The sequence below is a fragment of the Thermalbibacter longus genome, from assembly GCF_023806485.1.
GTDB classification, from domain to species: domain Bacteria; phylum Chloroflexota; class Chloroflexia; order Thermomicrobiales; family Thermomicrobiaceae; genus Thermalbibacter; species Thermalbibacter longus.
The window spans coordinates 1-57,671 of sequence record NZ_JAMSLR010000016.1; the positions used below are offsets into that span (position 1 = coordinate 1).

Below are 57,671 nucleotides of genomic sequence, written 5' to 3' on the forward strand. Positions count from 1 at the left end.
GAGCCGAGCCGTGCTCATGGTCGAGGGCAGCCCTCAACCCTCACTCCCCCAAGCGGGAGCCCGGCACTTCCTAGCATCCTGCTCACCAGCAGCCCTACACACCAGAGTCCGGCTGACCCGGGCGCGTGGCCGAGAGCGGCGTCGAACCACCCCGTCCCATCCCGAACCGGGTCGTGCCCGACGCCAGCGCCGGAGAGTACTGCGCGGGGGACCGCGCGGGAGGCGAGGCCGCTGCGCGCCCGGACCAGCCGAACTCCCGGTCGCCACGCTCTCTCATCGCCGCGGGGTGGAGCAGCGGCAGCTCGTCGGGCTCATAACCCGAAGGTCGTGGGTTCGAATCCCACCCCCGCTACCACCCGAGCGCCCCAGGGATATCCCCCTGGGGCGCATCGTGTTTCGCACTCGCTTCCTCCGACGACACATTGGGCTACGCTTGCCCCAGCAGAGAGGAGAGCCCGTGCCTGATCTCACCCCCGCCTTCGCCCTGACCGCGATCGTCCTCATCCTGACCGCGCTCGCCTCCGGCATCGTGGCCCGAGTACCGATCTCCTATCCTCTCATCTTCCTCGTGCTCGGCGTCCTCCTCGGTCCGACCGGCTTCGGGATCATCGACCTGACCCCGCACAGCCCAATGCTCGAGGTCATCACCATCCTTACTCTCGCGCTGGTGCTCTTCATCGATGCACTCAAGATTCGCTTCGACGAGGTCGGCGATGACTGGCTCATCCCGATTCTCTCGCTCGGCCCAGGCACAATCCTGACAACCGCCGTCTACACCGTCGCCGCCTATGCGCTCTTCTCCACCACGCTCGCCGAGTCGCTGCTGCTCGGAGCGATCCTCTCCTCGACGGACCCCGTTGTCCTGCGTGACGTGCTCCGCGATGAGCGCATTCCCCGCTCGGTCCGCCGGGCCCTCGGCGTGGAGGCCGGCACGAACGACCTGATCGTCTTGCCCATCGTTTTGATCTTGATCGCGATGTTAGAGTCATCCACCCAGAGCCTGGAGCGCTGGCTCGCCTTCCTGGGTCAGCTCTTCGTGCTGGGGCCGCTCGCCGGCATCGGGATCGGCTGGACTGGCGCTTGGTTGATGGCGAAGGCAGATGCACGCTTCGGTATCTCTCGGCTGTACCAGGCGCTCTACGGGCTGGGGCTCGTGCTGGCCGCATACGTGGCCGGCGAGTCGATCGGGGGAAGCGGCTTCGTGGCAGCGTTCGCCGCCGGGGCAACCATCTCGATCAGCAATGTGGAGCTGTGCGATTGCTTCGTCGAGTACGGCGAGACTACCGCCGAGATCGCGATGCTCCTCGCCTTTACCCTCTTCGGCGCTCTCCTCTCGACCATGGTCACGCAGATCGAGCTGGTGCCGGCACTGCTCTTCGCTCTCGTCGGGATCGCGGTTGCTCGCCCGCTGGCGATGACTCTGGTGCTCCGACGAGCTGTCGCTAGCCGACAGGCCCGCCTCTTCATCAGTTGGTTCGGCCCCCGGGGTCTCAACTCGCTGCTCCTCGCTCTTCTAGCGATCCACAGCGGCGTCAGCGGTGCCGAGCGATTGCTCGCGATCGCTGGGGTGGTCGTCTTCGCTTCGGTGATCCTGCATGGCTCCTCTGCCACTCCGCTCGCCGCCTGGTATGGCCGGATAGTCGCTGAGGCAGCCCAAACGCCAGGGGAGGAGCGTGAGAGCACGGCCGCGGGGTTGTTTCGATCAACTGCCGGTGAGGTGCCACGGATATCGGCGAGCGAGCTGGCCGATCTGCTGGCCGGGCCTTCTCCGCCGCTGGTGCTCGACGTACGTGCTCGCGCGCACTACGCTGAGGACCAGGTGCGCATTCCCGGTAGCCTGCGTGTCCCGCCTGACCAGGTCGTGGAATGGGCCACAGGCCAGCCGCGCGACCGGCTGGTGGTCACCTACTGCACCTGACCGAACGAGGAGTCGAGCGCCCGTGCGGCGCGCCAGCTCCGGTCAATGGGTTTCGAAGCTGTGGCTCTGGAGGGCGGATTTCAGGCCTGGCGCGCCCGCTACCCGGTCGAGCCGATCGTCGAGGAAGGGGCGAGGGACATCTCGCCCTCGCGGAGCCGAGAATCCTAGCGCAGGTCCTCACCCCTCGCTTTCGCACCGCGATGGTCGCGAATGCCGTGCGTGCCGCGCGCTCTTACTTCGTGAGATAGACCATCGGCGGCTTCTGCTCGGTCGAGGGTGGCACCGTGATCTCGAGATCGATGCTGCCCTGCAGCTTCACCTCGTACCCGATCAGCATCCCCGAGAGCGCGGCAGCGCTCTTGTTGCCATTGAACTGGATCGAGGTGCACGGCGCGTAGATCGTGCCCTCGATCGTCCAGGTCCCCGTGCCGGAGACCTTGAGGACGTTCACCGAGTTGCACGCGCCGGAGGCATTCGTATTGTCGATCCAGATCGCGATCTCATCCCACCGGGCGGCATCCCCGGTCTGCCCCCAACTCGTCCCGGCCGCCTTGGCATCGCGGATGGTCAACGTCTTGATCGTGTTGGATGCCACTGAGAATGTGCTTCCACCGGTGAAGTACAGGAGCACGCCATCGCCGCCATCGATTACCTGAACGCTATTCGACGGATCGAAACTGACCCCATCGAAGCAGTAGATGCCGCGCTCGAGGATGATCGTATCTGCTTGCTTCAGGTTTTTGAGTGAGGTGGTCTTATTGGCCTGCGTGTAGTGGCCCGGATGCAGCGTCAGCGTCTTGGTGGTCTCGTTCCAGCCAGGGGCCGGCGGATCGCCGCCGCAGGCCCCCTTGGTCAGCGGCGACGGCGTGCCCCAGAGCGGGTCGGTGACGCCGCCCATGCCACCTGCCGCGAAGCCGCTCACCTTAAAGGTCCCCTCGGGCTGCTTCACGATGCTGCCGGCAGCCTCGAGGTTCCCATCGACCGACCCCTGGGTATTGCCGTTGAAGGTGATATCTGTATTCGACCCCACGCTGCCGCACGCCTGTGAGGGATCCTCGCAGACGATCGTGATGCAGGTGACCTTGGTGCACGATGTGCTCCCGGAGCCGCCCGCGCTCAGCCCGCCGAAGACCACGCCGTCCCCGTCTCGGCCGAGCGCCAGCAGCCCGAAGTGCTCGCCAGTGTTGATCACCGTCGCGGTAGCGGTGGCCGATACACTCCAGGGGCCGGTGTAGAGCGCGCGCAGGAAGAACGGTTCGAGCTGCCGCGTCACAGTCACGGTGACCTGTCGTGGGTGGAACGGTGGCGATGGCTTGAGGATCGGCGGCTGGACAACGGTGGTCGATCCGTCGTCGGGAAAGCCGTTCAGCCCGGCGAATCGCTCCGCAATGGCCTCGGCATCGGACTGGGTGACGAGACTCCCCGAGCTGTTGAGGTTGCGCGCCAGGGCCTTGCCCACCGCCATCGCGGCCGCGTCGGCCGCGTTCTGGGCCGCGCGTCGCTCGCTCATCAGGTAAGTGGCATCGATGGCAAGCGCGGTAAAGCCGATGAGGACGGTGATCATCAGCGCGAACAAGACCATGACCTGGCCCGGCGCCTGACCCAGCCGGGCAGGGCGATCCCACGCGCTCGCGCGGGCCGTGGGAACGGTGCCCTTGCGGAATCGGGGATGTGGGAAGCGTGCCATAGCTGCTCGTCCCCCTCAATAGTGAATCCGCATCGTGCTAGAGGCACTCATCGGGATCGACACATCGAAGACGATTCCAACCGCCGGCTGGAAGGTGTACGTCGCAGTCACCGTCACCTCGACACCAGGTCGATTGGGCATGTTCGGGCAGATAGCCTGGTTGGGTACCGTCCCGGACCCGAGGCTATCCGACCAGGTCGCCGTCAGCGTGAGGGCGTTCGGATCGATACCTTGCACCAGGTCGCGGACATAGGGCGTGAGGTACTTCGAGTAGTTGGATGGGGTCACCGATGGGTTCCCCACGCAGCCGTGGGCTGCGGCGTAGCGAGCGCCTTCGCGAGCCGCATTGCGGAGCTGGCCATACACGAACACGGCTCGGCCAGCCTCGATGACGCCAAAGACCAGCATAAAGAAAACCATCGCCCCGAGGGCGAACTCGACCGTTGCCTGACCCCGCCTGACACGCTTCATGGCCCCACATCCTTACAGCCACCGGCCGGATCTACCGTGGGGTCGTACCAGGGCCGGAACTGGACGCGCATCTGGGCAGTGCGCGACAGGCGCACCGAGTCTGGTAGCCCAGGCACTGGAAAGATCGGGTGGAACTCGTACTCCACGCGGACGATCGCGATGCACTCCGGCATCGCTTCCGTGCCCATCCCTGGCTCGGCTTTCGAGTCAGGATCCTTGAGGATCGAGCTCACGGTGACAACTGGCTGCTCCCCCCAGATGGTATGGTCGCTCCCGAGCTCATCCATTGCGGCAGTAATCATCTTCTGCTCGATCGCATCGACGTCGTCGCTCGGCGAGAGGAACGCTCCCATCGAGCCGTACTGCGCGCCGGCGCGCGCCATGTTGCCGAGCTGCACCCAGGCGGTAAAGGCGCGACCGAACTCGAACAGGGCGAGAATCAGCAACAGGAGGAAACCGGCAATGACGGCCAGCTCAACCAGAGCCTGCCCAGGGTGGTATGGAAGGCTCGGAGGTCGGCGCGCTACTCGCGGCCCGGTCCCCTCGCTGCTCAGGACCATACCTGCTCACCCCGATCAGCGAGACCAACAACAGAAAAACCGGCTCAACCCTCTCGTCGGCCGGTTGCGCCACTCGCTCAGCGCGGGCCAGGCGCCCATACTAGAGCCCACGCGTCATCGCTGCCGTTTCGGGTTACTCGATTGTGTCCTGCGCCAGAGGCTCAGCGTACTGTCAGCACCGCCCTCAATGGCCCTCCCTCAGGAGCGATAGGCAGAGCCTCTGCGCGGCGACGTGGCCGCCAGTGCGCATTCTGACAGGCTACCCTTCCTGTCGACAGGATAGAGGAATGGTAAGTAGAGTCAAGAGTACGAATGTACCGTGGCGCCGTTTTGTATAGTCGCACCCCGTTCACGGTCCTCCGGCACCCCGCCCAGCATGCATACACAGGCAACAGCAGCGGGCGGCAAGGCATGGTGGCTTCTATCCTGCGCCCTTTGATCTAGCTATGCGGGTCGTTCTATACTGCTACAGCACCTTGAGCTGAAAGGAATCGGCTATGCCAGCAACCTCTCCCGCAGAGATGCATCTGCGGTTCGCCGAAGCGTTCAATAGAGGAGATCGGGAGTCCCTGCTCGCCCTCTACGAGCCGGAGGCGACATATGTGGCGGGGCCCGAGCAGCTTGCCACCGGCACAGCGCAACTCAGCGCGGCCTTCCAGCAGCTCCTGGCGCTAAAGGGACACCTGGCGCTGGACACGAGGTTCGTCTCGCAGTGCGGCGACCTTGCGCTCCTCATCGGCGACTGGAGCCTAACCGGCGCTGGCTCGGACGGGAAGGCGATGGTGCTCCACGGGAACTCGGTTCAGGTCGCGCGGCGGCAGGCCGACGGGTCATGGCGGTTCGTCATCGACATACCGAGCGGAGAGCGAATCCTCCGGTGAAGCAGGGAGAATACCGCAACGCGCGATTGTTCCGGCCGCTGGCAACACGTGGGGGAACCACTGGGATGGACATAATATTTCTCCGTTCGAGAGGGTAGGGAGAGCGGTTGGGCGACCCAATCCGGGCCTGGTGACGTGAGGGACGGAGGCAGGGAAGTCTCGCCGGCACGGCCAACTCGGCTGGCTACACCGTGTCGATCCGGCAGAGCCGCTCCGTGACCAGAGCCTTGCCAGGACTCGCAGCGGCCGGCCTCTACAGAGGCCATCGCTTGTCGAACCGCCGCGAGGAAGCGAGTGCCACCATCAAGCAAGAAAGGCTCGCGGCAGGCGGCCTCTCACTCGAGGCACCGCGCCCGGCGCTCCGGCACGCTGATACCACGTCCAGCCCGTCATGGCCCGCCGACCCATGACGCTCGAGTCCAGGAGAGTCTCGATCGGGCTCGGGTACCGCGCCACCAGCGACAGGAGTTCGGGCCAAGGATGGAAGAAGCAGCCGTGAGCTCCGGCGACCTCACCGTTGTCGGGCGCGAGAGACCACCGAGTCTGCAAACGCGCCCCGCAGCCGATCTCACACAAGCACCGCCTGCCAGGGAGCAGCGTCCAGGACCAGGTGCAGCCGCACTAGGGGGCTGCTGGAGCACCCGAAGCTATTGCGCATAACTCTCCTTATGCGCAAGATAGACGTTCAGGTGCGTGCACGGGCTCGACGAATTCCAGCATGCCCGGCGCACGGCCCCGCCCCTCCTTGCGCTGCCGAGCTCCGCTCAGCGTCAGCCGCGCCGGCTCGTGCGGCACGACCACCAGGCCAAAGAGCTCGCAGGACACCGCAGCGTCCAGCATCATCGGACAGCCCACTGCACCATGCGCCGGGCTCGATCCGTCGTGCGCACTGCGCGGGAGCTACCCCCAAGTCCCTCATTGCGCCCCTTCATTGCTCGTCTCGTCGCCGGCTACAAGCCCACCGGGAGCACTGGCGGCGTCGCGAACAGCGCGTTGTACCGCACCAGGAGCAGCAGCCATTCCGTTACCGTCAGTTCCGCCCGCCTCACCAGCCGCAACCAGCCCGAACTTGCGCTAGGTCGCGAGCTCGCCTGCTGGGTAACACCTGGGGCACGTCCTGGGAGCTCGTCAACAAGAGATCGACCGTCACCGCGCTAGGCGAAGGGGCTTCAGCATTACGAGCAGACAGAGCAACGGGATTGCGTCGATGACGACGTCCAGCGCGTGTTCTCGCAGATCTCGCTTCACCCGCCCAGCAGTCGCACCACCACGCCAATCGCCCCGCCGGCGAGCACCAGCCACGCGGAGTTCACCTTGAAGCGCAGCAAGAGCACGAGCGCTATCAGCGCCAGCCCAGCCGTCAGTGGATCGACGATCGCCTCCCGGCCGAGCTGCCACGAGACCGCCGCCATCAGCGCCATTGCTGCCACGTTCACGCCGTCCAGCAGCGGCGCCGTCCACGGGGAACGCCGCAGGCGCGGAACGAACGGCTCGATGGCGGCGACAAAGAGGAACGACGGTAGGAAGATCCCGATCGTCGCCAGGACCGCGCCGGGCCAGCCGGCCACCAGGTATCCGACGAACGTCGCGGTCGTGAAGACTGGCCCCGGGGTGAACTGGCCAACGGCCACGGCGTCGAGGAGCTGCTGGTCGGTAAGCCAGCCGAGCCGCTCGACGAAGTCGCGACGCAGGAACGCCAGCAGCACGTAGCCACTGCCATAGAGCACCGCGCCGATTTTGAGGAACGTGAGGAAAAGCTGGAGCAGGCTAACCGGCACCGCCGGCGCCGCGAGCGAGAGGGCCGGCAGCGGCAGGCCACCGAGCGGCAACAGCATCGCAGCCGAGCTGCCCCGCCATTGCCGCGCAAGGTGAACCAGCAGTACGGCGAGCGCACCGCCGAACAGGATGGCGATCTCATTGATTCCCAGGAAGTACAGTACCAGCGCGGCCAGGCCCACTGTCGCCAGGAAGACACTCCGCACGGCCGCGCGCGCCAGCCCCCAGAGCGCCTGGCCGACGATCGCGATGATCACCGGTTTGATCCCATAGAGTAGCCAGCCAGCCTCAGGCGTGGAGCCCCAGCGCACGTAGGCCCAGGCAAGGCCCAGCACCATGAGCGCGGCCGGCGTGATGAACAGCGTCCCGGCGGCAATCAACCCGCGCCAGCCCGCCCGCAGGTACCCGCAGTGGATCACCATTTCTGTCGAGTTCGGGCCAGGGATCAGGTTGGTGGCGCCGATCAGGTCGAGGAAGTACTGTTCACTCAGCCAGCGCCGGCGGACGACCACCTCCTCGCGGAGCATGGCGATGTGGGCTGCCGGGCCGCCGAACGCCGTGAATCCCAGCTTGAGCGCAACCCACGCCACCTCCCCGAGCGGCCCTGGCTCCACAGCCGGCACCGTGCGTCCTGTCGCCATCTCCCGATCGGGCATCCACCTCCCCTTCGCACGATGCGGTATCGATACCTGCCAGCCAGCAGGCTGCGCCGGCAGTATACCAGCGGGCGCTTCCGCCACTGTGAACGCTCGATGACCAATCTTGTATCTATCTCCGGCGCGCACCCTCCCCTCGATACGACGCTGCGGGTAGCATTGCGCCGGTCGCGCCGCTCGGCTCGGGCGGGACGCACCGGCAGAGCGTCGTGTGAAACGGGGAAGCGATGACTCTTATGAGTGGGCAGACACGGGCGCAGATCGCCGTCCCGGCGGAGCGGTTCCTGGCCCTTATCGAGGTCGTCGCCGTCTGGGCCTCCAGCCTCGCGCTCCTCTGGGCATTCTCCCGTGGGCTGCCCGCGATCGATGATTGGCAGCGTGACGTCTTCGGCCAACCCTTCCTGACTACCCTTTTCGTCTTCATCGCGCTGCCGCTCCTGTTGCTCCTGGCCACCCGGCGGAGCCTTCCCGCCTACGGCCTCACCTTTGCTCCCATCGCCCGCCCACTGGAGGCCGGCTGCCTGGCGCTGGCAGTCCTGGGACCACTCAGTGGGCTCGCGTTCCCGCTGTTGATTGCGCTCGACCTCTCGCCGACCGGATGGCCAGGTGCGGTAGTCCTCGCACTGTGCTACGCCGCCTCCCTACCAGTCGTCGCCTACGCTGTCCGTAACACGCAACCGGTCGAGCAACGGGCGCCGCAGGCACGTGCAGTCACTGGCCTGGTGCTTTCGCTCGGGCTCGCGCTCGCGCTGGCAGCGCTCGCCCGACCACACACTTCCCTGGTCCCGGCGATCCTCTATCGGCTCTTCGTTGTTGCCCTCGCCGAAGAGGTGTTCTTCCGCGGTTACGTGCAGTCGCGGCTCAATGAGTCGTTCGGGCGTCCCTACCGCCTGCTCGGCGCACCCTGTGGTTGGGGGTTGGCCATCGCCGCGCTGTTCTTCGGCCTGGCTCATGCGCTCAGCCCCGCCGGACCGTTCCAGTGGGGATGGGGTCTGTGGACAGCAATCCTCGGCGTGATCTTCGGGTACCTGCGCGAGAAGAGCGGCAGCGTCCTAGCGCCAACGGTCGTGCATGGAATCCTGATCGCGGTCGCGGTTATCGCCGGCGCCGGCTAGGGGCGAGCTCCGGGTCGACTCGGAACTCTCACTCAGGCTTCATCTCCGCCTGGTGATCGACGACCACGAGGAACCAGCATGCCCACCAGGTGAGCGGGCCGATGACGCTGGTCACCCGCCGCTCTGGGGAGCGTTCTGGACAAGAGAGCGTTATGACCGTCAACGCGTGGCTGCAGCCAGCGCGAGCGTGACGTCCCAGGTCGCTGGGTCGCCCTGGTAGTCCGTTCGCTGAGCCAGGGACGAGGCCACGAGCGCCTGCGAGTCGAAGGCTTGTTCAGCCTCTTCCGCCTGGGCCAGCGTTGCGTGGGTGGCTGGGTGGCGCGGGATGAAGACGGTGCAGCAGTCATCGTCCGGCACCCGGGAGATCGGCTCGGTGCCGATCTGGATCGCCTCGCCCAGGATCTCGTCCTTGTTGAACCCCACCAGCGGGCGCAGCAGCGGCAGGTCGGTCACCGCGCCGATCACCCGCATATTCTCGAGCGTCTGCGAGCTGACCTGCCCCAGACTCTCGCCGGTGACCACCGCCCCGGCGCCCTGCTCGTACGCGATCGCGGTGGCGATTCGCATCATCAGTCGCCGGTACAGCACGACACGGAGGGCCGGCTGGCTGGCCAGCGCGATCTCGCGCTGCGCGTCGCCGATCGGCACGACGATGAGCCGTACGCCTGGCTGGTAGCGCCCGAGATGCCGCGCGATCTCGACGGCTTTCTCGATCGAGATCGGGCGGACGTACGGGTAGGCATGGAAGTGCACCAGCGTTACGAAGCAGCCACGCTTCATCATCCGGTAAGCGGCGACCGGCGAGTCGAATCCCCCGGACAGCAGGACGACGACGCGGCCGCTGACACCAACCGGCAATCCACCGGGACCCTTGACCGCCTCGCCGCTGACCAGCGCGCGGTCGTAGAGAATCTCTACCTGGTAGGTGACGTCGGGCTCGGTCAGGTTCACCGGCGCGCCGGTACGATCCTTGATGAATTGGCCCAGTTCACGTTCGAGTTCCGGCGAGGTCAAGGGATAGCTCTTGTTCGTGCGTTTGGCGCGCACGCGGTAGCTTCCTGATGGAGGACCGAGAAGCTCCATCAGCTTCGCGAGCCCGGCCTGTATTTCTTCCTGCCGCAGGCCCGTCTCGAGCGCAAGGGAGAAGTTCGCGACCCCGAAGACCCAGGACAGCCGTTCGCGAACCGTTGGCCAGGTCTCGAGCCCCGGGATCGGGATCACCAACCGCGTGTTACGCACCCTGACGCGCTCGTGCGGCACGTCCCGCAGCGCGTGCTCGACGTTCTGCACCAGCGTGTGCATGAACCAGGGCCGGTTCGCTCCTTTGAGCGCGACCTCGTGCACCCGGGCAACCACGATCGGCTTGTACCCGCTGTCCACTCGCCCGTTCACGACCACGACATTCGATTCCAACGCCGAGCAAGGAGTCGACAGACTCCTGCCCGGACCATTCTTGGATCCGCGGCACGTCGTGCACGCCGCTAGCGAGCGTCACCGGCCATGGACTACGCCCTCAGGCGCTCGCCGACCAACCGGACGAGCTCATCCTCCTCGGGGAAACGGCCAGTCATGTGCTTCGAATAGACCAGCTCTCCATCGACCGTGACTTCGAAGCGCCCGCCGTCTGATGGCTTGAGCGCGATCTCCTCGATGTACTCCTCGAACCGGCCCACCAACAGCTCCACCGCACGGGTGGCACGCTTCTGGTAGCCTCAACTCGTGCAGTACTCGATCCGGATCGCGTGCAGCACGACGCCCCCTTTCCACTCCGCACCGCGTCGCACAACTGCGTGAGTATACCAAATAGAGTATGCTTGGCCGCTTGGAACCGTGCGGTCGGGAGCGAGGGGTACGCCAGCGATGCGGGTGATGAAGTTCGGCGGAACATCGGTCGGTAACGCAGAGGCTATCGACCAGACGGCCCGGATTCTCACCGAAGCCTACCGGTCGGGCGAGCCGGTCGTGGCTGTCGTCTCGGCGATGAGTGGTGTGACGAACCAGCTTCTGGCCTCCGCCGCAGCCGCCGCATCCGGACAGGGCGACGCGAGCAGCGAGCTCCGACAGTTTCTGCTCGATCGTCACCTGGCTGTCGTCGCCGAGCTGGTGCACGATCTTGGGCGACGCGCGCAGGTCACGGTGACGCTGGAGGAGATCGCGAGCCGCTGCGCGCGGCTGGTAGAGTCAGTGCATATCCTCGGTGACCTCTCGCCCAGAGCACAGGACTGGATTGTCTCCTTCGGCGAGCGGATGAGCAGCGTCCTTGTCGCCAGCGTGCTCCAGGATCGCGGCATTCCGGCCGTTGCCGTCGAGAGCGACCAGGTGATCATCACTGACGATGCCTTCGGCAATGCCTCCCCGCTCCTCGAGCAGACGCGCGCGCGAGCTCAGGAGCGCCTGGGGCCGCTCCTCGCCGAGCGGAAACTGCCCATCGTGACTGGTTACTTCGGGGCGACGACCAGCGGGTCGGTCACCACGCTCGGCCGGGGCGGATCCGACTTCTCGGCGTCGATCCTGGGCTACGCGCTGGACGCCGATGAGGTCTGGATCTGGACTGACGTCGACGGCGTGATGACCGCCGACCCGCGTCTGGTGCCGGAGGCGCGCACCCTCCCGTCGATCTCGTTCGCCGAGGCAACGGAGCTGGCATACTTCGGCGCCAAGGTGATCCATCCCCGCACGATGCAACCGGCCGCCGAGCGCGGCATTCCGATCTGGATCAAGAACACGTTCCGCCCAGAACACCCTGGCACGCGTATCGGCCCGGACACGACGCAGGACGGTTCGGTGGTCAAGGCCATCACCGCGATCCCCGGCGTCAGCGTGATTACGGTCGAGGGAAGCGGGTTCCTCAGCGTCGCCGACGTAACCGCGCGCGTGTTCGACACAGTCGGCGAGACCGGCGTCAACGTCTATATGATTTTCCAGGCATCCTCGCAGCACTCGCTGGGCTTCGTGGTTCGCCAGGCCGATACGGCGAAGGTGCTGGCGGCACTGGAGCAAGAGTTCGAGTTGGACTTGCTCAAGGGCCGGGTCATGCGCATCTGGGAGGATCCGAACCTGGCGGTCGTGGCGGTGGTCGGCGCTGGCATGCGGGGCACACCCGGTGTGGCCGGTCGCGTCTTCCAGACGCTGGGCCAGAACCGGATCAACATTGTGGCGATCGCCCAGGGATCGTCGGAGTTGAACATCTCCTTCGTGATCGCCGAGCACGAGGTGACCCGCGCTGTGCCAGCCATTCACGCGGCATTCGGCCTCGGCAACGCGAGGGAGGCATAGGCTCGCGGACTCACCGCAGACGCCTCCAGCGCGGACGAACTTCTCGTCACCCTGAGCGCCTTCCGGGCACGCACGTGGATCATCCCGCCGTCTCGCCGGACGCGGGGTGGCAGCTAGGACTCGGTCGGCGGCAACTCCGCAGTCTCGGCTATGCCCGCCTCTGCTCCTGACGATGGATCCGCTCTCGGCGCTGCCGGCGGTGGCAGAGTCTCGTTCGGATGTGACGACGCGGCCCGACGCTGCCGGCGCAGGGCCGCGAGGCTGGTGAGGATGACCAATATCGGCATGACCAGGAAACCACCGATGAAGAGGACATCACCCCAGTCTAGCGAGCGCACGACCATATCCTCATCTCGCCGCGTCCTCGCCTCCCTCGAACATAAAACGCTCCGGCAGACGATCCGGCTCCAGGGCTAGGGCAGGGAGGGCACTCGATGCTGACCTGGATCGCGCTGACGTTCCTCGCGGCCGCCGCGCTGCGCCTGGGGATCGCTTGGCTGCTGCGCCGGCTCGGCGTCGAGCCGGCCGCGCCCGAGCAGCGGGCCGGCGGCTTTCGTGACGTGGTAGCACGCCTCCGAGACTGGACGGCGAGTCGTCCCGGCCGCGGCTGAACGTTCCCTGCGAGGAGCCATCGCCCAATAAGGCGGCGATTCATCTCCTCAACCCTGCGCCGGTGATCCCTCCTCGCTCTGGCCGGTAGGATCACCTGAGGATCGAGCTCGATCGTCTCGCTCATTCCGGCGGCTGCCGAAGTCGCGGAGGCGCTCAGCGTACGCGCGGAGCCGGTCCGACACCAGGCGATGGACGGTTCCTTCGGGATATTGGCCATCCGGCCCGCGCTCGCCAGCCGGGATGCCGGTCAGGATCTCGATCCCCTCGTCGACCGTCCGCACGGCCCAGACATGGAACCGCCCCTGCCTCACCGCCTCCACCACCTCGTCCTTGAGCATCAGGTGCTGCGCATTGGCCGCCGGGATGATGACCCCCTGCCCTCCGGTCAAGCCCTTGGACTTACAGACGGCATAGAAGCCTTCGATCTTCTCGCTGACCCCGCCGACCGCCTGGATCTCCCCATGCTGGTTGACCGATCCGGTGACGGCGATCCCCTGCTCGAGCTCCAGCCCCGAGAGCGCCGAGAGCAGCGCGTAGAGCTCAGCCGAAGAGGCGGAGTCACCTTCGATCTCCTCGTACGCCTGCTCGAACGTGATCGAGGCGCTGATGGAGAGCGGGAACTCCTGAGCGTACGCTCCGGCTAGATAGTTGGAGAGAATCAGGAAACCCTTCGAGTGAATCGGGCCGGAGAGCGCGATCTCCCGCTCGATGCTGACGACCGCGCCTCGGCCCAGCGAGACGCGCGCCGTCACCCGCGTCGGCCGGCCGAAGGCGTAGTCTCCGAGCTGGATGTACGACAGGCTGTTGATCTGCCCGACGCGCGTCCCCTCGGTGTCGATCTGAAGTGTCCCCTCGGCGATGAGCTCGCGGATACGCTCCTCCACCAGATTGGAGCGGTATTCCTTCTGCTCGATCGCCCGGTCGACGTCTTCGGCCGTTACCAGCTCGCGATCAGCCTTGCCGGCCCAGTAGCTGGCTTCGGCGACCAGGTTGCTGATCTCGAGGAGCTGGAGCGAGAGCTTGCGCTGGTGTTCGACGATCCGGGCGCCGTACTCGATGACGCGTGCCACGGCCCCGCGATCGAAGTGTCGCAGCCCACCGTCGCGGACACACCGGCTGATGAACGCGGCGTACTCTAGCGCATGCTCGTCGTTCCAGTCCATATCCGGGGCAAAGTCGGCCCGCACGCGGAACAGCTCTTTGAAGTCCTCGTCCAGGGCAGACATCAGGTGATAGAGCAGCGGCGTGCCGATCAGCACCACCTTCACGTCGAGCGGGATCGGCTGCGGGCGCAGCGACGCTGTTGGAACCGGGTTCAACAACTGAGCCCCCAGGTTTTCGATCACGATCTGCCGGCTGAGCAGCGCTCGCTTGAGCCCTTCCCAGGCGAAGGGGTTGCGCAGTGTATCGGCCAGGTGCAGCACGAGGAATCCACCGTTTGCCCGATGGAGGGCACCGGGCCGAATCTGGCTGAAGTCGGTGACCATAGCGCCGAAAGCAGCGCGGTAGTCGATGCGCCCCAGCACGTTATAGTAGCTGGGGTTGCGCTCGAAGATCACCGGCGCTCCCTCGAGCCTGCTGTTGTCGACGAGCACGTTCACGCGGTAACGTGCCAGGTGCTCCTCCTGCTGGACCACCTGAAGCTGCGCGATCGGCGGCGGGACGTTGGCCGCTTGCGGCGGGAAGAAGTCGTGCAGGTGATCCGGCAGATCCTCGCGCACCTCCTCCAGGTACGCGAGGACGGCTGGCTGATCGGCATAGCGCTCGCGCAGATCGTCGAAGAGCGACCCGACGGCGAAGAGCGCCACTTCGCGGTCGAGCTGGCGCAGCCGCTCCGCTGCCTGCTTCTCGAGCCGGCGCACTTCGCGCAACGTATCGGCGATGCGCGCCTGGATCTCCTGGTTCCTGCGCTCCAAGTCCTCGCGCACCGGCGCCGGGAGAACCTCGAACGCCTCCGGCGTGATGGGGCGCCCCTGCACCACCGGCACGCTGACGACACCGGCTGGGGTCGCCTCGAGCGCGAATCCTCGCTGTTGAGCGAACTCCTGCGCTGCCGTCCAAAGCTCGCCCCGTTGGCGCTCGAGCCTGTCCACGATCTCTCGACGGCGACGGTCGTATTCGTCGCTCTCGAAGGCTCGAGGGATCGCCTGCTGGGCCGCCCGCACGAACTCGTCCATGTCCCGCGCGAACTGGATGCCGCGCCCGGCTGGGAGGGCGATCGCAACCGGCTGCTCCGGGTCTTTGAAGTTGTGGACGTAGACCCAATCCGGCGGAATCGGTCGCCGCCGGGCGTAGCGTTCAAGGTAACGGCGGACGGTGCTCTCGCGTCCTGAACCGGGTCGACCGGCGACGTACAGGTTATAGCCTTCGGTCGGGATCTCCAGCCCGAACTCCAGCGCGCTCAGCGCGCGCGGCTGGCCAATCGTGGCTTCCAGGGGCTCGATGTCGGCGGTCGTCTCGAACGGCAGGCGCGCCGGATCGAGGCGGCGCCGCAACTGGTCCGGTGCGAGTGCCAGGTGCGCAGCCGCTGCCCGGGTCAACTCGGACATCGCCCCCCCCTTCCCGGTCTAGCCCAGAGCTGGGGCCAGCATGAGGTTGAGCAAGACGAAACCGAGCCAAGAGATTGCAGCAACCACGAGTGTTCGCGTCGTTGTCAGGTCGAGCGCCTCGCGCAGGGCGACGATGGTGGCCAGGAGCACCCAGACGAAGACGAGTGGCCCGAGCACGACGAGGAACGGCGGGAAGATCCCACCCAGGGCCAGCAAGAGCACCGGAGTCTGGGCGAAGCCCAGCGTGCGCACGAGCTGGCCGATCGTAGCCGAGGTTTCAGGACCAGGTAGTGCTTTGGTTCCGATCAGGTAGGCGATGATAAGGAACAGGGTCCAGGAAATGAACGCCGTGGCAGCTCGCGTGTAGACGCCGGCCAACCCGACGGCCGGCAGCAGCGCCACCCCGCTGGCCAGCGACGCCAGGACCACGACGAGCAACGCGGGTACCGTCGCGCTGTACTCGCGTTCCAGCTCATCGTAGATCGTGGGGTCGAGCCTGGCCGCCCCGATCATCCAGCGCAGCACACCTGCTCCTTTCCGCCTTGGCCTCTCCCCGGCCACCTCGGCCGCTAGCGCGGCCACCCGTACTCCTTGACGACCCACACGTACGGTTCCGGCACCTCGAGGAACTCGACCCGCAGCCCGAGCACCCGCGCTTCCCACAAGAACCGGGCGACCCGATCGGGATCTACGTAGAGCCGGTCGGGCGAAGCGGCGACGACAACATCGAACTCTTTGTGCCACATCGCGGTCCGCAGCCGCTTCAGCTCGGGCCGGCTTTCCGGTAGGTCCGGCAGCACCTCGCGAAAGACCGCGGTCACCTGGTAGCCGGTGTCAGCGGCATAGTCACGACAGCGCTGCTCCTGCTGTGCCAGCTCGGTTTGAGGATCGCTCTTCTTCTGGACCCGGGCGCCGAGGAAGAGCGCTGCGCGTTCGTGCATGGTGAAAGTCCCTTCGCTCTCCGACCCCGCCACTGCCATTCTGCCACGATTTCCAGAAGCGCGATAACGGCTAGCCACGCAGGCCCTATATGGTAGGATTTAGCCAGATCTGTATGTACACTACGATAATTGGGTCGTGCCCCTCACGTTAGGAAGCATGGTCATGGTGGAGCGGTTCAATCTCACTGAGCAATCACTGGCTGAGGCAAGAGCGCACAGCATTATCCTACCCGGCCGCAGTTTGCAGCACCTCAACGGCGTAGTTCCTGAAGGCGCTGTGAAGCTTTTGCACTCACTCGGACAACAGGCAGTACCAGCTATTGCCAAAGACCCAGTCCTTATAAGACAGATCAATGCCGTTGTTCGACAGCTATCATCGAATCACCAGCTATTTCTCGGTGATAGCCGAGAGGTTCTAACTGCCCTTCCTGATGAGTCAGTACATCTGATTGTCACGTCACCTCCGTACTGGACACTTAAGTCCTATCCTGAACGCACCGGGCAGCTCGGTCTGATTGCTGACTATGAAGCCTTTCTGGATGAGCTCGACCATATTTGGAGAGAGTGCTTCCGTCTACTAGTACCCGGTGGACGCTTGATAATCGTAGTTGGTGATGTCTGCTTACCACGGCGTCGATTCGGCCGTCACGTGGTGTTTCCACTACATGCAAGCATCCAAGAGCGCTGCCGAAAGATTGGATTCGATAACCTGGCTCCTATCATCTGGTATAAGATCGCAAATGCTCAACTGGAGGCTACTGGAAATTCTGGTAGTTTTCTTGGTAAGCCATATGAGCCTAACGCGATTATCAAGAATGATATTGAATTTATTCTCTTCCAACGCAGGCCTGGAGGTTATCGTAGCCCCTCTGACATAGTTCGTATTCTCTCAGTCATACCAGAAGACTGTCATCGGGAATGGTTCAGGCAAGTATGGACACTTAATGGCGCCTCCACTCGTTATCATCCTGCTCCATTTCCACTCTTACTTGCCGAACGCCTGGTCCGGATGTTTAGTTTTGTCGGCGACACAGTCCTTGACCCCTTTATGGGGACAGGGACAGCAAACGTTGCGGCGGCGATGTGGGGACGGAACAGCATTGGAATTGAGATTGAGCCGTCCTACCTTCCTCTGGCAATCCGGCGCTTAGAAAAGCTTCAGCAAGCAACGTTAGCCTTCTGACGCGGAGGTCAAATGACGGCTATTAGCATTCCTGACCGCGTTTTCTATGAAGCCGTGCAGGAATTCTGGCGGGTAAGGGAGGAACAAGCAGCTCGGCAGCTTCAGCGAGGCACCCCCGATCAAGGCTACCGGGGAGCAGTCACCGGTGGCAAGCAGATGCACGGATTCGCTCGGAAGATTGAAGAGCTTCTTATTGGTGCTGGCGTAAGCAAGGATGATATCTTTTATGGACTGAAACCCACTACCTTGCCCGGTTTCTATCGGCCAACCAAGGAATGGGATATCATTGTTGTCTCCAAAGGTCGGCTCATCGCAGCGATAGAGCTCAAATCACAGGTAGGACCCTCGTTCGGTAACAACTTCAATAATCGTGTAGAGGAAGCAGTGGGGACGGCTGTCGACTTATGGACTGCCCATCGCGAGAGTGCATTTAGTGTTCTATCGAACCCTTGGTTAGGCTATTTCTTCGTCCTTGAAGATTGTACAAGATCAAGGAGTGTTGTAAGGATAGAAGAACCACATTTTGAGGTACTGTCTGAGTTTAAGGAGACGTCCTACGCTAAACGCTACGAGATATTTTGTCGCAAGCTAGTCAAGGAGCGCCAATACTCTGCCGCTTGTCTCCTGCTTGTGGACCGCTCAAAAGCCCACGAACGAGCGAATTACGATGAGCCGGCCGAGGATCTCTCAGCCCGACGATTCTTGGCTCAGCTTCTTGGTCATGTCCTTGGGCAGTTAAGTTCCTAAATCGACTTTGTTATGGTCTCGATCGAGCTGAATCGGGGTGATGGTCAGCCTGAACCAGAGGAGGCTCCATGAAGGTCGTTCGACGTGGCGAGCAGCCGGCCCAGCGCGGCACTACCTTCACCGGGGAGGTAACCCTCGAGCGGCTGCTCGAGGCGCAGCAGCCCGGCGGTGTCAGCGTGGCGCGAGTCACCTTCCGCGACGGCGCTCGCACCCACTGGCACACTCACCCGGGCGAGCAAGTGCTGGTGATCCTCGAAGGGCGCGGGATCGTCGGCAACGAGCGGGAGCAGGTCGAGGTTCAGCCGGGCGACCTGGTCTACACCTCGCCAGGCGAGAAGCACTGGCACGGCGCAGCGCCTGGCCAGACGATGGTGCACTTGAGCATCACCACCGTCGGCCCGGCCGAGTGGTACGGGCCGGTGGAGCAGCCACCCATCGACACGGCCCCGGATCAGCAGTGAGTGAGATCGAGAGGAGCTGGCGATGCAGTCGGCGCAGCACCGGGAGCCAGCAAAGGACCCTACCATGGAGGCAGTCGAGCGCTTCAACCAGGCGTTCAACCGCCATGACGTCGATGCGGTGATGGCCGCGATGACCGAGGACTGCGTCTTCGAGAACACCTTCCCCCCACCAGACGGTGAACGCTTCGAGGGCCAGGCGGCCGTCCGCGCCTTCTGGGAAGCCTTCTTCCTCTCGTCGCCGGGCGCGGTCTTCGAGGTCGAGGAGCTGTTCGCGACCGGGGATCGCTGCGTCGTGCGCTGGCGGTACCGCTGGGCCCCAGACGTCGAGGGCACGCCTGGACACATCCGCGGTGTCGATCTGTTCCGCGTGCGCGACGGCAAGGTTGCGGAGAAGCTCTCGTACGTGAAGGGATAACGCAAGGAACTGGCCGTACGGTCAGCAGATCGACCGGGAGCGACGCGAGATCGGGCAAACTGGGCCGGGCTGAGCTCGACGATGAGGGTCGCGCCCGCAGCGAGCGAGTGTGACAGCAACGCCTCGTCGCCGAGATGTGACGCGCTGTCCCCGATTCTCTGACGAGCATGTTTTCCGAGGGCTCGCCCACTGTCCATGGCCCCCGTCTGACATCGATGTCAGGCTCGCCTACTTACTCCGAGTACCTGCGTGGTGTTCACTTCGGGCCGGACGGCCAGTAATCACACACGCGAGGTCAGGAATAAGGTGCACGACTACCTGGCCGCCGGCACCCGGCTGGTCTGGGGGCTCTCGCCCAAGAGTCGCTCGGTTACCGTCTACACCCCAGACGGCCAGGCCCGCGAGCTCGGCCCCGAGGAGGAACTCGATGGGGGCGGCGTGCTCCCAGGCCTCCGCGCGCCGGTGGCGTCGCTCTTCGCGGTCGAGCCCTGATCCTCACCCCAGGCTGATCGCACTCACGCCGGCTAGCACCGCCCCCACCCCGGCGAGCTGTACCGGGCGCAGCCGTTCCCCGAGAACAAAGCGGGCCAGGAGCACCGTGCTCACCGGGTAGAGCGAGCCCAGCACCCCTACAACGCTCAACGCGCCGAGGCCCGAGGCGACGCCGAAGAGGAGATTCGAACCCGCATCCAGCGTCCCCGCAGTCACGATCAACAGGCTAGTGAGCCGCCGCGAATCCGATCGAACCGTCGTGTCCCCAGCCGCCGGCTTCACGGTAGCCGGCCTAGATTCCCCCAGCGGTGACTCGCCGCCAAGCGCGTGCCCGAAGACTCGGCGCGCCAGCAACCCGCCGAACAGCGCGGTGACGACCGCCAGGCGCAGCGCGAGCACAGCCCAGACCGGATGAGCCGTGCTGGCCGCGTTCAGCCCGACCAGCGCGCTCCCGATCCCGGCCGCGGCCACCAGCCCGAGCCCAGCAGCCACCCAACCCGGCTGGCCGCCAGCCGGCGTCGATGGCGCCGCCGCGGCTGCAGCAACGCCGAGCAGGCTCAGCGCCATCCCGACGAGCTGCAGCCCGGACGGTCGCTCGCCCAGGGCCAGGCCGGCCAGCAAGGGCACAGCCCCGGAGAGCGCCGAGATCGGCGCCACGACCCCCATCGGTCCGAGAGCTAGCCCCCGGTAGAGCGCCCCGAGCCCCACCGCCGCGCCGACCGCTCCCAGCGCCGCGTAGCCGAGGCGGGCATCCCGCGGCAGGGCATCCCTACTTGCCAGGAGGACAAGGGCGACCAGCGCCAGCCCCGCGAGCTGGGTGCCGAGCAGCACAGTTACGAGCGGCGCTCGCCGGTTAGCCAGCCCAGCCAGGAAGTCGGCAGCCCCCCAGAGGAGGCTCGAGACCAGCGCTAACCCGACCCCGACCACTGGCGCTATCCCGGCCTCTCCGTCGCGGCCACTCCCCTCTGGCTTTCTAGCAGCCGCTCGGCGGCCTGGCGCAGCGACTCCGGCAGACACTGCGGGTCGACCAGGCCAGCGCGGAGATCGGCAGCGGCCAGTTCTGGGTCGCGCTGCTCCAGCGGCCCGTAGCCAGCGCCACCCGGCAGGCGCAGCTCGAGCCGGTCATCCGGCGTCTGCAACGTGATCTGCCCGGAGCGCAGCTCCTCCGGTCCGAGCCGCCGGCCATTGACGATCACCTCGGTACAGGGACCATCCTGCCCCCCAGCGAGCCCCTTCGGAGGGAAACGCAGCCGGTCAGGGTCGATGAAGACGTTCACCGGGAGCGGGTACCCGGGCAACGGGCTGAACTCGAGCTGGTGCCCGAAGGCACCACGCCACTGCCCCAGCCCGGCCGAATCCGGTCGAAGCGAGCGCGTTCGCACCAGGACCGGCGTGCGGCTCTCGAAGATCTCGACCGGCACGTTGCGAGCGCTCGAGGGGAAGCAGTTGCGACCGATCCCGTCCCGCCCCAGGCTCGCGCCACGCCCGCCGGCAGTGAAGAAGTGCGCGTTGTAGAAGCGTCCGTCCGGCTCCTGGCCGTAGACATGGATCGAATGCATCAATCCGTTGCCGGCCTGCACCCGGTCGGGCAGCGCCGTCGCCAGCGCGCCGAAGATGAGCGCGTGTAGGTGCCAGCCGGTGCGCGTGCGCGAGCCGACCGAAGCCGGGACTGTGCAGTTGAGGATCGAACCTTCCGGCGCGATCACCTCAATCGGCCGGAAGGTGCCCTCGTTGGCCGGGACAGTCGGGGAGAGCAGGCACTTGAGCGGGTAAGCAGTGTGGGCCCTGGTGTAGGTCAGCGTGCAGTTGATGCCTCCGCGGGGACGTTGCCGATCCGATCCAGTGTAGTCGACCAGGATCTCGTCGCCCCGCACCAGGATCCGGCAGCGCAGGTAGACCGGCTCGTCCAGCCCGTCGGCCCACACCTCGTGCTCGTAGACCCCGTCCGGCACCGCGGCGATCGCCTCGCGCATCGCCCGCTCAGAATACGCCTGGATGACCCGGGAGATAGCCTTGAGATCCGGCAGCCCGTACTCGTCGAGGAAGGCCAGTACCCGCTCGGCGCCGAGCCCGTTCGCGGTGAGCTGGGCCTCGATATCGGTCAACACCAGGTCGGGCGTGCGCACGTTCTCGCGGATGAAGGCGAAGGCGGTCTCGTTCGGCCGGCCGGCATCGTAGAGCTTGAGGATCGGGATGCGCAGGCCGTCCTCGTAGATGTCGCGCACGGTGCGGCGGTCGAGCGAGCCGCCGATGCTGGTGGTATGGGCGACGCTGACGGCGAAGGCGACGACCCGGCCATCGCGGAACACTGGCGTGATCAGGGCAATGTCGTCCAGGTGCCCGGCGCACAGCCAAGGGTCATTCGTGATGTAGACATCGCCGGGACGCATCTGCTCGATGGGGTAGCGGGCGATCACTCCTCGCGTGACGGTCGGCATGACCAGGTTGAAGACGGGCATGCTGCGGTTGGAGTGGGCAACCGAGCCCGCGTCGGCGTCCAGGATCTCGCAGCCGAAGTCCTGGGCCGCGCCGATGATGGTGGAGACAGCAGTGCGCAGGATGGTCACCCACATCTCGTCGGCGATGCCGATGAGCCGGCTCCACATGATCTCCAGGCTGACCGGGTCGAACGACGGCTGGGCAACGTCCTGGCCCACTCCTCGCGTCTCACTCATCGATCGAATACCTCCTCGCCCCTCACCTGCCTCCACCGGCGACCTCACTCGTCAGCCTCGTGCCCAGCGCGCTCGAGAATCAGGTTACGATAGGCGTCTACCTTCGCCTGCCAGCCGGGTGGCACCACGATCGTCGTCTCGCGCTCCTCGACGATTGCCGGGCCGGCGAGCTGCATGCCAGGCCCCAGCCGGTAGCGGTCGTAGACCGGGCATCGCCGCTCGCCGGGCGTCGGGTCGTCGAAGTAGACTGCCCGCTCGCCCCGGAGCGCAGGCGTGGGATCGCGAGCTTCCTCTGGCTCCGGAGCCAGCCGGAAAGCCGGCCGGGGCACCGAGGCCGTTAAGTGCCAGTTGAGCGCCTCTACCCCCAGGCCCGACGGTACCCGCCCGTAGACTTCGCGGTAGCGCGCGGCGAAGGCCGCCTCCAGCGCGTCCCGCGACCCGGCCGAGAGCTCCAGCCCCTCGGGGATCGTGACGCGCAGCTCGTGGTACTGCCCGGCGAAGCGCAGGTCGACCGCCCGCGTCTCGATCAGCGCTGCCTCGCCGGCTACCGGAGCGAGGGCTCGGGCAGCCTCGGCCCGCATCTCCTGGTAGAGGTCACGCACCACCGACCAGTCGCAGTTCTCGAGGGTCGTCATATACGTGCGCGTGAAGGGCATGGCCAGTGGTGCCGTCAACGCGCCGATCGCCGAGGCCACTCCGGCGCCGAGCGGCACGATCACCGTGCGGATGCCGAGGATGCGCGCTACCGAGGCCGCGTGGGCCGGCCCGGCACCGCCGAAGGCGACCATCGCCAGCGAACGCGGGTCGCGATTGCGCTCGATGATGTGCGTCCGCGCCGCTTGGGCCATGTTCTCGTTGACGATCGCGTGCACGCCGCGGGCGGCTGCAGCGAGCTCCAGCCCTAGCGGCTCCGCGACGAAGCGGGCAACCGCCCGGCGCGCCTGCTCCGATCGCAACGTCATCCGGCCGCCGAGGAAGGCTGCCGGATCGAGATACCCGAGCAGGAGGTTCGCGTCGGTCACTGTCGGTCGCTCACCGCCCCGACCGTAACAGGCCGGCCCAGGGTCGGCCCCGGCGCTCTGTGGCCCCACTTTGAGCAGCCCCAGCCGGTCGATCGTGGCGATACTCCCGCCGCCGGCACCGATCTCGATCAGGTCGACTGTCGGCGTCATCACCGGCAGCCCACTGCCTGGCTTGAAGCGGTGCACCCGATCGACTTCGAGCATGCGCACGACTTCCGGCGCGCCTCGCTCGATCAGGCAGGCCTTGGCAGTGGTGCCGCCCATGTCCAGCGAGAGCACATCCTCGTGCCCGGCCAGCCGGCCGTAGAAGCTGGCTGCGAAGGCTCCAGCCGCCGGGCCGGACTCGAGCAGACGTACCGGGAAGTCCATAGCCGCTTCCAGCGTCGTGACCCCGCCGGAGGAGAGGACGAGGAAGAGCCGGCCCCGGAAACCCTCCCCCTCGAGCGCGTCACGCAAGTCAGCCAGGTACCGACGGAGCAGCGGCTTGACGTAGGCATCGGCGACGACTGTCACGGTGCGCTCGTACTCGCCGATCAGCGGCGCCACCTGCGACGAGAGCGAGACCGCCAGCTCCGGGTAGCGGCTGGCGATGAGCTCGGCGATGCGCCGCTCGTGGGCCGGATTCCGGTACGCGTGGATCAGCGAGACGGCGATCGACTCGACCCCTTCGGAGACCAGCTCATCCACCTGGGCCAGCACGCTGTCCTCGTCCAGCGGCTCCAGCACCGACCCGTCCCTGCTCAGGCGCTCGCGCACCTCGCGCCGCCAGTGGCGGGGCACCAGCGGCTCCGGGTACGGAGCGAAGAGATCGTAGATATCGTAGAGCTGCTCGATGCCGATCTCGAGGACATCGCGGAAGCCCTGGGTCGTGAGCAACGCCGTGCGGGCACCCCGCCGCTCGACCAGCGCGTTCGTCACGAGCGTGGTGCTGTGTACGACTTCAACGACCTGACGTGGCTCGACGCCGGCCAGCTCCAGCAGCTCGCGCCAGCCCTGGAGCACCGCGCGTGCCGGCCGCCGAGGATCGGTCAGCACCTTGTGCACCCCTGCGACGGTTCCTGCGTCGACATCGAAGAGCGCCAGATCGGTAAACGTGCCCCCAACATCGATGCTGACGGCGTACCGTGGTGCGGCCACCTGTCCTCCCCTCAGCCCATGCGAGTCAGGTTCTCTGGTTGTTCAGCGGAGACGGACTCCGCCGCCCGTTTCTACCACCGAGCGCTGCCTTCGCCAATGGTCTGATCCGGGAAGCCAGCGGCGCTGAGCCTCGTGGTCTCCGCCCCCGATGCCGATCGTCTGCAAGTACAATGCGGGCCGGGCTCCGATCGGCTGCGAGGCAACGTGAGGGATTGGCGGTGCGCAGGGAGGGCGAGAGCGATATCCAGGCTACTCCGGCAGGGGAGATCGTCACCCTCACCAGGTTCCCGGGTGGGGAGCTTCACGACGGGGCGGAGCTCGGTGCCGTCACTGAACAAACCGTTCGCGTCTGGGCGCGCCAGCCCGGAGCGCCGACGCTGATCGCCCGGCTCGAGATACCGGGGTTTTCACCGGTTGTCGGCTCGGTCCCGCTCTCCGCTGAGACCGACTGGACCGGGGTACTTACGCTCTCCGCGCCGGCTCCCGTACCTGACCAGCCGTTCGTGTGCATCGTCGGGGAGCGGCGGCTCAGCGGCCGCTTCGCGCCGGCACCGGACGAACACTGCGCGTTCGCCTTTGCCTTCGGGAGCTGCCACCGTCCGTACGAGCTCGACCCGGATGGCCACGTCCGTCTAAGCGAGCGAGCCAAGCTGTACCCGGCGATGCGCGAAGAACTCCTCACGCAGGGAGCCCGCTTCCTGCTCCTCTGTGGAGACCAAGTCTACAGCGACGCATTGCCTCCCATCAGCGTGCGGGAGAACCTGCCCGGTGACGAGGACCATCCGCCACCGCTCGAGACGATCATCGAGGCTTACCGGCGCGTTACCCGGGGCTATCTCGGCGAGGCGGGCTTTCGCGCGCTCCGAGAGGCGTTCCCGACGTACTGTATCTGGGACGACCATGACATCTTTACTACTTGGGGCTCACGACTGCATGAGAGTCCTCTGGACCGGCGACTATTCCATGCTGCCAGCCGCGTCTACTGCGAGTACCAGCACTCGCGCAACCCCGGCGGTAGCCTGAAGGAGCCACCCTACCACTATACCTTTCGCTTCGGCACGGCCGGGTTCCTCGTACTCGACGTGCGCGGTGCCCGTCATTACCCCAGCGGCACGCTCCTGGGTACGCAACAGTGGGAAGATATCCAGCGATTTCTCGGCAGCGCAGAGGCTGCCAGCCTTCACACGCTCTTCGTGGTAACCAGCATCCCGGTCGCCCACGTCTCCCGCTGGCTGGTACGCCTGTTTCAGCGGCTGCCTGGCCATCTCGCCGACGAGGTACGTGACCGCTGGTGTTCTGACGCGTTCATCGAAAGCCGGAACCGGTTGTTGAGCGCCCTGTTCGACTGGCAGACCGCCGCGCCCTACCGGCAGGTCGCCCTGCTCTCGGGCGACGTGCACGCAGCGAGCGCGTTCACCATTCGCCGGCGCGGGAAGTTCGGCGCGATCCTCGAGTGCACGAGCAGCCCGCTAACAACGAAGGCCACCCGTCTCGAACGGTGGCTCAACCTCATCGCCACCCGCGCCCCGAACCTGCTCGAGCCCGAGCTGCATTTTGAGCGCCACTTCCTGGTTCTGGCCAACAATCACGGGCTCGTCCGGCTCCGCCCGCTCCCGGGAGGAGGGCACCACATCGAGTTCACCGTGCGGGCCTGGGAAGAGCGCTCCCGCGCCTTCCGGCCCGCGGGTCGGCTCGCCAGCGCGCCGGAGTTCTAGCCGCACGCACCACTGCTTCGCAGCGCTGGCAAGCGGGGTATGCTGCCCGGGTATTCCCTGCCAGATGACGAGCATTCAACCTGAGGGGCACTACTTCTCTCCGTCTAAGCAGCCGCGCGAGTCTGCCGGCCCTTTTGTCCGCAAGTTTGAAGCCCGCGTCACCCACCAGGAGCGGTTGGAAGCCGGCTCGGCGAGGGTAAGAATCAGCCTCTTTCATTCCACCCGTTGACATGCGGAACCGGTTCCACTACACTAGCACTATCAACCCGAAGAAGCAGAAATAGGCTGTCGCTCCCTTCCGTACGAGCGATGTATTCAACGAGCAGCACGAAGCCGCGACCGGCGCGATGAGCAGCGACTTTGGCGGTGGCCAGCGCTCAGTTCTTTGTGAGCCGTCTGAGGACATAGGGTTGGCCCGGCGTGTCTGGGCTGCCCGCCGGAGCCAGGTGGCTCATCAACCTCCAGGCGCTGGCCTGCTGCGTCATTGCCTGAGATTGAGCGGGACTGTGTGAGCGAAGCGGAGGGTGCCTGAATTCGGTTCGGCAACCGTGAATGCCGACCGGAGGAAGGAGGTGCGGCAGGACCGAGCATTGCGAAGCCAGCAGTGCAAGACGAAAGGAGGGAGATCGACTCGACGATCGATACTCCATCGCTCAGTTCGGCCATAAAGCGCGAGATGGGGAGGAATGTGATGGAAGACCAGCGATCGCAGGCGGAGCAGAGCCGGATCGCGGCCTACTGGCGTGAGAACTGGCGCCTGATCATCATCCTGCTCGCGATCTGGTTCGTCGTCAGTTACCTGCATCCACCGTTCGCCAAGGCGTTGAACAACATCCATATCCTCACCGGGTTCCCGCTCGGCTACTGGCTCTCTAGCCAGGGGGCCATCACGGTCTATGTGATCCTGATCTTTATCTACGCCCTGCGCATGAACCGCGTGATCGACAAGAAGTACGGCTTCGACGAGGAGGAGTAGCGAAGATGGCGCAGGAAGGGTCGTACGTCCGGGTCACGCGCAAGGAAATCTCGGTCTTCCAGAGCCGACTGGCACGGTACTACGGCGCGTTCTTGGTCGGGTTGATCCTCTTTACGCTCTTCACCATGCTCCTAGAACTCTATGCCGGGCTGCCCAACCGCGTCATCGGCTGGCTGTTCATCCTGCTCACGCTCGGCATCTACGCCTTCATCGGCATCCTCAACTTCACCCGCCGGCTCGATGAGTATTATGTCGCCGGGCGGCGTGTGCCCGCCGTCTTCAATGGTATGGCGACCGGCGCCGACTGGATGAGCGCCGCCTCGTTCATCTCGATGGCGGGCACGCTCTGGCTCCTCGGCTATGACGGCCTGGCCTACATCATGGGGTGGACCGGCGGCTACGTGCTGCTGGCGCTGCTCTTCGCCCCCTATATTCGCAAGTTCGGGCAGTTCACGATCCCGGACTTCGTCGCCGCGCGGTTCGGTGAGCGCGAGAAGCTGGCCCGCCTGGTCGCCGCCATCTGCGCCATCATCGTCTCCTTCACCTACGTCACGGCACAGGTGACCGGCGTCGGCATCATCATGAGCCGCTTCTTCGGACTGGACTACCGGGTCGGCGTCTTCGTCGGTCTGGCGGGGGTACTGCTCTGCTCGTTCCTGGGCGGGATGAAGTCGATCACCTGGACGCAGGTGGCCCAGTACATCATCCTCATCGTCGCTTACCTGATCCCGGTGACGGTGCTCTCGGCGCGGCTCACCGGCATCCCCTTCCCGCAGCTCATGTACGGCGAGGCGCTGAACCAGATCGTGCAGATCGAGCGGCAGTTGAACCTCTCGTCGTACGTCGAGCCGTTCAAGACGGCGCTGTCCAACGCGTCGGCCGTGCGCTCGCTGTCGGAGATCGGCCTCCCGGCGCCGGAGCCGATGGTCAACCGCGACTGGGTGGGCACGCCCTGGGAGTTCCTGGCTCTCACGTTCTGTCTGATGGCAGGAACGGCCGGGCTGCCGCACATCCTGATCCGGTACTACACCGTTCCCAGCCCGAAAGATGCCCGGCTGAGCGTCGGCTGGTCGCTCTTCTTCATCTACCTGCTCTACTTCACCGCGCCGGCCTACGCCGCCTTCTCCCGCTGGGAGGTGCTCCGCAGCGTCGTGGGACAGCAGATCGCCACGCTCCCGGCCTGGGTCAACAACTGGGTGCAGACCGGGCTGCTGACGATCAACGACGCCAACGGCGACGGGATCCTGCAGTTCAGCGAGCTCCAGATCGTGGGTGATATCGTGGTGCTGGCCACCCCGGAGATCGCTGGCCTTCCATTCACCATCGCCGCGCTGGTGGCGGCTGGTGGACTGGCGGCGGCGCTGTCCACCGCGGACGGCCTGCTGCTGGTGATCTCTACGGCACTCTCGCACGACATCTACGCCAAGATCATCAATCCCAACGCGAGCTACGGCCGGCGCTTCCTGATGAGCCGGGTGATGATCCTCATCGCCGCGGTGCTCGCCGGTCTGGCCGCGATCCCGCGCCTGGCGCTGATCGTGCAGATGGTGGCCTGGGCCTTCTCGCTGGCGGCCTCGACCTTCTTCCCAGTGCTGCTGCTCGGCATCTTCTGGAAGCGCGCGAACGCGAACGGAGCCATCGCCGGGATGATCGGCGGGCTTCTGACCTGCATCGCGTACATGGCCGCTAATTACGTGAACCCGAACATCACGATCCTCGGCCTCTCGCACCTCTCTGCCGGGATCTTCGGTATGGCCGTCAACTTCGCGCTGCAGGTGATCGTGAGCCTGGCGACGGCGCCCTCGCCGAAGCACATCCAAGACATGGTCGAGCAGCTCCGTATCCCGGTGGGCGAGCTGAAGGTCGCGCCTCAGCCTGGGGCGGTTGCCGGTGGCGAGGACTGACGTGTACCAGGGGGGCGCCGGGGTTGCTGCTCCGGCGCCCCGCTCCTTATGCCGCGGGCGTGTCGAACAGGGGATAGATGGCGGAGCTGATCGGACACCTCGTCAATATCGCGCTCTCGCTCCTGATGTGGCTCATCATCGGGCGGATCGCGCTCACCCTGATCACCGGCGACACCCGCACCTTCTTCTCCGAGTTCTTCCGCCGCACGACCGAGCCGGTCTACCAGGTCGTTCGCCGCATGCTGCCGATCCCCGAACGCCTGGTGCCGCTCGCCGCGCTGCTCTTGATCATCGCGCTGCGTATCCTCTTGCTCCCCTTGCTCCGGGCGGGCTGAGGCGACCGGAAGCACGAGTACCCGTTCCCCGCAGATCGCTCGCACAGCCTACCGCCGTGGCCCGGCACTGCGGCGTAACGCGCCGATCAACGCCAGGTCTCCCACAGTCGTGACCCTCTCTGCCAGCAGCCGGGCGAGTTGACGCTGCCAGAGCTGAGCCGCCACGAAGGCGTCGGCCAGAGCATGATGGGTGGCCGGAACTGGGATGCCTTCCTGCTGCGCCAGCGTGGCGAGGGTGGGCAACCGCTCCGATGCGCCGGCTTCCGGGAGCCGGCCCGCGCGCGAGCGCAGCCAGCGCTCCACCCGGGCGATATCGAGCCACAGGCGAGGCAGCTCATCCTTCCCTAAACGCGCCAGGCTCCGCTCCAGGACTCGGCGATCCAGGTCGACCCCATAGCCCACCATCACGGTTCCCTTGCAGAAATCGATCAGGGCCGGCAACACGGCCTCTGCCGGAGAAGCGTGCTGCACATCCACCGGCCGAATCCCATGGACAGGCACGCTTGCGCCCCAAGCCCGGCGCTCCGGGCGTATGGCAGAGAAGAGGGTCTCTCCCACCAGGATGCGTGTCCCGATCATCCGGATGGCGCCGATGGCCAGGATCTCGTCCGAGTCGGGATCGAGGCCCGTCAGCTCGGTATCGACCACCGTGAACGCCGTTTCGGCGAGCGGCTGGCGGGAGAGCGAGCGGATCGATCGCAGGCGCTCGACCAGCGGCTGGAGCGCATGGCGGCGACCGCCGTGCCAGCTCATGCCATGCCGTGCTCCACAGAGAACTCTTGCCGGACTACTGCCTGCGCTCGACCGATGATCTTGAACGACTCCTTGAGCAGGCGCCGCTCGAGCGACGAGAGCTGGCGTGGATCGATGAAGTTCGAGATCGGCTTGCCAGCTCGAAGATCTTCCCACTGCTGGCGAAAGCGCAGGCTCAGCAAGAACTCGAAAGCCTCGGCCAGGTCGTTCGCCAGCTCGTCCTGCATCTGCCCGGCAGCCTTGAGCCGCTCCAGGCGGCTGAGCGTGTTGGTCTCCTCCACGCCATGCCGGAGCGCGAAGAGGCGAACGAGGTTCACGATGGCGCCGGTCCCACCGTGCTTGAGGTCGAGCTGGTCCTTGTGCTCCCCTGAGCGCTCCACGACGAACTGCCCGAGGAAGCCGAGCGGTGGGCCCTGCGCGGTCGAGATGCCGGCCACGTGAACGAGGAACAGCCCGCTCTGCGGCATCAGCTCCGTGATGTACCGGCGGAGCTGATCGGCGAGCGCAAGGTCCCCGTGCACGCCACGGAAGTCGAAGAAGATCAACGAGCTGAGCACATCTTCCGGCTCGGGTACCGCGACCCACGCCTCGAAGCGCCGTCGCCAGCGCGCCAGCGGCTGTACCCACTCCGGGTTATCGGCCGTGTAGCGGCCGGAGCAGGGAGGAAAGCCGACCGCCACCAGCCCCTCGACGGCGCGCCGGCCGAGTTCGAGGAAGTAGTCGCGCGCGGCATCCTCCTCGCCTTCGGGAGGGTCGGCATAGAGGAGTGCGTTGTCCTGATCCGTCTTGATCGTCTGCTCGCGGCGCCCTTCGCTACCCAGCACCAGCCAGCAGTAAGGCACGGGGGGCGGGCCGAGCTCGGCTTCGAGCAGGGCTAGCAGCCGCGCGATGATCCGGTCGTTGATCTCGGCCGCGATGTAGCCGAGCTGGGTCGCCCGCACCCCACGCGCGAGCAGGAACGGGAAGAGTTGCCGCTGCACCTGCTCCAGGAGCGACCTCATGGCCTTCGGGTCGCTGGCCCGGTCGATCGCTTTTGCGATGAAGACCGGGCTGGTTCCCTGGCGCACGACCAGGTCGTAGCCCGTGATCATCCCGATCGGCCTGGCACCGTCCACGACGACGAGGTGATGGATGTTCCTGGCGATCATCAGCCGAATGGCTTCAGCGACCGGCTCGTCGCCCGCGACGGTGACCAGTGGGCTGCTCATGATCTGGCTCACGGGCTGCAGGTAGTCGAGGCCAGCGGCGACGACACGCTCCCGCAGGTCCCAGTCGGTGACAATGCCGCTTCCGTGTCCAGCCTCGTCGACAACGACGATCGAGTTAACCCGGTGCTCCGTCATCCGTCGCGCGGCTTCCTGGATCGGAGTCGCCGGCGAGCAGGTCAACACCGGTGAGCGGGCGATATCCCGGCAGCGCGCGGCGAGCAGGAACGAGCCGTCACTCTCCCAGAGCGCCGCCCGCTGGCGGAGAGCCTCCAGGCTCACGTCCAGCGCCTGTTGCAGCGCGTGCAGCAGGTAACGGGTAAAGGCTGGCTCGGTCGCCATAAGCTCGTCTACGACCGCACGGGGAATGGCGTAGCAGACGGTGTCTTCCAGCGCGATATCGTCGAGATGGCCGGCGGTGTGATCCACGGCCGAGAGCACGCCGACGAGGTCTCCCTCGCCCGCGATCTCGACCACTGTCTCTTCGCCATCCTCGGATCTGACCGACTTTTTTACGCCGCCGCGCTGGATCACGTAGAGGTACTCAGCGGGTGCTCCGCCGCGGCGGATGAGCGCCGTGCCCTTCGGGAAGTAGTGGATCTCCGCCTGGGCAGCGACACGCCGCAGCGTCGGCTCCGGCAAGAACTGGAACGGTGGTATCCGCTGCAAAAAGGCGACAGTCGAGTCGAGGACGACATTGTCCATGCCGGTGTGCCTTTCCTGGAGCTCGCGGTAACTATACCGGGCTACACGACCGCGCTGCCATCGACCGTGCCCGTCCGTACGGCACCGGTGGCTTGGGAGTCTGGACAACCAGGCAATCAACTATTACAGTGAGGCTGTAGCCGCGAGGTCAATCGAGCTGGTGCCGCAGACCGCGAGCTGTCCAGGGAGGTGCTCGATGGAAGTGGTCAATCCGATCGTCGCACGCTGGCAGCGAGAGGCGAAGGCCGATCCCGAAGAGTTCTGGGCCCGCGCCGCCCGGAAGGCTCCCTGGTTCCGGACCTGGGACCGCGTGTTCGAGTGGGAGCCGCCAACCTTCCGGTGGTTCGCGGGCGCCCAGACCAACCTGTGCTACGCCGCGCTCGACCATCATGTGGAGCGCGGCTGGGGCGGGCACGCGGCGCTGATCGCTGAGAACGAGCGGGGCGAGCGGCGCGTCTACACCTATGGCCAGCTCCTGCGCCAGGTCAAGCGCCTCGCCGCCGCGCTCCGAGGCCTCGGCATCGAGCGAGGCGACCGGGTGGGTATCTACATGCCGACCTGCCCGGAAGCGATCATGTTGATGCTGGCAACTGCCCGGATCGGCGCGATCCACCTGGTCGTATTCGCCGGCTTCGGGGCAGGCGCGCTGAACGACCGGCTCACGATGGCCGGAGCGAAGGCGGTCTTCACAGCCGACGTGACCTGGCGCCGGGGCAAGCCGATCGCCCTCAAGGAGATCGTCGACCAGGCACTGGCGGCCGGTGCCGAGACGGTGCGCTCCGTCGTCGTCCTGCGCCGCGGCGAGCAGGACGTGCCGATGCAGCCTCGGAGGGACATCTCGTGGGAGGACTTCCTGGCACTGGGTCAGGGACAGGACGACGGCTATGTCCCGATGGAAGCCAACGAGCCGGCCTTCATCCTCGCCACCTCCGGCACAACGGCCAAGCCCAAGCTGGCCGTGCACAGCCACGGAGCCTACCAGGTCGGCATCCGCAGCACCGGCGAGTGGTGCTTCGGTCTCAAGCCGACCGACGTCTGGTGGTCGACTTCCGACATCGGCTGGATCGTCGGGCACAGCTACATCGTCTACGCGCCGCTCCTCATCGGCTGCACCACCATCGCCTACGAGGGCGCGCTCGACCACCCGAGCCCGCAGACCTTCTACCGCATCGTCGAGGAGAACCAGGTCACCGGGATCTTCACCTCGCCCACCGCGGCCCGCTTGTTGATGAAGTACGGGACAGAGCCCGCGCGCGGCTTCGACCTGCGGTCGGTCGAGCGCGTGGTCTGCGCCGGCGAGGTGCTCAACCCACCGGCCTGGGAGTGGCTGCAGAAGGAGGTCTTCCAGGATCGCATCCCGGTGCTCGACCACTGGTGGCAGACCGAGACCGGTGGCCCAGTCGTCGGCAACCCGTACGGCCTGGCGATGCTGCCGATCAAGCCTGGTTCGGCCGGTATGCCGCTACCCGGCATGGACGTCGCGGTGGTCTCGATGGATGGCACCCCGCTTCCACCAGGCGAGCGCGGCATCGCAGTGATCCGGCGCCCCTTCCCGGGCCTGACCCCGACCCTCTGGGGCGAGCCGGAGCGGTACGACCGCGACTACTGGCAGCGTATCCCCGGCGTCTACTTCACCGGCGACGCTGCGATGGTTGACGAGGACGGCTACTTCTGGTTCGCCGGGCGCGCCGACGAGGTCATCAAGATCGCCGATCACCGGATCGGCACCATCGAGGTCGAAAACGCCCTGCTGCGCCACCCGGCTGTAGCCGAGGCAGGTGTGACCGGACGACCGGACCCGCTGCGCGGCGAGGTGATCTCCGCCTTCGTCACGCTCAAGGAGGGGTACCAGCCGTCGGAGCAGCTCGAGAGCGAGCTGATCGAGACCGTCCGCCGCGAGCTGGGCCCGGTGGCGGTGATCGGCGAGCTGAATTTCGTCCGCCTCCTGCCGAAGACGCGGAGCGGCAAGATCATGCGCCGCGTACTGAAGGCGGTCATCCTCGATCGCGACCCCGGCGACATCTCGACCATCGAGGAGGAAGGCAGCGTCGAGGAGGCACGGGCCGCCTGGCTGCAACTGAAGGAGATGCTCAAGGTCGGTACCTGGCTCGAGTCCGAGACAGTGTCGACCTCGGACGACAAGTGACGGCTGCCAGCGCCGTGCGCCTCTATTGCGCCGAGCGCTAGAGCCCCGCGCTCAAGTCTCTATCCCCTGCGAGGGACTGGCCTGCCGGTGAGCCGGCTTCTAGCCGGCTCCTTGCGCGCGAGCGCGTGGAGACATCGCTGTGCGAACTGTTCGCACGTCAGCCGCCGCCCCGGCGCAGTCGCTTGCGACTGTAGACCGTCGCCTGGCCTACCCTGGTGGCGCGAAGCGGAGATCCACACGCTTGCACGGGCAAATGGTGATTCGCCCCTGCAACCCAGGGTAACGCTCACCCCCGTTCCGTCGTCTGACACGTTAGGAGATACAGCCTGAGCACGGAATGGAGCGAGCGGCCGCCCTTGACAGCTCCCGCTCCCTGCGCGACAACAGGCGCGGCGCGCCCTCGATGCGGAAGGGAGATGGGCGCGCGGCGACGAGGCGAACGGGAGGGAGCAGCACGATGGCCGAGCGTGGACGGCGGGATCTCGATCAGGCGCTCGAGTTCCGGCTGATCGGCCCATTCCGGGGTGGGCGCGTCGTCGCGGTCGCGGGCCACCCGACCGACCCGCTCACCTTCTACTTCGGATCTACCGGGGGCGGCGTCTGGAAGACAACTGACGGCGGCCGCTACTGGAAGAACATCTCCGACGGTTTCTTCAAACGCGCCTCTGTCGGCGCCATCGCGGTGAGCGACGCCGACCCGAACGTGATCTATGTCGGCATGGGTGAGACCTGCATCCGCGGGAACGTCTCCCACGGCGACGGCGTCTACAAGTCCACCGACGGCGGCCGCACCTGGATTCACTGCGGGCTGGCCGATACCCGCCACATCGGCGAGATCGTCATCCACCCGCAGAACCCGGACATCGTCTACGTCGCCGCGCTCGGGCACGCCCACGGCCCCAACGAGGAGCGCGGCGTCTTCCGCTCGACCGATGGCGGCAAGACCTGGCAGAAGGTGCTCTACCGCGACGAGCACACCGGCGCGATCGACCTGGCGCTCGATCCGAACAACCCGCGCATTCTCTACGCGGCGCTCTGGCAGGCGATCCGCCGGCCATGGGAGCTCGTCAGCGGCGGGCCGGGGAGCGGGCTCTTCCGTTCCTTCGACGGCGGCGATACCTGGGAGGAGATCACCCGCAACAAGGGCCTGCCCAAGGGCGAGATCATCGGCAAGATCGGGGTGACCGCCTCGCCGGCTAAGCCCGGCCGCGTCTGGGCCATCGTCGAGGCCGAGGACGGGGCCGTCTTCCGCTCGGACGACTACGGCGACACCTGGGAGCGCTGCTCCGAAGACCGCAACCTCCGGCAGCGTGCCTGGTACTACCACCATATCTACGCCGACCCTCAGGATCCGGAGACCGTGTGGGTGTTGAACGTCGAGGCCTGGAAATCGAACGACGGGGGCAAGACCTTCTTCCAGGTTCCCGTCCCACATGGCGACAACCACGCGCTCTGGATCGACCCGAAGAATCCCCGCCGGATGATCAACGGCAACGACGGCGGCGCCTGCGTCAGCTTCGACGGCGGCCAGACCTGGTCGGATCTCTACAACCAGCCGACGGCCGAGATGTACCACGTCACTGTCGATACCCGCTTCCCGTATCGCGTCTACGGCGCCCAGCAGGACAACACCACCATCTCCGGCCCCAGCCGCTCCCACCTGGCCGCGATCAGCCAGGGCGAGTGGCACGAGGTCGGCGGCGGCGAGAGCGGCTACATCGCCGTCCACCCCCAGAACCCCGACATCGTCTACGCCGGCAGCTACCTGGGCTATCTGACCCGGTACGACCGCAAGACCGGCCAGATCCAGAACATCCAGGTCTGGCCCGAGAGCACGCTCGGCGCTGGCGCCATCGAGGCGAAGTACCGCTTCCAATGGACGTACCCGATCGCCATCTCGCCGCACGACCCAGACACCCTCTACGTCACCTCCAACGTCGTCCACCGCTCGCGCGATGGCGGGATGAGCTGGGAGGTGATCAGCCCCGACCTCACCCGCAACGACCCGGAGAAGCTCCAGCCTTCCGGCGGGCCGATCACCAAGGACAACACCGGCGCCGAGTACTACTGCACCATCTTCGCCTTCGCCGAGTCGCCGGTCGCCCCTGGTGTCCTGTGGGCTGGCTCCGACGACGGCCTGGTGCATGTCTCCCGCGACGGCGGCCAGACCTGGCAAAACGTCACCCCACCCGACCTGCCGGAATGGGCGCTGATCAGCATCATCGAACCCTCGCCCCACGACCCGGCCACCTCCTACCTGGCCGCCACCCGGTACAAGCTGGACGACTTTCGCCCCTACCTGTTCAAGACGACCGACTACGGGCAGACCTGGACGCAGATCACCGAAGGCATCCCAGAGGACGACTTCACCCGGGTCATCCGCGAAGATCCCAATCGTCGCGGGCTGCTCTACGCCGGGACGGAGACTGGTCTCTACGTGTCGTTCGACGACGGGGCGAGCTGGCACCGCTTCCAGAGCAACCTGCCGGTCGTCCCTATCCACGACCTGGCGGTCAAGGACAGCGACCTGGTGGTGGCGACCCACGGCCGAAGCTTCTGGATCCTGGACGATCTCACGCCGCTGCGGCAGTTCGAACCCGCCCAGCTCGAGCAGCCCGCCCACCTCTTCCCGCCCCGTACCACCGTTCGCTTCCGCACCTATCGCGGCTTCGGCCATCCCCCAGCGCCCGGCGTGAACTACCGCATGACCGGAGCCACCCAAGTTGCCTTCGAGACGCGCCAGACCGAGACCGGCGAGAAGGTCGAAGTTTACCTCGATGCCGGGCAGAACCCGCCAGACGGCGCGATCATCACCTACTACCTCCGCGAGCAGCCGGAGGGCGAGGTGACGCTCACGATCCTCGACGCCGAGGGGAACGCGATCCGCTCCTACTCCAGTGAGAAGAAGGAGCCACAGCCCGGCGAGGAGGAATCGAAGGAGCCACTGGTTCCCAAGACGCCCGGCTTCCACCGTTTCGTCTGGAACCTGCGCTACCCCGACGCCGTCAAGGTGCCGGACGACAAGTCGATGGAGTTCGCCGGCGGCGTACTCGGCCCGCTCGTCCCACCGGGGCGGTACCAGGTGCGGTTGACGATCGGCGAGCAGTCCTGGACAGAGTCGTTCGAGGTGGTGCGCGACCCGCGGATCGAGGCGAGCGATGCCGACCTGCGCGAGCAGTTCGAGCTGGCACTTCAGGTCTGGCGCAAGCTCTCCGAGACGCACGAGTCGATCAACCGGATCCGGAAGCTACGCCGCCAGCTCGAGGTGTGGGAGACGCGAGAAGATCTCGCCGAGATCCGCGAGAAGGCTAGGGAACTGCGCGAGAGGCTACTCGAGATCGAAGGCGAGCTGATCCAGTACCGCGCGCAAGGACGGCAAGATGTGCTCAACTACCCGCTCAAGCTGAACGCCAAGATGGCCGGCCTGGCCACGGCCATCGGCTCGGCCGACAGCCGGCCCACCCGGCAGGCGTACGAGGCGTTCGCCGATCTCAGCGGGCGCGTCGATGCCCAGCTCGCCCGGCTCGAGGAGCTGATCGAGCGCGACGTGGCCGCGTTCAATCGCATGGTCGCCGAGTCGGCGGCGGTTGTCGCCGTCTAGGCCGCGAATGGCCGAGCGCCAGCGTGGCTCCCGCGATGCCCGCGGCTCGGAACGCGGCGGGGCATCCGTGGCGCTGTTTCGCCTGCCGCCGCCAGCCGCTGGCGGCTCACCCTCGCGCGCTGACCAACTCATTCTGGCGGCCGCGACCGGAGCGCGCCGGCTGTCTGACGAGGAGCTGCGGGAGGTACTCGAGCACGTCGCTCACGCCGGGTTCGACCCGCGGCCGGACCGGCGGGGAAGGACTGCAGCCGAGAAGCACTTTCGGAAACATGTCATCGAGCAGCGAGAGTGGCCGGAGGACACCACGTTCGAGCAGTATCTCGCTAGCGCGCGTATGGTGGTGCTTGACCCGAGAAGCAGCATCATGACCAGCCAGTATTATCGGGAGCATCAGCTCGCCGTCATAGGACCATCGGGTTCGATGCGTGGTCCTAAGGGCGGCGACTGGATCGTGGTAGAATACCGCCTAGGACTCGGGCACTGGACCACGGTATTTCAACCTGAAGACCTTCAGCATGACTTTATTCATGTTCCAAGACGGGAGAATGTGCGATGGCTACGTCGGCACCTTTGACGACCGATATCGAGACCGAACTGGAAATGTTTGCTCACGCCATCGCTGATCTCTATCGGCTCCAAGAGGACTGGGATGGTGACCCGAACGATCCATGGCACTACTCTGAAATGCTTGCCTGGAGACGCAATCTCACTCGACTGGAGCGTTACCTTGATGGTCCGTACCGTACCGGCCAGATGACGCCCGAGCAGGTAGCCCGCTACCGCGCGCTACTCGTGCGCCTCAAGGAGGCGCTACCGATCATCGAGCGCCTGGGGTTCCCCAAGCCGACGATTTCGCTCGAGCCATAGCCAGCCCTTTGGGCGAGCTACGCCCGCCAGTGAGCCGGTCATCATGGAGGACTCCCGGCGCGCCGCTTCCAGGCCTCGGTCCATCGTCGCACCGCGTCGAGATGATGTGTCCGGAGCCAGACGCCAGGCCGGCCAACCTTCGGCGCGAGATCGCGGAGCATGACGACGCCAGCCCAGGTATAGAAGAGCGCCATCTCCGCCTGATCACCGAACCGCTGCCCATAGCCGTGGCGCCAGCCCAGTTCCAGCAGCCGGGTGATGAGACCGTGCAGGCGCTCGGGAAACCCCGGCGGTGACGGCGCCAGGCGGAGGATGCTCAACGTCCGGGCCAGGTCAGCTCGAGCGTCACCGATCGAGACGTTCGCCCAGTCGAGCACGCCGGTGACCTTAGTTCCCTCCACCATCACGTTCAGCGGGTGGTAATCGAGGTGGATGAGCGCATCGGCACGCGGCGGCAGGGCGCGTAGCCGCGCTTGCAGGGCTTCCTCCCCAGGACCAGCCAAGGCGATCCAATCAGTCTCGAGCTGGCGCAGGGCTTCGGTAACTGGCACCGCGTGGATCCGTACCTGCGCTCGCCCGAAGGCGTGTCCAAGCCTCCCGGCCAGCCAGGGACGGGCCCGCAGCGCATGGGCTAGCGGCCGGCCCGGCACCCAGGAAAGCAGCAGGGCTGGCCGCCCGTGCCACGTCCCTTCGGCCTGGACCTCGGGCACGGGGACGTGCCCCACGAGCGCGCGCAGCGCCAGCGCCTCGCGCCGAGCGATGCTCGCCTGCTCCGGGCGGAACAGCCGCAGCGCACTCGATGCTCCACTACGCTCGACGCGCCAGAGGGCCGTATCCCAGCCACCCGCTACTGGCTCCACCGCCCTTGCGTCCTCCAGGCCGAGCGCTCGCAAGACCGCGAGCGGATCGAGCTCATCGCCAGGGGCCACGCGGTGGGCAGCCATCTTGGAGGCGTCTACTAGCGATACTGAAGGATCGGGCGCTGGTGTTCTGGCAGCACCGCCCAGACCGGCCGCTCGCTCTCCGGGATGAGGGGCAACGGCTCACCGCCGAGTAGCGTCAGCGTGTTCACCAGCCGCTTCGTGCCTCGACGAGACGTCATCTCCACGTCGTAAAAGGTATACTCGCCCTCCTCGATGCGGAAGAGCGCGACGTCGGACAAACTGCCAGGCTTCAGCGTCCCCAGATCCTGCCGTCCGATCACGCGGGCCGGCGCGACGGTAGCGCGCTCGATCACCTCCGGCAAGCTCATCCCTAGGGCCAGGAACTTGGATAGCGTGGTCGGCAGGTCGAACATTGGCCCCTGGATGGCGAGCTGGTGGATGTCGCTGCTGATCACGTCGGGCAGCAGGCCTTGCTCGAGCAGGGCCTCGGCCACTGGGAAGCTGAACGAACCCGCCCCGTGCCCGATATCGAGCACCAGCCCGCGATCGTGCAACTCGCGGATGACCGGGTGCACCTTGCCGTCCTCGGTCAGGATGCGCATGGTACCCCCGGTGAAGCAGTGCGTGAGGATGTCGCCGGGCCGCAGGAGCGCCGCCACCTCGTCGATCGTCGGCGGGCCCTGGCCGATGTGCACCATCAGTGGCAAGCCGAGCCCGTCTGCCAGCTCACGGGCCAGCTCCAGTGGCCGGACCCCCACGCCACGGGTCGTGTTGCGGTCGATCCGGGCCTTGATGCCCAGGATCAGGTCGCGGTTCCGCTCGACAATCTGCGCCGCGAGCTCCAGGTCGCAGTAGTCCAGGTTCGCGAACTCCCAGGTGGGTGCAACCAGTCCGATCGCCGAGAGGTTGAGCAGCGCGTAGATCCGCACCCGGCTCGGCTCGACGATATAGCGCCGGAAACCGGGAAAGGTATACGACCCGGCACTGCCGACATCCAGCCAGGTGGTCACGCCGCTGCGTGCCGCGACCGGATCGGCTTCGATACCCCAGTAGGTGACACCCCAATAGACATGTGTGTGCAGGTCGATCAGGCCGGGTGTCACGATCTGGCCACGGGCATCGATGACTCGCTCGGCCCGCGCGCTCGCGAGCGAGGGCTCGACCGCGGCGATCCGCCCCTCGCGGATGCCGACGTCGAACTGTCCGACGACGCCCGCACCCGGATCGATGACGTGACCACCGAGAATTACCGTGTCGAACTGCGGTGCTGCCCCTTCCGCGCTGGTGGATGTTGCTCCTGCCATAAAGCACTCCTCGCCTCCCGGTCGACCACGCTATCTCTCTGCCACTTTATCGTGCTAACCGCGGCGTGCAAGCCCCATCTCCCGCTGTGGCCACCCTCTCTGGGGACAAGCGCGGCTCTCGGGCCAGCTCTCCTCCGAGCATCCACAGCCCTCGCGAGAGCTAGTACGATCCTCCAAAAGCAAATAGGGACTACCGGGCCACAGCCAGCACCGCCGCCATTGAAGAGAATGAACGGTAGGGACCATGGTGCGATTGGATCGCTTTGGGCTGTGTTTTTCGTCAATCGGCACATCGCTCGTCGCCCGGAATAGAGAGCGCTTGCGTGAAAGTCCCGCCAGCGTTTACACGAGTGCTTTCCCCCTTCCCGGCCGACCTTCTGACACGGGTGCGGCTTCTTCTGCTGTCGCTCGTCCTCCTGTTCGGCCTGCTTGCTATCCCTGACCTGGCGCTTTCCAGCGTGCAGCCGCCGCCGATACGCCTGCTGGCCATCGGTGCGATAATCTGGCTTGCGCTCCGCTGGATCGCCTGGTATCGGACGGAGCGGCAACTGCCGCTCGACGTCGCGGTCGAGGCGCTGGCTGTCACCCTTCTGACCGGCAGCGTGTCGTTGCCGGCCGATGCGCTTGCGGTGGTCTATACGGGTCTGTTCTACCGATCACTCTTCGCACCAGCGCGGCAGGCGTACCTGGGGCTGCTCTGCTACAGCCTCGCCGTGGTGGCAGGGACAATGATCGCGCGTCCAGACCCGTGGCTCCTCGTGCGGGAGGTGGTGACGCAACTCCCTGGCTTCGCGCTGGTCACCATCGCAGCGTACCACGTCGCGGAGATGCTGCGACACCAGCGCCGGCTGGCAGCAGAGCTAGAGGCAGCCGAGCGGCGCTACCGAATCCTGGTCGAGCATGCACCGGTCGTGACCTACCTAGCCGACACCGCCGGTACGATCAGCTATATCAACCCGCGAGTCACCTCGCTCCTCGGCTATGCGCCCGCCGAGTGCCTCGGCGACTGGACAGCCTTCCTGGCGAGGATCGTCCATCCCGATGACCGCGAGCGGGTAATCAGCGAAGCGACTCGCGCCCTGAGGAGTGGCCGATCGTTCACGGCAGAATGCCGGATGATACGACGCACCGGTGATATTCTCTGGGTGCGCATCGAGGCCAGGCTGATCCGAGAGACTGGTCACGAGCACGCCTTCTGGCTCGGCACCATCATCGACGAGACCGGGCAGGAGCGCCTGGCACAGGAGCTCGTCCACCAGGCGTTCCATGATCCGCTCACTGGGCTGCCGAACCGCGCCCTGCTCCTAGATCGCCTCGAGCAAGCGCTCGCTCGACTGCGCCGGCGGCCCGGGAAGGTCGCCGTGCTCTTCCTCGACCTCGACAATTTCAAGTTCATCAACGATACCCTCGGCCATCGCGCCGGCGACCAGCTCCTCCAGGTCATCGCGCAGCGACTGGCTACCGTCCTTCGCCCCAGCGACACGATCGCGAGGCTGGGTGGCGACGAGTTCGTGCTCTTGCTCGAAGACCTGCACGAGGAGGATGTAGCCCGTCGCGTCGCGATGCGCATCCTCGAGCAGATGGGAATGCCGGTCGAGCTCGCTGGGCAGCCGGTCTACGTCACAGCGAGCATCGGCATCGCCCTGACCGACGACCCCTGGCTGCACCCCGATGAGTTGATCCGCCGGGCCGACCTGGCAATGTACGAAGCGAAACGACTCGGCCGTGATCGCTACGCGCTGTTCGATGGGTATATGGAGGCACTGGCCTGGCGACGCCTGGAGATCGAGTGCGGCCTGCGCAAGGCGATCGAGCAACGCGAGCTCCGAGTCCATTTTCAACCGGTCGTCGAGCTCCGAACGGGCGCGCTCCGCGAAGTCGAGGCGCTCGTGCGCTGGCCACACCCCGAGCGCGGAATGCTCCAGCCCGACGAGTTCCTGCCGGTCGCTGAGGAGAGCGGCCTGATTCTCTTGATCGATCGCCTTGTGCTCGAAGAGGCTTGCCGGCAACTCAAGGACTGGCAACTCGAGTACCCGGCAAAGACGAACCTCGTGGTCAGCGTCAACCTCTCCACCAAGCAACTGCGCGAGCCGACCATGCTCGAGACCGTGACCTCGATCCTCGGCCAGACCGGGCTGCGTCCGGAGCATCTGCGCATCGAGATCTCGGAACGCGCGGTGACATGGGACCTCGCTACGGCGCTCGATCAGCTTCACACGCTCCGCAACCTGGGAATCCGCCTGGCGCTCGACGACTTCGGGAGCGGACATGCGGCGATCGCGGCGCTCCGGCGTCTCCCGATCGACACGCTCAAGATCGACCGCACGCTGGTCGGCGCGCTGGGCAAGAGCGAGCGCGACACCACGCTGGTTCAGGCAGTGATCAGTCTGGCGAAGATCCTGGGGCTCACCGTGACTGCCGAAGGAATCGAATCGCCAGAGCAAGCCCGGCAGCTCCGCACGTTCGGGTGCGATTTCGGACAGGGCACGTACTTCGGCGGCCCCATGCCCGCCGAGGAGTTCGCGCAGTACCTCTCGACCGACTTCTCCGACCTCCTCCAGATCCGGTAGGGATCCTCGCCTCGAGGATTCGCACTCTCCTCTCACAAGCATCAGGCAAGCGCCCCGCCACGACTGTGTGACGCTATCTCCCCCGCCTGCAGATGCTCGATGAACTGCTGCATCCGCCGATAGTGCGAGCCCTTCCAGTAGAGCTGATCACACTCCTGGCAACGATAGAACTCGTCGTAGTAGCGCCGTGTTCGAGGAGGCAGCCGGTGAACGATTTCCTGCTTGGGCACGGGCGTCAACCGACCATTGCACCGCATGCAACGCTGGAACGGGGCAATCGAACCCAGCAGATCGAACCGGCGGATGACCTCGACGAGCTGCTGCCGCGGTTCCGTGGCCCGGACGTAATAGCCGTGGGAAATCACGCTACGCCGGAGCAGGCCCCGGTCGCGAGTCAGCAGGATCCGGCGCTGGCTGGTCGCCATACGGGTGAGGGCTTCGTCGTCGTAGTCATTCCCGTAGAGTGTATCGAACCCCAGCATCCGAAGGTACGCCGCGAGTTTCCCCAAGTGAACGTCGAGCACGAAGCGTGGCTCCCGCAGGGGGCGTGGCCGCAGACGCGCGAGCGGCGCGATGTCGATCGACTCGAACATCGGATAGACGCTGATGCGGTCGCCATCCCGCACGATGTGGGCGAAATCGACTGGCTCGCCGTTGACCAGGATGAGATCGACTTCGGTATGCGGCACGCCGAGCGACTCGATCAGATCTTTCACCGAGGTGCGGCTGCTCAGCGGATGAGCAAACGCCACCTGCCACCGCGGTGGCGGGAGAAAGTCGTTCAGCTCAGCATAGAAGCGGAGCGTTACCTGCCCAGTCGGCTCACGCATCTCGCCCGCCTCGACCGGCTCGCTCTCCATCAGCACAATTATCCCTGATGATTCCGGGCAGAGATCGATCAGTAAGTGGCCGGAACCTTGCCGTAACGGGCGATAATTCAAGACAACCTGGCCGGAAACGGTGTATCTTGACGCTCGGCGGGAGGCTCACCTACAATACGCATAACTTCAGCGCGACGCCGCGCGGAGATGGCAGTGTTGGACGGGAAACCTACCGCGAGGCGCGTGGCGAGGGATGAGCCACTTGCGGAGTGGCACCGCCGTGCGCTAGCCTGCTGGCGTTCTTCGCGCGCAGCACGGCGCGTTCTCTGAAGGTCGAAGGCAGCGAGTGGAGAGCTGAGGAGGAGCTGAGATGACGTACGATCCGCGAGTGGAAGCGCTCATCCGAGAGGCAACCCGGCGGCGCTACGACCGGCGCACGATCCTGCGGCGCGCGGCGATGCTCGGCCTCTCGGCACCGGCTGTCGCCATGGTGCTCGCCGCCTGCCGCCAGGAGGAGGCCGCGCCGGGGCAGACACCCGCCCCTGCCCAAACTGCCGCTCCTGGCCAGACCCCAGCTCCGGCAGCGTCCCCGACCGCAGCCGAGCAGGCGACCGGGGGCATGGTCAACGTCATCAACACGCTCGGTGACAAGCAAGTCGGCAACCCGATCCTCAACAGCGCCGACTACTGGGTCGAGTGGCTCTGCTTCAACAAGCTGGTCAAGTACGACGATAAAGGCAACATCATCCCCGACCTGGCGGAGCGTTGGGAATACAGCAGCGACGGCCTGACCCTGACGTTTCATCTCTTCGAGGCGAAGTGGCACGACGGTACGCCCTTCACCTCCGCCGATGTCCTGTTCACCTTCGAGACGATTAAGGACGAGAAGACCGACACCCCCTACGGCTCGCGCCTCCAAGTCGGCGGTGAATGGGTGAGCTGGGAAGCGCCCGACGACCGCACCGTCGTCCTCACGATGAAGGAGCCGTTCGCCCCGTTCCTCTACGGTCTCTCCCAGATCCCTATCATCCCGAAACACCTGCTCGAGGGCTCCAGCGATATCAACACCGACCCGTTCAACACGCAGCCGGTCGGTACCGGCCCCTTCAAGTTCGTGGAGTGGAACCCCTCCCAGTGGATCCGGTTCGAGCGCTACGACGAGTACCACAAGGGCCGGCCAGCGGCCGACGGCTACACCGCCTTCTTCATGGAGGACACCAACGCCGGCGCCGCGGCCCTCGAGCGCGGCGAGGTCGACATGATGTTCGTTCCTCCCGAGATGCAGCCGCGCTACGAGAGCGATCCCAACTTCATGCTTCTCAATTACGTCTACTTCACGCCGATTACCCTCGCCTTCAACCACAAACACCCGATCCTGCAGGACTTCAATGTCCGCAAGGCGATCGCCCACGCCATCGACAAGAAGTCACTCATGGACACCGTGACCAAGGGGCGCGGCCTGCTGGCGGAGAACCAGTACGCCACCACCGGGCCACTCGACAAGTACAACGACTACGACAATGTCAACTACTCGGAGGAGTACCCGTACGACCCCGAACTGGCCAAGAAGATCCTCGACGATGCCGGCTGGACTCCCGGCCCCGACGGCATCCGGCAGAAGGACGGCCAGCGCATGTCGTTCACGCTCCTGACGTACTCCGGTTTCGATGAGTACAAGAACGGTCAGGTCATCCTCCAGCAGATGCTCAGCCAGGTCGGGATCGAAGTCGTGCCCCAAGTCCTCGAGTACACGACGCTCGAGCAGATGTGGCACGATCCCAACGACGACCCGATGGGCCGAGCAATGGAACTGCAGGAGTGGCCGCACCCCTTCGAGCAGGATCCCGATGTCTACAACGAGCTCCACTCGGCCAACTGGCCACCGGGTGACAACTACATGTGGTTCAAGGACGCGGAGGTCGACCGGCTCATCGAGCTCGGCCGCACCACGGTCGATCCGGAGGAACGCGTCAAGGTGTACCACGAGCTCGATCTGGCTCGGCTCAAGACGCTTCCCGCCCTGCCGCTCTACTGCGCCGTGGACGGCTGGGTCGTGAGCCGGGCGCTGGGTGGGATCCCGGAGGATACCCCCAGCATCCGGTGGTACCACCGTGCCTTCCCGGAGAAGATCTACAAGAAGCAGTCGTAAAGCCGTACCCGGTCAGGTCGTCCCGCGCGGCCTGACCGGGTCGCCCGAGCGAAGGACGCGACATGACCGCCTACATCGTGCGGCGACTGCTCTGGATGATCCCGCTGCTGGTGGGAGTGTCGATCATCACCTTCGCCATGCTCAAACGCATCCCCGGTGACCCGGTGACGGTCATGCTGCTCGAGTCGCGCAGCTCCGGGCGAGTAATCACCGAAGCGGATCGCGAACGGCTGCGCAAGCAGTACGGGCTGGACAAGCCAGCATATCTGCAGTATTTCGACTGGCTGGGAGAGGTCTTGCGCGGCAACCTCGGCACCTCGATCCGGATGAAGCAGCCGGTGACCGAGGTCATCAAGCAGCGGCTTCCCAATACCATGAAGCTCGCTGGCGTCTCGCTGGTGATTACCTTGGCGATCGCGCTGCCGCTGGGGATCCTCTCGGCCGTGCGCCAGTACTCCTGGCTGGACTACGTGCTGACGGCGTTCAACTTCGTCGGCATCTCGATCCCGCAGTTCTGGCTGGCGCTGATGCTTCTCTACCTCTTCGCCGTCGAGATCCAGCTCCTGCCGGTACGCGGCATGCGCAGTCCCTATGTGGAACCCGGCTTCTGGAACCATCTCGTCGACACTGTCACCCACTACATCTTGCCGGTGACCTCGGTCACCCTGGCCAGCCTGGCCGGCTACATGCGCTACCAGCGCGCCGCCATGCTCGAGGTCATCCGGCAGGACTACATTCGCACAGCACGTGCCAAGGGGCTCCCGGAGCACGTGGTCATCCTCAAGCACGCTTGGCGCAACGCCCTCATCCCGATCATCACCCTGCTCGGCTACGTCCTGGTGATCTTGGTCGAGGGCTCGATCGTGGTGGAAGCGATCTTCTCCTGGCCAGGCATGGGGCTGCTCGCTGTGGACTCGCTCCAGCAACGCGACTACCCTGTCGTGATGGCCATCGTGATGCTCTCGGCCGTGCTGATCATGATCGGCACGTTGCTGTCGGACATCCTGTACGCCATCGTCGATCCGAGGGTGCGCTATGATTGACCGCGACGCGACTTTCGAGCGAGCCGAACTGTCCACTGGCTTGCCCCGGGCGACCGCGCTCGAAGAGCTGGTCAGCGAGCGGCCGGAGAGCCCCTGGCGGCTGACCGGACGGCGCTTCCTGCGACACCGGCTGGCGGTCGTCAGCGCCGTCTTCCTCCTCGCGCTGTTCCTCGTGGCTCTGCTCGCCCCCTGGATTGCCCCCTACGATCCCAACGCTATCGACCTGCAGCTCGCCCAGTTCGGCCGCCCGGCCGAGCCGAGCCTCGCTCACCCGATGGGGAGCGATCAGGTCGGGCGCGACCTGCTCTCTCGGCTAATCTACGGCTCGCGCGTCTCGCTGGCCGTCGGCTTCCTCGCCACTGGCATCTCGATCATGGTCGGCGCGGCACTGGGTGCGATCGCCGGCTACCTCGGGCGCTGGGTCGACATGGCCATTATGCGCCTCGCCGACCTGCTCCTGGCCTTCCCGCCGCTGCTCTTCCTGATGGGCGTGCTCGCCGGCTTTCGCAGCCCGACCATTCTGATCATCTCCGCAGCCATCGGTGTCATCGGCTGGATGAACGTCGCCCGGCTGGTGCGCGGCGAGTTCCTGACGCTGCGCACCCGCGAGTACGCTGAGGCAGCGCGTGCCATCGGTGTGCCCACCTGGGCCATTATCTTCCGCGAGCTGTTGCCCAACGCGATGGGACCGATCATCGTTGCAGCCACACTCAGTATCCCGGCCGCCATTCTGACCGAGTCGACGCTCTCCTTCCTGGGCTTCGGCATCCAGCCCCCCACTGCTTCCTGGGGCAATATGCTCCAGAACGCGTTTACCTACCTGCGCGATTACCGGGCCTGGTGGATGGGCTTCTACCCCGGCCTGATGATCGCGCTCACGGTGCTGGCATTCAATTTCGTCGGCGACGGCCTGCGCGACGCGCTCGACCCGCGATCGCGGATCGACTAGCGAGGATGAGTGAACGTGGAGAGGACGGCCCCGCGCCGTGACCAGCCGTTGAGCGCTCCGACAGGGGACGAGCTCCTGCGGGTCGAGGACCTGCGCACGTACTTCTTCCATCGTGGGACGACTGTGCGGGCAGTCGACGGGATCAGCTACCAGCTCAACCGGGGTGAAGTGCTCGGCGTCGTCGGCGAGTCGGGGAGCGGCAAGACTGTCAGCGGTCTCTCGCTCCTCCGGCTGATCGATAGCCCGCCCGGGCGAATCGTCGGCGGGCGCATCTGGTTCGACGGACAGGATCTGCTCAGCCTCTCCGAGGCCGAGATGCGCGAGATCCGCGGCAACGAGATCGCCATGATCTTCCAGGAGCCGCTGACCTCGCTCAACCCGGTGTTTACGGTCGGCGATCAGATCGTCGAGGCCCTTGTCCTCCACCGCGGCTTAACCAGGGCACAGGCACGCGAAGAGACCATCAATCTCCTAGCACGCGTCGGCATCCCCAATCCGCCCGAACGGTTCAAGGCCTACCCGCACCAGCTCTCCGGCGGCATGCGCCAGCGCGCGATGATCGCGATGGCCCTCTCCTGCCGCCCCAAGCTCCTGATCGCCGACGAGCCGACGACCGCGCTCGATGTCTCGATCCAGGCCCAGATCCTCGAGCTCATGAAGGAACTCCAGCGTGACTTCGGGATGGCGATGATCTTCATCACCCACGACCTAGGCGTCATCTCCGAAGTGTGCGACCGCGTGAACGTCATGTACGCCGGGCGTATCGTCGAGCAGGGCACCACGCCGCAGCTCTTCACCGCCCCCAGACACCCCTATACCTGGGGGCTGCTGGACTGCCTGCCCAGGATCGACGAGCCGCGACGCCAACGGCTGACCCCGATCATCGGCCAGCCGCCGAACCTAGCCCGGCTGCCTTCTGGTTGCACGTTCCACCCCCGCTGCCCCTACGCCTGGGATAAGTGCCGTATCGAGGAGCCGCCGCTCTTCCGTCTGCCGGAGGGTCAGACCGTCCGTTGCTGGCTCTACGAGCCGTCACGGACTGAGATGCCGGCCCGCATCATCGCCCGAGAAGAGATCCAGGTGCGGCGCGCGGCCGACCGTCGCCCGCTGCTCGAGGTCGAAGGGCTGGTCAAGCATTTCCCGATCACTCGCGGCATCCTCCAGCGGAAGGTGGCCGACGTCGTAGCCGTCGACGGGATCGACTTCACCGTATACCGGGGGGAGACGCTGGGGCTAGTCGGCGAGTCTGGCTGCGGCAAGACGACGACCGGGCGGCTGGTGCTCCGGCTGCTGGAGCCGACTGCAGGGGCCATCCGATTCGACGGCGTGGATCTGCGCTCGCTCAAGGGCGACCAGCTCCGCTCCTTCCGCCGGCGGATGCAGATCGTCTTCCAGGACCCATTCTCCTCGCTCAACCCCCGCCGGACCGTCGGCAGCATCATTGCCCAGCCGATCGAGGTACACCAGCTAGCCCAGGGGCGGGAGGTGGAGGAGCGGGTGCGTCACATTCTCGAGCGCGTCGGGCTCAATCCTGCCTACGCCAACCGCTACCCGCACGAGTTCTCCGGCGGCCAGCGGCAGCGTATAGGCATCGCGCGCGCCATCGCGGCTAACCCGGACTTCATCGTCCTCGACGAGCCAGTCTCGGCGCTCGATGTCTCGATCCAGGCCCAGATCATCAACCTGCTCCAGGATCTCCAGCTCGAGCTGGGACTGAGCTACATCTTTATCGCCCACGACCTGAGCGTCGTGCGGGCGGTCAGTGACCGCGTCGCGGTGATGTACCTCGGCAAGATCGTCGAGCTGGCCGAGAACGCCGAGTTTTACGGCAACCCGCTGCACCCCTACACCAGAGCACTGCTCTCGGCTGTCCCGCGGATCGACCCGGATCGACGCGGCGCGCGCCAGCGCATCATCCTGCCAGGCGATGTGCCGAGCCCGATCAACCCTCCGTCTGGTTGCCGCTTCCATACCCGCTGCCCATATCGCTTCACCCCATGCGACAGGATCGAGCCGCGACTGCGCGACATCGGCAGCGGGCACTTCGTCGCCTGCCACCTGTACGACCCCGAGTTCGCGGAGCAGGCCGGACTGGCCGCCAAGACCGTCCCGGCGAGCGAGGCAGCCATCGGCTCGCCAGGCCAGGGCTAAGCAGGCCATCGAGCCCAACGATGCATCCAATTCCAATCGTCTCGGGGGAGGCTTGGCTGTTTGCAGCACCGGCGCGCGCAGCTATCCTCTTCTCCTGGGGGCGCTTGCGCTCCGAGTGGTGAAGGACGCTAACGATGACACAGGCAGCCACCGCAACTCGCGAGCTGATTCTCGCCAACCTGGAGGCGGTTCGTAGCCGTATTCGGGACGCTTGCCGCCGGGCTGGCCGCTCTCCGGAGGAGGTGGATCTGCTCTTGGTAACCAAGACGGTGCCTGCCGAGCGGATCCGGGTCGCTGTTGAGGCCGGCGAGCGCCTAATCGGCGAGAACAAAGCCCAGGAGGCGCTGGCCAAGTACGAGGAACTGAAAGACCTGCCGATCGAGTGGCACTTCATCGGCCATCTCCAGACCAACAAGGTCAAGGACGTGCTCACCTTCGCCAGCATGATCCAGTCGGTCGACCGGATGCGGCTGGTGGAGAAGCTCGACCAGCAGTTGCAACGACTCGGCCGCAGCCTCGATGTCCTGATCCAGGTCAATACGTCCGAAGAAGAGAGCAAATTCGGCGTGGCACCGGAGGAGACGCTCGCGTTCGTCCGGCAGGTGGCGCGCTACGACACGCTCAACATCAAGGGGCTGATGACCATCGGCAAGCTCTCGGCCGACCCCGAGGACGCACGCCGCTGCTTCCGGCTACTCCGCCAGCTCCGCGACCGGATTGTTGCAGAGGGCATCCCGCGCGTGCGCATGGAGATCCTCTCGATGGGCATGTCCGGTGACCTGGAGATCGCAGTCGAAGAGGGATCGACGCTGGTACGGGTCGGCACGGCCGTCTTCGGCCCGCGGCCGCAGCCGGCTAGCCATTTCTGGGACGAGCAGGCAAAGACGCGCTGACCGGAACCCTCACGCCAGGATCTCATCCACGACCAGCTCGAGNGCTTCGGCCATCCGGTGGTACTCGTCTACAGTGAAACGCCGACGGGCGATCAGCTCCGCGACAGCCATGCTCTTTTCCTCGACCTCGACAGTTCCGTGATGTCCACTCCCAATTATCCCCTACCGCTGGCCGATGGTTCGCTGATCACGTTCCGATGCTCTTGGCGATCACACGGCGCACTCCCTAGTTGCCACGCCACCGGGTATCGCCGTCCTCGTCGCCCTGCCCATGCTCACCGGCATGCCGGGCAATGATGAGCAGCATTGCCGTTCACCCCAGGATCTCATCCACGACCAGCTCGAGGTCGGGGAAGGCCTGCGGCGCCACCNGATGGGGCCTTGGGGACGCAGGATCGCCCGGCCCTGCAATGCCGGCACCAGCCTGTAGATCAACCGATCCACGCATGCCTGGTGCCGCCAGCCGATCGGGCTCATCTCGATGATCTCCCCCTCGAGCAACTCCACCCGGTCATCCTCGCCCAGGATGCCGACCTCGGCCATCCGGTGGTACTCATCCACCGTGAACCGGCGGCGGGTGATCAGCTCGGTGACGGCCATGGCGCTCTCCTCGGTCTCCGATGAATGGTAGGTCCGGATCGGATCGAGTACCATCCCCCTCGACACGCNCGCGCTCTGCCTCTCCACGGCGATATCCTTTCGAGCACCGTGGCCTAGAGATACCACAGTGCAGGTCTGCCTGCCACAGAACGCGTTGCCGACTCTCCTCCCCCAGATGCACGCGCGGGATACCGGTGATACACTCGCACATACGTTCCGCTCGCCCGTCCTCAGTCGTATGCAGGTGTCATGGTAGCTGGCATGGTGATACAGCATCCCAACGAACCTGGCTCGATACTGGTCGGCAGAGCCCGCGAGCTGGCAACGCTCCGGGAGCGCCTCGAGGCAACCCTGGCTGGAAACGGCGGGCTCGTTCTGATCGGCGGGGAAGCTGGAATCGGGAAGACAGCCCTAGCTGCAGCTCTTGCCAGGGAAGCACGGGCACAAGGGGCACTCGTGCTAGCCGGCTACTGCTACGACCTGACGGAGACGCCACCGTACGGGCCGTGGATCGAAGTGCTATCCCAGGCACCACGGCCTGATCGCCCCGCGTTGCCACCGCTGGGCGACGCCCCCGAACAGGCGACCAACCAGGCGACGCTCTTCGTTCAGGTGCGAGAGTTCATCTCAGCCCTTGCCCGGGAACAACCGCTCGTGCTGCTGCTCGAAGATCTGCATTGGGCCGACCCTGGCAGCCTCGACCTGCTGCGCATCATGGCCCGCAGCGCCGCGATGCTACCGCTCTTGATCGTCGTCACCTATCGGGCAGACGAGCTGACACACCGCCATCCGCTCTTCACCCTCTTCCCGCTCCTCGTCCGAGAGGCACGCGCGGTACGCCTCGATCTGCGCCGGCTCGAGCTCGACCACGTGCGCGAGCTCATCGCCGCGCGCTACCGTCTCTCGAGCGATGACGAGGAGCGACTCGTCGGCTATCTCGCTGACCGTGCCGAGGGAAACCCGCTCTACATCGTCGAGCTGCTGCGCACGCTCGAGGAGGAGCGGCTGCTCCAGCTACAAGGGGAGACCTGGCTCCTCGGTGATTTGGCTCAGGCCCGTGTACCCCTGCTGCTGCGCCAGGTGATCGAGGCCCGTTCACTTCGCCTCGGCACGAAGGCTCACACCCTTCTGTCGGTCGCGTCGGTCATCGGTGAGGAGGTGTCGCTCAGCCTCTGGAGCGCGGTCAGCGAGCTCTCCGAAGAGACCCTGCTCGAGGTCGTGGAAAGCGCGGTGGAAGCTCGCCTGCTGGACGCCCTGCGCCATGGCGAAGGAGTGCGGTTCGCACACGCGCTCATCCGGGAGACACTGTACGAGGGGATGCTCCCTCCACGGCGGCGGGCCTGGCACCGCCGCGTCGCCGAGGCGCTGCTCGCCCTGCCAGCTCCCGACCCCGATGCGGTCGCCTACCATTTGCAGCGGGCCGGCGACCCGCGTGCCGCCGAGTGGCTGATCCGGGCCGGCGAGCGAGCCCAGCGCGCCTATGCGCTGCTGACCGCCGCCGAGCGCTTCGAGGCTGCTCTGCAACTGCTGGAAGCCCAGGGCGCTCCGGCGAGCGAGCGGGCCAAGCTCCTCTATCGCCTGGCACGGATGCGCCGCTACGCCGACCCTCGCCAGGCGCTCGGCTACCTCGAAGATGCTATCGCGCTCGCCGAGGAGGCCAGCGACCACGCCCTCGCCGCATATATCGGCTGCTTCCGCGGCAGCCTCCTCTGCACGAGCGGCGAGATCCGGGGCGGTTTGGCCGACCTGGAAGCCGGGGTCGCGGCCATCGATGCGCTCAGCCCCGACGAGCGCGGCCGGCTGCGCGCGCTCCAGCAACAGCTCGGCGATCCGCCCGACGAGTACCACTACCGTGGGGCATTGGTGAGCTGGCTGGCGATCGCCGGGCGTGGCACCGAGGCGCTGGCGCTGGGAGCTCAGCTCGATACCCGCCCACCGGCACACGCCCTCGGCACCTCCGGCTATGCCAATGCCTGGCGCGGTATCGCGAGCGCACTCGCCACGCTGGGGCGGCCTGAGGAGGCGCGCCAGGCCTATGCGCGAGCATCAGCCGCCTATCGCGCAGTCGAGCACCACTACCAGGTCGGCAACGCGCTACTGCTGGAGCTGTTCGAGGTCGTGCTGCCCTACCGCGCTGACGACCTTGCCGAACGCCGTCGCCTGGCGCAGGCGGCCGAGCAGGCATGGTCGCGGGCCAGCGGTGCGCTCTCCGATCTCCCCCCGCGTTTCGCCTGGCTACCACTGCTGCTCATCGAGGGCGACTGGGCCGAGGCGCGCGAGCTCGCGCGGGCGGTCTCCGCGCCCGGCGAGCGCACGAACTGGCGACCGTTCGCCCGCATGGCACTCGCGCTGCTCGCGCGCGAGCAGGGGCAGCCCGACGTCGCCTGGCGGATGATCCGAGAGCACCTGCCGGCTGGCCCTGCCAGCGAGCCAGGCGACGCTATTCTGCTCGACACGCTCCCGCTGCAGCGCCTTGCCGCTACACTGGCGCTCGATGACGGGAACCTCGAGTTGGCCGCCGCCTGGCTGGAGGCACACGAGCGCTGGCTGGACTGGAGCGGCGCAGTGCTCGGGCGCGCCGAGGGGCAACTGGGTTGGGCGGCGTATCACCGCGCGGCCGGCAAGCTTTCCCTGGCACGTCACCACGCCGAGCAGGCCCTGGCCTGGGCCGAGCAGCCGCGCCAGCCGCTGGCCTTGCTCGCCGCGCACCGGCTCATGGGCGAACTCGAGACACACGCGCGGCGGTACGATGAGGCAGCGGCTCACCTCGACGCCGCTCTCGCACTTGCCGGCGCCTGCGGTGCTCTCCTCGAGCGGGCTCTCACCCTGCTCGCGCTCGCCGAGTTGCGTCGTGTGACCGGGCAACCCGGGAGCGCGCGCTCACTCATCGAAGAGGCGCGCGCAATCTGCGACCCTCTCGGTGCGGTCCGGGTGCTCGCGCTGGTCGATGACCTGCTCACTCGCATCGCGGGCCGGACACCGCCCAGCGCCGTTGCCGGCCTCACCCCACGCGAGATCGAGGTGCTGCGCCTGGTCGCCGAGGGACTGACCGATGCCCAGGTGGCCGAGCGCCTCTTCCTCAGCCCGCGCACCGTGAGCCAGCACCTGCGCTCCATCTACAACAAGCTGGGCGTCTCCTCACGCGCCGCGGCTACCCGCTTCGCCATCGAACACGGGTTGCTGTAGCCTCAGTCTTCCTCTCGTACGTACGCGCCCAATCCCTGCGTAATCCTGCGTACCACCTGTGCCCTGGCACGTTTTCGAACGCTCGTTCCAAATTGCGCAGTTCTGACGATGTGCGAGGGAAGCGAGCCGCCTAAGCTCGTGGTGTGACATGGCGGACGGCGACGACAGACCGGAAGGACACCTCACGATGGATGGCTGGAGCCCAATTGCCGTGTACGAGGTCGTGCGGGTGATGCAGCGAGAGCGAGCCAGGTGGCACGAGATTGTGGCCACCGTGCAGGGAGCGACGCCCGAGCGGCACCGACTGAGCCCGGTGCTGGCCACGCTGGTGAGCTGGCTGGTACAGATCGGACGCGGGGTCTGAGCAAGGCGTGTACACGCTCCCCGCTTGGCCGGGCTCGCCCGATGGCCTGGCCGAATGGACAGGAGCGGCGACGACCGCACTGAAGCAGACTCGTGTGTGACGAGCAATCGAGAGAGGTACCACCGTGATGAACTTCTACGAGATCGAGAAACTGAGCGAGCACCGGCGCACCGAGCTGGAGCGCAAGCTCGTCGAGACGACCCGGCTGCGGGAGGCAGGCCTGGGCATGAGCACACCCATCCGGGTGATAGCGGCCCACGCCCTCATGACCCTCGCCCACCGCCTCGATCCTCGCCTCGCCGCACTGCCGGCGGGGCAGAGCGAGCTCGCTCACCCATCCGGTTGCTGAGCCCAACTCCCCATACCCCATCCCCTAACCGCGTGCCGCCCCACCGTACTTGGTGGGGCGGCACCCATTTCGCCAGTGAACGAGTTTCGCGTTGTCCGGCCAGCCGGGACTCGAGGGCCCGAGCTGGCTGCCGCGGCTCGCTCGTCAGATACATCTACCCCTGCGTGGGAAGCGGCCCTGCACGTACCGGTGTGAGACGCCCCCGGGTTTGGGGGCATGGCGACCTGCGACAGAGCCCGAGAGGCAACACCGCGGGAGGAGTGAAACCCTTAACGGCGCATTGACAGCCCGTATGGCGGCGGTCAGAATCCGGTGGGACCACGTGGAAGGGAAGGAGGACACGAGATGGGTCCTGACGTCTTCCGCTCGCTCGAGTTTCGCCTGATCGGCCCGCACCGCGGCGGCCGGGTCGTCGCGGTCGCGGGCCATCCGACCGAGCCAGGCACCTTCTACTTCGGCGCCTGCGCTGGCGGCGTCTGGAAGACGACGAACGGCGGCTCCCACTGGGAGAACATCTCCGACGGCTTCTTCGGCACTTCGGCCATCGGCGCCATCGCGGTGAGCGACGCTGACCCCAACGTGATCTACGTGGGTACTGGGGAGGCCTGCATCCGGGGCAACGTCTCCCACGGCGACGGCGTCTACAAGTCCACCGACGGCGGCCGCACCTGGAAGAACGTCGGCCTGCGCGATACCCGCCACATCGGCAAGATTGTGATCCACCCGCACAATCCGGATGTCGTCTACGTCGCCGCGCTCGGCCACGCCTTCGGTCCCAACGAGGAGCGCGGCGTCTTCCGCNCCTGCGCGATACCCGCCACATCGGCAAGATTGTGATCCACCCGCACAATCCGGATGTCGTCTACGTCGCCGCGCTCGGCCACGCCTTCGGTCCCAACGAGGAGCGCGGCGTCTTCCGCTCGACCGACGGCGGCAAGACCTGGGAGAAGGTGCTGTATAAGAGCGAGCAGACCGGCGCGATCGACGTGACGATCGACGAGCAGAACCCTCGTATCCTCTACGCCGCTATGTGGCAGACCCGGCGCTACCCCTGGGCCCTGGTGAGCGGCGGCGAGGAGTCCGGCATCTGGCGCTCGTTCGATGGGGGCGACACCTGGGAGGAGATCACCCGCAAGAAGGGACTCCCCAAGGCAGCCGTGCTCGGCCGGATCGGCCTGGCTGCCTCGCCTCCGCGCTCCGGGCGTGTCTGGGCGCTGATCGAGGCGGAAGACGGCGGGCTCTTCCGCTCCGACGACTACGGCGAGACCTGGGAGCGCGGCTCGGACGACCTCGAGCTGCGCCGCCGCCCCTGGTACTACATGCACGTCATCGCCGACCCGGCCGATGCCGATACGGTCTGGATCATGAACCTCCAGGCCTGGAAGTCGGTCGACGGCGGCAAGAGCTTCGAGAACGTGCCGACGCCCCACGGCGACAACCACGCATTGTGGATCGACCCGCGAAATCCGCGCCGGATGATCAACGGCAACGACGGCGGTGCCTGCGTCAGCTTCGACGGCGGCACGACCTGGACACTACCGCTCAACCAGCCGACCGCGCAGTTCTATCACGTCACCGTCGATGACCAGGTGCCCTATAACGTCTATGGCTCCCAGCAGGACAACTG

Annotated in this window: 46 protein-coding genes, 1 tRNA gene, 1 rRNA gene, 2 pseudogenes and 1 riboswitch (1 of these 51 running past the window's edge); of the genes and pseudogenes, 30 read left to right on the forward strand and 20 right to left on the reverse strand. The window is 66.1% G+C overall.

Annotated features, from left to right (window positions below; translation table 11 throughout):
• The first annotated feature begins 121 nt into the window (after nt 1-121).
• From rrf to NET02_RS15060, 3 genes are all read left to right on the forward strand, one after another.
• Nucleotides 122-240 (forward strand): 5S ribosomal RNA (gene rrf / locus NET02_RS15050).
• A 40-nt stretch (nt 241-280) separates the two neighbouring features.
• A tRNA-Met gene (locus NET02_RS15055) sits at nt 281-355 on the forward strand.
• A gap of 102 nt (nt 356-457) precedes the next feature.
• On the forward strand, nt 458-1,918 hold the full coding sequence (locus NET02_RS15060) for a cation:proton antiporter domain-containing protein (protein WP_284058254.1): 1,461 nt from the start codon (nt 458-460) through the stop codon (nt 1,916-1,918).
• Between the two features lie 232 nt (nt 1,919-2,150).
• Here NET02_RS15060 and NET02_RS15065 read toward each other — a convergent pair whose 3' ends face one another.
• The 3 genes from NET02_RS15065 to NET02_RS15075 are packed head-to-tail and all read right to left on the reverse strand — an operon-like array spanning nt 2,151 to nt 4,636.
• Nucleotides 2,151-3,605 (reverse strand): pilus assembly protein TadG-related protein, encoded by a 1,455-nt coding sequence (locus tag NET02_RS15065; protein WP_284058255.1) that lies wholly within the window; start codon nt 3,603-3,605, stop codon nt 2,151-2,153.
• A 15-nt stretch (nt 3,606-3,620) separates the two neighbouring features.
• Nucleotides 3,621-4,076: a TadE/TadG family type IV pilus assembly protein gene (locus NET02_RS15070; RefSeq protein WP_284058256.1), complete on the reverse strand. Its 456-nt coding sequence runs from the start codon at nt 4,074-4,076 to the stop codon at nt 3,621-3,623.
• Nucleotides 4,073-4,636: a TadE/TadG family type IV pilus assembly protein gene (locus tag NET02_RS15075; protein ID WP_284058257.1), complete on the reverse strand. Its 564-nt coding sequence runs from the start codon at nt 4,634-4,636 to the stop codon at nt 4,073-4,075. Before NET02_RS15075 ends, NET02_RS15070 begins: the two co-directional genes overlap by 4 nt.
• Before the next feature lie 51 nt (nt 4,637-4,687).
• Nucleotides 4,688-4,770: riboswitch (cyclic di-GMP riboswitch) on the reverse strand.
• Nucleotides 4,771-5,133: 363 nt separating this feature from the next.
• Between NET02_RS15075 and NET02_RS15080 the strand changes: the two genes are divergently transcribed.
• Entirely contained in the window at nt 5,134-5,517 is a 384-nt protein-coding gene (locus NET02_RS15080; protein ID WP_284058258.1) for a YybH family protein, read from the forward strand.
• Nucleotides 5,518-6,761: 1,244 nt separating this feature from the next.
• Here NET02_RS15080 and chrA read toward each other — a convergent pair.
• On the reverse strand, nt 6,762-7,949 hold the full coding sequence (chrA, locus tag NET02_RS15085) for a chromate efflux transporter (protein WP_284058259.1): 1,188 nt from the start codon (nt 7,947-7,949) through the stop codon (nt 6,762-6,764).
• A 236-nt stretch (nt 7,950-8,185) separates the two neighbouring features.
• Between chrA and NET02_RS15090 the strand changes: the two genes are divergently transcribed.
• Nucleotides 8,186-9,064: a CPBP family intramembrane glutamic endopeptidase gene (locus tag NET02_RS15090; protein WP_284058260.1), complete on the forward strand. Its 879-nt coding sequence runs from the start codon at nt 8,186-8,188 to the stop codon at nt 9,062-9,064.
• Nucleotides 9,065-9,092: 28 nt separating this feature from the next.
• Here NET02_RS15090 and NET02_RS15095 read toward each other — a convergent pair whose 3' ends face one another.
• From NET02_RS15095 to NET02_RS15105, 3 genes and pseudogenes are all read right to left on the reverse strand, one after another.
• Nucleotides 9,093-9,227, reverse strand: a complete 135-nt coding sequence (locus tag NET02_RS15095; RefSeq protein WP_284058261.1) for a hypothetical protein — start codon at nt 9,225-9,227, stop codon at nt 9,093-9,095.
• A complete protein-coding gene (thiI, locus tag NET02_RS15100; protein WP_284058262.1) occupies nt 9,224-10,456 on the reverse strand; it encodes a tRNA uracil 4-sulfurtransferase ThiI in 1,233 nt (410 codons plus the stop codon). Before thiI ends, NET02_RS15095 begins: the two co-directional genes overlap by 4 nt.
• A gap of 113 nt (nt 10,457-10,569) precedes the next feature.
• Nucleotides 10,570-10,764 (reverse strand): annotated as a pseudogene (locus NET02_RS15105) (Rdx family protein); the annotation flags it as partial.
• A 160-nt stretch (nt 10,765-10,924) separates the two neighbouring features.
• Between NET02_RS15105 and NET02_RS15110 the strand changes: the two are divergent.
• Nucleotides 10,925-12,340 (forward strand): aspartate kinase, encoded by a 1,416-nt coding sequence (locus NET02_RS15110; protein ID WP_284058263.1) that lies wholly within the window; start codon nt 10,925-10,927, stop codon nt 12,338-12,340.
• A gap of 113 nt (nt 12,341-12,453) precedes the next feature.
• Here NET02_RS15110 and NET02_RS15115 read toward each other — a convergent pair whose 3' ends face one another.
• A complete protein-coding gene (locus NET02_RS15115) occupies nt 12,454-12,678 on the reverse strand; it encodes a hypothetical protein (RefSeq protein ID WP_284058264.1) in 225 nt (74 codons plus the stop codon).
• A 96-nt stretch (nt 12,679-12,774) separates the two neighbouring features.
• Here NET02_RS15115 and NET02_RS15120 point away from each other — a divergent pair, with 96 nt between their 5' ends.
• On the forward strand, nt 12,775-12,951 hold the full coding sequence (locus tag NET02_RS15120; protein WP_284058265.1) for a hypothetical protein: 177 nt from the start codon (nt 12,775-12,777) through the stop codon (nt 12,949-12,951).
• Between the two features lie 48 nt (nt 12,952-12,999).
• Here the strand turns inward: NET02_RS15120 and NET02_RS15125 are convergent, their stop codons facing one another.
• From NET02_RS15125 to NET02_RS15135, 3 genes are read right to left on the reverse strand one after another with little or no spacing between them, the layout of a single operon-like run.
• Complete coding sequence (locus NET02_RS15125) at nt 13,000-15,501, reverse strand: Lon protease family protein (RefSeq protein WP_284058266.1); 2,502 nt, start codon at nt 15,499-15,501, stop codon at nt 13,000-13,002.
• An 18-nt stretch (nt 15,502-15,519) separates the two neighbouring features.
• The gene (locus NET02_RS15130; RefSeq protein WP_284058267.1) at nt 15,520-16,026 is read right to left on the reverse strand and encodes a YIP1 family protein; all 507 of its coding nucleotides are present in this window, start codon (nt 16,024-16,026) and stop codon (nt 15,520-15,522) included.
• Between the two features lie 44 nt (nt 16,027-16,070).
• On the reverse strand, nt 16,071-16,442 hold the full coding sequence (locus NET02_RS15135) for a recombinase family protein (protein ID WP_284058268.1): 372 nt from the start codon (nt 16,440-16,442) through the stop codon (nt 16,071-16,073).
• Between the two features lie 163 nt (nt 16,443-16,605).
• Here NET02_RS15135 and NET02_RS15140 point away from each other — a divergent pair, with 163 nt between their 5' ends.
• From NET02_RS15140 to NET02_RS15160, 5 genes are all read left to right on the forward strand, one after another.
• Nucleotides 16,606-17,625: a DNA-methyltransferase gene (locus NET02_RS15140; RefSeq protein ID WP_284058269.1), complete on the forward strand. Its 1,020-nt coding sequence runs from the start codon at nt 16,606-16,608 to the stop codon at nt 17,623-17,625.
• A 12-nt stretch (nt 17,626-17,637) separates the two neighbouring features.
• Nucleotides 17,638-18,372, forward strand: coding sequence for a PaeR7I family type II restriction endonuclease (locus tag NET02_RS15145; RefSeq protein ID WP_284058270.1), 735 nt, complete (start codon nt 17,638-17,640; stop codon nt 18,370-18,372).
• A gap of 68 nt (nt 18,373-18,440) precedes the next feature.
• Nucleotides 18,441-18,833: a cupin domain-containing protein gene (locus NET02_RS15150; RefSeq protein ID WP_284058271.1), complete on the forward strand. Its 393-nt coding sequence runs from the start codon at nt 18,441-18,443 to the stop codon at nt 18,831-18,833.
• A 22-nt stretch (nt 18,834-18,855) separates the two neighbouring features.
• Entirely contained in the window at nt 18,856-19,248 is a 393-nt protein-coding gene (locus NET02_RS15155; RefSeq protein WP_284058272.1) for a nuclear transport factor 2 family protein, read from the forward strand.
• Between the two features lie 249 nt (nt 19,249-19,497).
• Nucleotides 19,498-19,740, forward strand: a complete 243-nt coding sequence (locus tag NET02_RS15160) for a Uma2 family endonuclease (RefSeq protein ID WP_284058273.1) — start codon at nt 19,498-19,500, stop codon at nt 19,738-19,740.
• Between the two features lie 3 nt (nt 19,741-19,743).
• Here the strand turns inward: NET02_RS15160 and NET02_RS15165 are convergent, their stop codons facing one another.
• From NET02_RS15165 to NET02_RS15175, 3 genes are read right to left on the reverse strand one after another with little or no spacing between them, the layout of a single operon-like run.
• Complete coding sequence (locus tag NET02_RS15165; protein WP_284058274.1) at nt 19,744-20,667, reverse strand: EamA family transporter; 924 nt, start codon at nt 20,665-20,667, stop codon at nt 19,744-19,746.
• A 5-nt stretch (nt 20,668-20,672) separates the two neighbouring features.
• Entirely contained in the window at nt 20,673-22,415 is a 1,743-nt protein-coding gene (locus NET02_RS15170) for a hydantoinase B/oxoprolinase family protein (protein ID WP_284058275.1), read from the reverse strand.
• A gap of 44 nt (nt 22,416-22,459) precedes the next feature.
• Nucleotides 22,460-24,574: a hydantoinase/oxoprolinase family protein gene (locus tag NET02_RS15175; RefSeq protein WP_284058276.1), complete on the reverse strand. Its 2,115-nt coding sequence runs from the start codon at nt 24,572-24,574 to the stop codon at nt 22,460-22,462.
• A 218-nt stretch (nt 24,575-24,792) separates the two neighbouring features.
• On the opposite strand from NET02_RS15175, the gene NET02_RS15180 reads away from it, so the two are divergent.
• The 4 genes from NET02_RS15180 to NET02_RS15195 all read left to right on the forward strand — a co-directional run bounded on the left by NET02_RS15180 (nt 24,793) and on the right by NET02_RS15195 (nt 29,504).
• Nucleotides 24,793-26,289 (forward strand): alkaline phosphatase D family protein, encoded by a 1,497-nt coding sequence (locus NET02_RS15180; protein WP_284058277.1) that lies wholly within the window; start codon nt 24,793-24,795, stop codon nt 26,287-26,289.
• A gap of 691 nt (nt 26,290-26,980) precedes the next feature.
• Nucleotides 26,981-27,265, forward strand: a complete 285-nt coding sequence (locus tag NET02_RS15185) for a DUF4212 domain-containing protein (RefSeq protein ID WP_284058278.1) — start codon at nt 26,981-26,983, stop codon at nt 27,263-27,265.
• Nucleotides 27,266-27,270: 5 nt separating this feature from the next.
• On the forward strand, nt 27,271-29,169 hold the full coding sequence (locus tag NET02_RS15190) for a sodium:solute symporter family protein (RefSeq protein ID WP_284058279.1): 1,899 nt from the start codon (nt 27,271-27,273) through the stop codon (nt 29,167-29,169).
• A gap of 77 nt (nt 29,170-29,246) precedes the next feature.
• Entirely contained in the window at nt 29,247-29,504 is a 258-nt protein-coding gene (locus NET02_RS15195; RefSeq protein ID WP_284058280.1) for a YggT family protein, read from the forward strand.
• 48 nt (nt 29,505-29,552) lie between these two features.
• Here the strand turns inward: NET02_RS15195 and NET02_RS15200 are convergent, their stop codons facing one another.
• Together NET02_RS15200 and NET02_RS15205 are read right to left on the reverse strand one after the other, a co-directional pair.
• Nucleotides 29,553-30,257, reverse strand: coding sequence for a 3'-5' exonuclease (locus tag NET02_RS15200; RefSeq protein WP_284058281.1), 705 nt, complete (start codon nt 30,255-30,257; stop codon nt 29,553-29,555).
• On the reverse strand, nt 30,254-32,167 hold the full coding sequence (locus tag NET02_RS15205; RefSeq protein ID WP_284058282.1) for a putative nucleotidyltransferase substrate binding domain-containing protein: 1,914 nt from the start codon (nt 32,165-32,167) through the stop codon (nt 30,254-30,256). Before NET02_RS15205 ends, NET02_RS15200 begins: the two co-directional genes overlap by 4 nt.
• Nucleotides 32,168-32,363: 196 nt before the next feature.
• On the opposite strand from NET02_RS15205, the gene NET02_RS15210 reads away from it, so the two are divergent.
• The 3 genes from NET02_RS15210 (at nt 32,364) to NET02_RS15220 (ending at nt 38,781) form a co-directional block, all read left to right on the forward strand.
• Nucleotides 32,364-34,313 carry an acetate--CoA ligase gene (locus NET02_RS15210; protein ID WP_284058283.1) on the forward strand — a complete coding sequence of 650 codons (1,950 nt, stop codon included), beginning with the start codon at nt 32,364-32,366 and terminating at the stop codon, nt 34,311-34,313.
• 457 nt (nt 34,314-34,770) lie between these two features.
• On the forward strand, nt 34,771-37,914 hold the full coding sequence (locus NET02_RS15215) for a VPS10 domain-containing protein (protein WP_284058284.1): 3,144 nt from the start codon (nt 34,771-34,773) through the stop codon (nt 37,912-37,914).
• Between the two features lie 552 nt (nt 37,915-38,466).
• Complete coding sequence (locus tag NET02_RS15220) at nt 38,467-38,781, forward strand: hypothetical protein (RefSeq protein WP_284058285.1); 315 nt, start codon at nt 38,467-38,469, stop codon at nt 38,779-38,781.
• Nucleotides 38,782-38,822: 41 nt separating this feature from the next.
• On the opposite strand, the gene NET02_RS15225 is transcribed toward NET02_RS15220, so the two are convergent.
• Entirely contained in the window at nt 38,823-39,725 is a 903-nt protein-coding gene (locus NET02_RS15225) for a phosphotransferase family protein (protein WP_284058286.1), read from the reverse strand.
• A gap of 14 nt (nt 39,726-39,739) precedes the next feature.
• Nucleotides 39,740-40,969, reverse strand: a complete 1,230-nt coding sequence (locus NET02_RS15230; protein ID WP_284058287.1) for an amidohydrolase/deacetylase family metallohydrolase — start codon at nt 40,967-40,969, stop codon at nt 39,740-39,742.
• 323 nt (nt 40,970-41,292) lie between these two features.
• On the opposite strand from NET02_RS15230, the gene NET02_RS15235 reads away from it, so the two are divergent.
• Nucleotides 41,293-43,539 (forward strand): putative bifunctional diguanylate cyclase/phosphodiesterase, encoded by a 2,247-nt coding sequence (locus NET02_RS15235; protein ID WP_284058288.1) that lies wholly within the window; start codon nt 41,293-41,295, stop codon nt 43,537-43,539.
• A 41-nt stretch (nt 43,540-43,580) separates the two neighbouring features.
• Here NET02_RS15235 and NET02_RS15240 read toward each other — a convergent pair whose 3' ends face one another.
• Entirely contained in the window at nt 43,581-44,399 is an 819-nt protein-coding gene (locus tag NET02_RS15240; protein WP_284058289.1) for a Mut7-C RNAse domain-containing protein, read from the reverse strand.
• A 331-nt stretch (nt 44,400-44,730) separates the two neighbouring features.
• Between NET02_RS15240 and NET02_RS15245 the strand changes: the two genes are divergently transcribed.
• The 5 genes from NET02_RS15245 (at nt 44,731) to NET02_RS15265 (ending at nt 51,545) form a co-directional block, all read left to right on the forward strand.
• Nucleotides 44,731-46,509, forward strand: coding sequence for an ABC transporter substrate-binding protein (locus NET02_RS15245; protein WP_284058290.1), 1,779 nt, complete (start codon nt 44,731-44,733; stop codon nt 46,507-46,509).
• A gap of 62 nt (nt 46,510-46,571) precedes the next feature.
• Nucleotides 46,572-47,552 (forward strand): ABC transporter permease, encoded by a 981-nt coding sequence (locus tag NET02_RS15250; protein WP_284058291.1) that lies wholly within the window; start codon nt 46,572-46,574, stop codon nt 47,550-47,552.
• Entirely contained in the window at nt 47,545-48,501 is a 957-nt protein-coding gene (locus NET02_RS15255) for an ABC transporter permease (protein ID WP_284058292.1), read from the forward strand. The genes NET02_RS15250 and NET02_RS15255 overlap by 8 nt, the downstream gene beginning before the upstream one ends.
• A gap of 15 nt (nt 48,502-48,516) precedes the next feature.
• Complete coding sequence (locus NET02_RS15260; protein ID WP_284058293.1) at nt 48,517-50,652, forward strand: ABC transporter ATP-binding protein; 2,136 nt, start codon at nt 48,517-48,519, stop codon at nt 50,650-50,652.
• A gap of 134 nt (nt 50,653-50,786) precedes the next feature.
• Nucleotides 50,787-51,545, forward strand: a complete 759-nt coding sequence (locus NET02_RS15265) for a YggS family pyridoxal phosphate-dependent enzyme (protein ID WP_284058294.1) — start codon at nt 50,787-50,789, stop codon at nt 51,543-51,545.
• 210 nt (nt 51,546-51,755) lie between these two features.
• On the opposite strand, the gene NET02_RS16720 is transcribed toward NET02_RS15265, so the two are convergent.
• Nucleotides 51,756-52,421, reverse strand: a complete 666-nt coding sequence (locus NET02_RS16720; protein WP_430981087.1) for a Uma2 family endonuclease — start codon at nt 52,419-52,421, stop codon at nt 51,756-51,758.
• On the opposite strand from NET02_RS16720, the gene NET02_RS15275 reads away from it, so the two are divergent.
• The 5 genes and pseudogenes from NET02_RS15275 to NET02_RS15290 form a co-directional block, all read left to right on the forward strand.
• Complete coding sequence (locus tag NET02_RS15275; RefSeq protein WP_284058296.1) at nt 52,407-55,331, forward strand: helix-turn-helix transcriptional regulator; 2,925 nt, start codon at nt 52,407-52,409, stop codon at nt 55,329-55,331. The two genes, NET02_RS16720 and NET02_RS15275, sit on opposite strands and share 15 nt — an antisense overlap.
• A gap of 187 nt (nt 55,332-55,518) precedes the next feature.
• Nucleotides 55,519-55,695, forward strand: coding sequence for a hypothetical protein (locus NET02_RS15280; protein WP_284058297.1), 177 nt, complete (start codon nt 55,519-55,521; stop codon nt 55,693-55,695).
• Between the two features lie 127 nt (nt 55,696-55,822).
• Complete coding sequence (locus NET02_RS15285; protein WP_284058298.1) at nt 55,823-56,044, forward strand: hypothetical protein; 222 nt, start codon at nt 55,823-55,825, stop codon at nt 56,042-56,044.
• 345 nt (nt 56,045-56,389) lie between these two features.
• Nucleotides 56,390-56,845: pseudogene (locus NET02_RS16610) on the forward strand (WD40/YVTN/BNR-like repeat-containing protein); the annotation flags it as partial.
• Nucleotides 56,846-56,877: 32 nt separating this feature from the next.
• Nucleotides 56,878-57,671, forward strand: part of the annotated coding region (locus tag NET02_RS15290; RefSeq protein ID WP_488624070.1) for a WD40/YVTN/BNR-like repeat-containing protein (this coding region is incomplete at its 3' end). 274 nt of the annotated region lie beyond the right edge of the window; 794 of its 1,068 annotated nt are in view.

Coding starts and splice junctions, on each gene's coding strand:
- NET02_RS15145 (WP_284058270.1), top strand. CDS start 17,638: ATGACGGCTATTAGCATTCCTGACCGCGTTTTCTATGAAGCCGTGCAG.
- NET02_RS15240 (WP_284058289.1), bottom strand. CDS start 44,399: ATGGAGAGCGAGCCGGTCGAGGCGGGCGAGATGCGTGAGCCGACTGGG.
- NET02_RS15065 (WP_284058255.1), bottom strand. CDS start 3,605: ATGGCACGCTTCCCACATCCCCGATTCCGCAAGGGCACCGTTCCCACG.
- NET02_RS15140 (WP_284058269.1), top strand. CDS start 16,606: ATGGTGGAGCGGTTCAATCTCACTGAGCAATCACTGGCTGAGGCAAGA.
- NET02_RS15285 (WP_284058298.1), top strand. CDS start 55,823: ATGAACTTCTACGAGATCGAGAAACTGAGCGAGCACCGGCGCACCGAG.
- NET02_RS15275 (WP_284058296.1), top strand. CDS start 52,407: ATGGTGATACAGCATCCCAACGAACCTGGCTCGATACTGGTCGGCAGA.
- NET02_RS15220 (WP_284058285.1), top strand. CDS start 38,467: ATGGCTACGTCGGCACCTTTGACGACCGATATCGAGACCGAACTGGAA.
- NET02_RS15125 (WP_284058266.1), bottom strand. CDS start 15,501: ATGTCCGAGTTGACCCGGGCAGCGGCTGCGCACCTGGCACTCGCACCG.
- NET02_RS15265 (WP_284058294.1), top strand. CDS start 50,787: ATGACACAGGCAGCCACCGCAACTCGCGAGCTGATTCTCGCCAACCTG.
- chrA (WP_284058259.1), bottom strand. CDS start 7,949: ATGCCCGATCGGGAGATGGCGACAGGACGCACGGTGCCGGCTGTGGAG.
- NET02_RS15070 (WP_284058256.1), bottom strand. CDS start 4,076: ATGAAGCGTGTCAGGCGGGGTCAGGCAACGGTCGAGTTCGCCCTCGGG.
- NET02_RS15250 (WP_284058291.1), top strand. CDS start 46,572: ATGACCGCCTACATCGTGCGGCGACTGCTCTGGATGATCCCGCTGCTG.
- NET02_RS15210 (WP_284058283.1), top strand. CDS start 32,364: ATGGAAGTGGTCAATCCGATCGTCGCACGCTGGCAGCGAGAGGCGAAG.
- NET02_RS15255 (WP_284058292.1), top strand. CDS start 47,545: ATGATTGACCGCGACGCGACTTTCGAGCGAGCCGAACTGTCCACTGGC.
- NET02_RS15205 (WP_284058282.1), bottom strand. CDS start 32,167: ATGGACAATGTCGTCCTCGACTCGACTGTCGCCTTTTTGCAGCGGATA.
- NET02_RS15200 (WP_284058281.1), bottom strand. CDS start 30,257: ATGAGCTGGCACGGCGGTCGCCGCCATGCGCTCCAGCCGCTGGTCGAG.
- NET02_RS15190 (WP_284058279.1), top strand. CDS start 27,271: ATGGCGCAGGAAGGGTCGTACGTCCGGGTCACGCGCAAGGAAATCTCG.
- NET02_RS15245 (WP_284058290.1), top strand. CDS start 44,731: ATGACGTACGATCCGCGAGTGGAAGCGCTCATCCGAGAGGCAACCCGG.
- NET02_RS15230 (WP_284058287.1), bottom strand. CDS start 40,969: ATGGCAGGAGCAACATCCACCAGCGCGGAAGGGGCAGCACCGCAGTTC.
- NET02_RS15135 (WP_284058268.1), bottom strand. CDS start 16,442: ATGCACGAACGCGCAGCGCTCTTCCTCGGCGCCCGGGTCCAGAAGAAG.
- NET02_RS15120 (WP_284058265.1), top strand. CDS start 12,775: ATGCTGACCTGGATCGCGCTGACGTTCCTCGCGGCCGCCGCGCTGCGC.
- NET02_RS15225 (WP_284058286.1), bottom strand. CDS start 39,725: ATGGCTGCCCACCGCGTGGCCCCTGGCGATGAGCTCGATCCGCTCGCG.
- NET02_RS15080 (WP_284058258.1), top strand. CDS start 5,134: ATGCCAGCAACCTCTCCCGCAGAGATGCATCTGCGGTTCGCCGAAGCG.
- NET02_RS15110 (WP_284058263.1), top strand. CDS start 10,925: ATGCGGGTGATGAAGTTCGGCGGAACATCGGTCGGTAACGCAGAGGCT.
- NET02_RS15155 (WP_284058272.1), top strand. CDS start 18,856: ATGCAGTCGGCGCAGCACCGGGAGCCAGCAAAGGACCCTACCATGGAG.
- NET02_RS15195 (WP_284058280.1), top strand. CDS start 29,247: ATGGCGGAGCTGATCGGACACCTCGTCAATATCGCGCTCTCGCTCCTG.
- NET02_RS15150 (WP_284058271.1), top strand. CDS start 18,441: ATGAAGGTCGTTCGACGTGGCGAGCAGCCGGCCCAGCGCGGCACTACC.
- NET02_RS15075 (WP_284058257.1), bottom strand. CDS start 4,636: ATGGTCCTGAGCAGCGAGGGGACCGGGCCGCGAGTAGCGCGCCGACCT.
- NET02_RS15215 (WP_284058284.1), top strand. CDS start 34,771: ATGGCCGAGCGTGGACGGCGGGATCTCGATCAGGCGCTCGAGTTCCGG.
- NET02_RS15170 (WP_284058275.1), bottom strand. CDS start 22,415: ATGAGTGAGACGCGAGGAGTGGGCCAGGACGTTGCCCAGCCGTCGTTC.
- NET02_RS15280 (WP_284058297.1), top strand. CDS start 55,519: ATGGATGGCTGGAGCCCAATTGCCGTGTACGAGGTCGTGCGGGTGATG.
- NET02_RS15185 (WP_284058278.1), top strand. CDS start 26,981: ATGGAAGACCAGCGATCGCAGGCGGAGCAGAGCCGGATCGCGGCCTAC.
- NET02_RS15090 (WP_284058260.1), top strand. CDS start 8,186: ATGAGTGGGCAGACACGGGCGCAGATCGCCGTCCCGGCGGAGCGGTTC.